The organism is Streptomyces sp. NPDC047085 (assembly GCF_040643735.1).
Taxonomy (GTDB): Bacteria; Actinomycetota; Actinomycetes; order Streptomycetales; family Streptomycetaceae; genus Streptomyces.
Map to the genome: position 1 here is coordinate 1 of NZ_JBEYUW010000018.1, position 56283 is coordinate 56283.

At 70.9% G+C, this 56283-nt stretch carries 53 protein-coding genes and 1 riboswitch; of the genes, 16 read left to right on the forward strand and 37 right to left on the reverse strand.

Annotated features, from left to right (window positions below; genetic code table 11):
* Positions 1 to 99 precede the first annotated feature (99 nt).
* Positions 100 to 1161, forward strand: a complete 1062-nt coding sequence (locus tag ABZ865_RS38260; protein WP_361240893.1) for a 2-oxoacid:ferredoxin oxidoreductase subunit beta — start codon at positions 100 to 102, stop codon at positions 1159 to 1161.
* A gap of 37 nt (positions 1162 to 1198) precedes the next feature.
* Here the strand turns inward: ABZ865_RS38260 and ABZ865_RS38265 are convergent, their stop codons facing one another.
* Positions 1199 to 1609: a helix-turn-helix domain-containing protein gene (locus tag ABZ865_RS38265; RefSeq protein ID WP_361240896.1), complete on the reverse strand. Its 411-nt coding sequence runs from the start codon at positions 1607 to 1609 to the stop codon at positions 1199 to 1201.
* A gap of 93 nt (positions 1610 to 1702) precedes the next feature.
* Between ABZ865_RS38265 and ABZ865_RS38270 the strand changes: the two genes are divergently transcribed.
* The 3 genes from ABZ865_RS38270 (at position 1703) to ABZ865_RS38280 (ending at position 4224) form a co-directional block, all read left to right on the forward strand.
* Positions 1703 to 2557, forward strand: a complete 855-nt coding sequence (locus ABZ865_RS38270; protein ID WP_361240899.1) for an SDR family oxidoreductase — start codon at positions 1703 to 1705, stop codon at positions 2555 to 2557.
* A 144-nt stretch (positions 2558 to 2701) separates the two neighbouring features.
* Complete coding sequence (gene rarD, locus ABZ865_RS38275) at positions 2702 to 3709, forward strand: EamA family transporter RarD (RefSeq protein ID WP_361240902.1); 1008 nt, start codon at positions 2702 to 2704, stop codon at positions 3707 to 3709.
* Between the two features lie 47 nt (positions 3710 to 3756).
* On the forward strand, positions 3757 to 4224 hold the full coding sequence (locus ABZ865_RS38280) for a VOC family protein (protein ID WP_361240905.1): 468 nt from the start codon (positions 3757 to 3759) through the stop codon (positions 4222 to 4224).
* Positions 4225 to 4270: 46 nt separating this feature from the next.
* Here ABZ865_RS38280 and ABZ865_RS38285 read toward each other — a convergent pair whose 3' ends face one another.
* Positions 4271 to 5377, reverse strand: coding sequence for a hypothetical protein (locus ABZ865_RS38285; RefSeq protein WP_361240908.1), 1107 nt, complete (start codon positions 5375 to 5377; stop codon positions 4271 to 4273).
* A gap of 197 nt (positions 5378 to 5574) precedes the next feature.
* Between ABZ865_RS38285 and ABZ865_RS38290 the strand changes: the two genes are divergently transcribed.
* Positions 5575 to 6162 (forward strand): NAD(P)H-dependent oxidoreductase, encoded by a 588-nt coding sequence (locus ABZ865_RS38290; RefSeq protein ID WP_361240911.1) that lies wholly within the window; start codon positions 5575 to 5577, stop codon positions 6160 to 6162.
* A gap of 6 nt (positions 6163 to 6168) precedes the next feature.
* Here ABZ865_RS38290 and ABZ865_RS38295 read toward each other — a convergent pair whose 3' ends face one another.
* The 4 genes from ABZ865_RS38295 to ABZ865_RS38310 all read right to left on the reverse strand — a co-directional run bounded on the left by ABZ865_RS38295 (position 6169) and on the right by ABZ865_RS38310 (position 10663).
* Positions 6169 to 7062 (reverse strand): ABC transporter permease, encoded by an 894-nt coding sequence (locus ABZ865_RS38295; protein ID WP_361240914.1) that lies wholly within the window; start codon positions 7060 to 7062, stop codon positions 6169 to 6171.
* Positions 7049 to 8026: an ABC transporter ATP-binding protein gene (locus ABZ865_RS38300; RefSeq protein WP_361240917.1), complete on the reverse strand. Its 978-nt coding sequence runs from the start codon at positions 8024 to 8026 to the stop codon at positions 7049 to 7051. The genes ABZ865_RS38295 and ABZ865_RS38300 overlap by 14 nt, the downstream gene beginning before the upstream one ends.
* 125 nt (positions 8027 to 8151) lie before the next feature.
* Entirely contained in the window at positions 8152 to 9351 is a 1200-nt protein-coding gene (locus tag ABZ865_RS38305) for a DUF2092 domain-containing protein (RefSeq protein WP_361240920.1), read from the reverse strand.
* Positions 9352 to 9652: 301 nt separating this feature from the next.
* The gene (locus tag ABZ865_RS38310) at positions 9653 to 10663 is read right to left on the reverse strand and encodes a polyprenyl synthetase family protein (RefSeq protein ID WP_361240923.1); all 1011 of its coding nucleotides are present in this window, start codon (positions 10661 to 10663) and stop codon (positions 9653 to 9655) included.
* 642 nt (positions 10664 to 11305) lie between these two features.
* Positions 11306 to 11536: riboswitch (cyclic di-AMP (ydaO/yuaA leader) on the forward strand.
* 2 nt (positions 11537 to 11538) lie between these two features.
* Here ABZ865_RS38310 and ABZ865_RS38315 point away from each other — a divergent pair.
* Positions 11539 to 12024: a transglycosylase SLT domain-containing protein gene (locus ABZ865_RS38315; RefSeq protein WP_361240926.1), complete on the forward strand. Its 486-nt coding sequence runs from the start codon at positions 11539 to 11541 to the stop codon at positions 12022 to 12024.
* Positions 12025 to 12065: 41 nt separating this feature from the next.
* On the opposite strand, the gene ABZ865_RS38320 is transcribed toward ABZ865_RS38315, so the two are convergent.
* On the reverse strand, positions 12066 to 12878 hold the full coding sequence (locus ABZ865_RS38320) for an HAD family hydrolase (RefSeq protein WP_361240928.1): 813 nt from the start codon (positions 12876 to 12878) through the stop codon (positions 12066 to 12068).
* 325 nt (positions 12879 to 13203) lie between these two features.
* On the opposite strand from ABZ865_RS38320, the gene fahA reads away from it, so the two are divergent.
* The gene (fahA, locus tag ABZ865_RS38325) at positions 13204 to 14421 is read left to right on the forward strand and encodes a fumarylacetoacetase (RefSeq protein WP_361240931.1); all 1218 of its coding nucleotides are present in this window, start codon (positions 13204 to 13206) and stop codon (positions 14419 to 14421) included.
* A gap of 278 nt (positions 14422 to 14699) precedes the next feature.
* A complete protein-coding gene (locus tag ABZ865_RS38330; RefSeq protein WP_361240934.1) occupies positions 14700 to 15638 on the forward strand; it encodes a M56 family metallopeptidase in 939 nt (312 codons plus the stop codon).
* Positions 15639 to 15658: 20 nt separating this feature from the next.
* On the opposite strand, the gene recQ is transcribed toward ABZ865_RS38330, so the two are convergent.
* From recQ to ABZ865_RS38405, 15 genes are all read right to left on the reverse strand, one after another.
* Positions 15659 to 17644, reverse strand: a complete 1986-nt coding sequence (recQ, locus tag ABZ865_RS38335) for a DNA helicase RecQ (RefSeq protein WP_361241287.1) — start codon at positions 17642 to 17644, stop codon at positions 15659 to 15661.
* A gap of 180 nt (positions 17645 to 17824) precedes the next feature.
* On the reverse strand, positions 17825 to 19474 hold the full coding sequence (gene nuoN, locus ABZ865_RS38340) for an NADH-quinone oxidoreductase subunit NuoN (RefSeq protein ID WP_361240937.1): 1650 nt from the start codon (positions 19472 to 19474) through the stop codon (positions 17825 to 17827).
* On the reverse strand, positions 19471 to 21042 hold the full coding sequence (locus tag ABZ865_RS38345; protein WP_361240940.1) for an NADH-quinone oxidoreductase subunit M: 1572 nt from the start codon (positions 21040 to 21042) through the stop codon (positions 19471 to 19473). The genes nuoN and ABZ865_RS38345 overlap by 4 nt, the downstream gene beginning before the upstream one ends.
* Positions 21043 to 21047: 5 nt before the next feature.
* Complete coding sequence (gene nuoL, locus ABZ865_RS38350) at positions 21048 to 22943, reverse strand: NADH-quinone oxidoreductase subunit L (RefSeq protein WP_361240943.1); 1896 nt, start codon at positions 22941 to 22943, stop codon at positions 21048 to 21050.
* Between the two features lie 15 nt (positions 22944 to 22958).
* Positions 22959 to 23258: an NADH-quinone oxidoreductase subunit NuoK gene (nuoK, locus tag ABZ865_RS38355; protein WP_073901863.1), complete on the reverse strand. Its 300-nt coding sequence runs from the start codon at positions 23256 to 23258 to the stop codon at positions 22959 to 22961.
* Positions 23255 to 24097, reverse strand: a complete 843-nt coding sequence (locus tag ABZ865_RS38360) for an NADH-quinone oxidoreductase subunit J (RefSeq protein WP_361240946.1) — start codon at positions 24095 to 24097, stop codon at positions 23255 to 23257. The genes nuoK and ABZ865_RS38360 overlap by 4 nt, the downstream gene beginning before the upstream one ends.
* Positions 24094 to 24696: an NADH-quinone oxidoreductase subunit NuoI gene (nuoI, locus tag ABZ865_RS38365; protein WP_361240948.1), complete on the reverse strand. Its 603-nt coding sequence runs from the start codon at positions 24694 to 24696 to the stop codon at positions 24094 to 24096. Before nuoI ends, ABZ865_RS38360 begins: the two co-directional genes overlap by 4 nt.
* A complete protein-coding gene (nuoH, locus tag ABZ865_RS38370; RefSeq protein ID WP_361240951.1) occupies positions 24689 to 26053 on the reverse strand; it encodes an NADH-quinone oxidoreductase subunit NuoH in 1365 nt (454 codons plus the stop codon). The genes nuoI and nuoH overlap by 8 nt, the downstream gene beginning before the upstream one ends.
* Complete coding sequence (locus ABZ865_RS38375) at positions 26050 to 28578, reverse strand: NADH-quinone oxidoreductase subunit G (protein WP_361240954.1); 2529 nt, start codon at positions 28576 to 28578, stop codon at positions 26050 to 26052. The genes nuoH and ABZ865_RS38375 overlap by 4 nt, the downstream gene beginning before the upstream one ends.
* Positions 28575 to 29924: an NADH-quinone oxidoreductase subunit NuoF gene (gene nuoF, locus ABZ865_RS38380; protein ID WP_361240956.1), complete on the reverse strand. Its 1350-nt coding sequence runs from the start codon at positions 29922 to 29924 to the stop codon at positions 28575 to 28577. The genes ABZ865_RS38375 and nuoF overlap by 4 nt, the downstream gene beginning before the upstream one ends.
* Positions 29921 to 30703, reverse strand: a complete 783-nt coding sequence (nuoE, locus tag ABZ865_RS38385; protein ID WP_361240959.1) for an NADH-quinone oxidoreductase subunit NuoE — start codon at positions 30701 to 30703, stop codon at positions 29921 to 29923. The genes nuoF and nuoE overlap by 4 nt, the downstream gene beginning before the upstream one ends.
* Positions 30700 to 32022, reverse strand: a complete 1323-nt coding sequence (locus ABZ865_RS38390) for an NADH-quinone oxidoreductase subunit D (protein WP_361240962.1) — start codon at positions 32020 to 32022, stop codon at positions 30700 to 30702. The genes nuoE and ABZ865_RS38390 overlap by 4 nt, the downstream gene beginning before the upstream one ends.
* Complete coding sequence (locus tag ABZ865_RS38395; RefSeq protein WP_361240965.1) at positions 32019 to 32783, reverse strand: NADH-quinone oxidoreductase subunit C; 765 nt, start codon at positions 32781 to 32783, stop codon at positions 32019 to 32021. Before ABZ865_RS38395 ends, ABZ865_RS38390 begins: the two co-directional genes overlap by 4 nt.
* Positions 32780 to 33334 (reverse strand): NADH-quinone oxidoreductase subunit B, encoded by a 555-nt coding sequence (locus ABZ865_RS38400; RefSeq protein WP_030742960.1) that lies wholly within the window; start codon positions 33332 to 33334, stop codon positions 32780 to 32782. The genes ABZ865_RS38395 and ABZ865_RS38400 overlap by 4 nt, the downstream gene beginning before the upstream one ends.
* 15 nt (positions 33335 to 33349) lie before the next feature.
* Positions 33350 to 33709 carry an NADH-quinone oxidoreductase subunit A gene (locus ABZ865_RS38405; protein ID WP_003992243.1) on the reverse strand — a complete coding sequence of 120 codons (360 nt, stop codon included), beginning with the start codon at positions 33707 to 33709 and terminating at the stop codon, positions 33350 to 33352.
* A 744-nt stretch (positions 33710 to 34453) separates the two neighbouring features.
* Between ABZ865_RS38405 and ABZ865_RS38410 the strand changes: the two genes are divergently transcribed.
* Positions 34454 to 35263 carry a C40 family peptidase gene (locus ABZ865_RS38410; RefSeq protein ID WP_361240969.1) on the forward strand — a complete coding sequence of 270 codons (810 nt, stop codon included), beginning with the start codon at positions 34454 to 34456 and terminating at the stop codon, positions 35261 to 35263.
* 201 nt (positions 35264 to 35464) lie between these two features.
* A complete protein-coding gene (def, locus tag ABZ865_RS38415; protein ID WP_361240973.1) occupies positions 35465 to 36088 on the forward strand; it encodes a peptide deformylase in 624 nt (207 codons plus the stop codon).
* On the opposite strand, the gene ABZ865_RS38420 is transcribed toward def, so the two are convergent.
* Positions 36089 to 37423 carry a geranylgeranyl reductase family protein gene (locus ABZ865_RS38420; protein ID WP_361240976.1) on the reverse strand — a complete coding sequence of 445 codons (1335 nt, stop codon included), beginning with the start codon at positions 37421 to 37423 and terminating at the stop codon, positions 36089 to 36091.
* 20 nt (positions 37424 to 37443) lie between these two features.
* Here ABZ865_RS38420 and ABZ865_RS38425 point away from each other — a divergent pair, with 20 nt between their 5' ends.
* On the forward strand, positions 37444 to 37977 hold the full coding sequence (locus ABZ865_RS38425; RefSeq protein ID WP_361240978.1) for a GNAT family N-acetyltransferase: 534 nt from the start codon (positions 37444 to 37446) through the stop codon (positions 37975 to 37977).
* 119 nt (positions 37978 to 38096) lie between these two features.
* The gene (locus ABZ865_RS38430; RefSeq protein WP_361240981.1) at positions 38097 to 38414 is read left to right on the forward strand and encodes a PASTA domain-containing protein; all 318 of its coding nucleotides are present in this window, start codon (positions 38097 to 38099) and stop codon (positions 38412 to 38414) included.
* Here ABZ865_RS38430 and ABZ865_RS38435 read toward each other — a convergent pair.
* The 6 genes from ABZ865_RS38435 to ABZ865_RS38460 all read right to left on the reverse strand — a co-directional run bounded on the left by ABZ865_RS38435 (position 38401) and on the right by ABZ865_RS38460 (position 44883).
* Entirely contained in the window at positions 38401 to 39096 is a 696-nt protein-coding gene (locus ABZ865_RS38435; protein WP_361240984.1) for a demethylmenaquinone methyltransferase, read from the reverse strand. The two genes, ABZ865_RS38430 and ABZ865_RS38435, sit on opposite strands and share 14 nt — an antisense overlap.
* 35 nt (positions 39097 to 39131) lie before the next feature.
* The gene (locus ABZ865_RS38440; protein WP_361240987.1) at positions 39132 to 39731 is read right to left on the reverse strand and encodes a hypothetical protein; all 600 of its coding nucleotides are present in this window, start codon (positions 39729 to 39731) and stop codon (positions 39132 to 39134) included.
* A gap of 11 nt (positions 39732 to 39742) precedes the next feature.
* The gene (mqnC, locus tag ABZ865_RS38445) at positions 39743 to 40942 is read right to left on the reverse strand and encodes a cyclic dehypoxanthinyl futalosine synthase (RefSeq protein WP_361240990.1); all 1200 of its coding nucleotides are present in this window, start codon (positions 40940 to 40942) and stop codon (positions 39743 to 39745) included.
* Between the two features lie 72 nt (positions 40943 to 41014).
* Positions 41015 to 41776 (reverse strand): A24 family peptidase, encoded by a 762-nt coding sequence (locus tag ABZ865_RS38450; RefSeq protein WP_361240992.1) that lies wholly within the window; start codon positions 41774 to 41776, stop codon positions 41015 to 41017.
* Complete coding sequence (locus ABZ865_RS38455; RefSeq protein ID WP_361240995.1) at positions 41773 to 43584, reverse strand: serine/threonine-protein kinase; 1812 nt, start codon at positions 43582 to 43584, stop codon at positions 41773 to 41775. The genes ABZ865_RS38450 and ABZ865_RS38455 overlap by 4 nt, the downstream gene beginning before the upstream one ends.
* Before the next feature lie 450 nt (positions 43585 to 44034).
* Complete coding sequence (locus ABZ865_RS38460; RefSeq protein ID WP_361240998.1) at positions 44035 to 44883, reverse strand: menaquinone biosynthesis protein; 849 nt, start codon at positions 44881 to 44883, stop codon at positions 44035 to 44037.
* Between the two features lie 286 nt (positions 44884 to 45169).
* Here ABZ865_RS38460 and ABZ865_RS38465 point away from each other — a divergent pair, with 286 nt between their 5' ends.
* On the forward strand, positions 45170 to 45373 hold the full coding sequence (locus tag ABZ865_RS38465) for a cold-shock protein (RefSeq protein ID WP_003992177.1): 204 nt from the start codon (positions 45170 to 45172) through the stop codon (positions 45371 to 45373).
* A 334-nt stretch (positions 45374 to 45707) separates the two neighbouring features.
* Complete coding sequence (locus tag ABZ865_RS38470) at positions 45708 to 45911, forward strand: hypothetical protein (protein WP_361241001.1); 204 nt, start codon at positions 45708 to 45710, stop codon at positions 45909 to 45911.
* A gap of 149 nt (positions 45912 to 46060) precedes the next feature.
* On the opposite strand, the gene ABZ865_RS38475 is transcribed toward ABZ865_RS38470, so the two are convergent.
* The 5 genes from ABZ865_RS38475 to ABZ865_RS38495 form a co-directional block, all read right to left on the reverse strand.
* Positions 46061 to 49078 (reverse strand): BTAD domain-containing putative transcriptional regulator, encoded by a 3018-nt coding sequence (locus ABZ865_RS38475; protein WP_361241004.1) that lies wholly within the window; start codon positions 49076 to 49078, stop codon positions 46061 to 46063.
* Positions 49079 to 49246: 168 nt separating this feature from the next.
* Positions 49247 to 50041: an AfsR/SARP family transcriptional regulator gene (locus tag ABZ865_RS38480; RefSeq protein ID WP_361241007.1), complete on the reverse strand. Its 795-nt coding sequence runs from the start codon at positions 50039 to 50041 to the stop codon at positions 49247 to 49249.
* Between the two features lie 102 nt (positions 50042 to 50143).
* A complete protein-coding gene (locus tag ABZ865_RS38485) occupies positions 50144 to 50968 on the reverse strand; it encodes a hypothetical protein (RefSeq protein WP_361241010.1) in 825 nt (274 codons plus the stop codon).
* Between the two features lie 45 nt (positions 50969 to 51013).
* On the reverse strand, positions 51014 to 51232 hold the full coding sequence (locus ABZ865_RS38490) for a DUF397 domain-containing protein (RefSeq protein ID WP_361241013.1): 219 nt from the start codon (positions 51230 to 51232) through the stop codon (positions 51014 to 51016).
* Complete coding sequence (locus ABZ865_RS38495) at positions 51229 to 52092, reverse strand: helix-turn-helix transcriptional regulator (protein WP_361241016.1); 864 nt, start codon at positions 52090 to 52092, stop codon at positions 51229 to 51231. Before ABZ865_RS38495 ends, ABZ865_RS38490 begins: the two co-directional genes overlap by 4 nt.
* A 107-nt stretch (positions 52093 to 52199) precedes the next feature.
* On the opposite strand from ABZ865_RS38495, the gene ABZ865_RS38500 reads away from it, so the two are divergent.
* A complete protein-coding gene (locus tag ABZ865_RS38500) occupies positions 52200 to 52676 on the forward strand; it encodes an ATP-binding protein (RefSeq protein WP_361241019.1) in 477 nt (158 codons plus the stop codon).
* Here the strand turns inward: ABZ865_RS38500 and ABZ865_RS38505 are convergent.
* Complete coding sequence (locus ABZ865_RS38505) at positions 52612 to 53508, reverse strand: LysR family transcriptional regulator (RefSeq protein WP_361241022.1); 897 nt, start codon at positions 53506 to 53508, stop codon at positions 52612 to 52614. The genes ABZ865_RS38500 and ABZ865_RS38505 overlap by 65 nt on opposite strands.
* 242 nt (positions 53509 to 53750) lie before the next feature.
* On the opposite strand from ABZ865_RS38505, the gene ABZ865_RS38510 reads away from it, so the two are divergent.
* Positions 53751 to 54446 (forward strand): Crp/Fnr family transcriptional regulator, encoded by a 696-nt coding sequence (locus ABZ865_RS38510; RefSeq protein WP_361241025.1) that lies wholly within the window; start codon positions 53751 to 53753, stop codon positions 54444 to 54446.
* A 15-nt stretch (positions 54447 to 54461) separates the two neighbouring features.
* Here ABZ865_RS38510 and ABZ865_RS38515 read toward each other — a convergent pair whose 3' ends face one another.
* Positions 54462 to 55175, reverse strand: coding sequence for a hypothetical protein (locus ABZ865_RS38515; protein WP_361241029.1), 714 nt, complete (start codon positions 55173 to 55175; stop codon positions 54462 to 54464).
* Complete coding sequence (locus ABZ865_RS38520) at positions 55172 to 56251, reverse strand: ATP-binding protein (protein WP_361241032.1); 1080 nt, start codon at positions 56249 to 56251, stop codon at positions 55172 to 55174. The genes ABZ865_RS38515 and ABZ865_RS38520 overlap by 4 nt, the downstream gene beginning before the upstream one ends.
* Positions 56252 to 56283: the final 32 nt, after the last annotated feature.

Genomic DNA, 56283 nt, shown 5'->3' on the forward strand with positions numbered 1-56283 from the left:
TCCGGGCGAGGTACCTGGTCGACGCCCACTCGCACAACCAGGTCAACGGCATGCCGTTCAAGGCGGAACAGCTCGCCGCCGCGCTCAAGGAGGCCATCGATGACTGACGCCACCAACGGGCTGCTGCAGCTGGTCCCCAAGGCCGAGGCCAAGCAGTCGATGAAGGACTTCAAGTCCGACCAGGAGGTGCGCTGGTGCCCGGGCTGCGGTGACTACGCGATCCTGGCCGCCGTCCAGGGCTTCATGCCGGAGCTGGGCCTGGCGAAGGAGAACATCGTCTTCGTCTCCGGCATCGGCTGCTCCTCCCGCTTCCCGTACTACATGAACACCTACGGGATGCACTCCATCCACGGCCGCGCCCCCGCCATCGCGACCGGCCTGGCGTCCTCGCGCCGTGACCTGAGCGTGTGGGTCGTCACCGGTGACGGCGACGCCCTGTCCATCGGCGGCAACCACCTCATCCACGCCCTGCGCCGCAACGTCAACCTCAAGATCCTGCTCTTCAACAACCGGATCTACGGCCTGACGAAGGGGCAGTACTCGCCGACGTCCGAGATGGGCAAGATCACCAAGTCGACCCCGATGGGGTCGCTGGACGCCCCGTTCAACCCGGTGTCCCTGGCGCTCGGCGCGGAGGCCTCCTTCGTCGCCCGCACCATCGACTCCGACCGCAAACACCTCACCGAGGTGCTGCGGGCGGCCGCCGACCACCCCGGCACCGCCCTGATCGAGATCTACCAGAACTGCAACATCTTCAACGACGGCGCCTTCGACGCCCTCAAGGACAAGCAGCGGTCCGAGGAGGCGCTGATCCGCCTGGAGCACGGGCAGCCGATCCGCTTCGGCACCGACGGCGAGCGTGGTGTCGTACGCGACCGGCAGACCGGTGACCTGAAGGTGGTGACCGTGACGCCGGAGAACGAGGCGGACGTCCTCGTCCACGACGCGCGGTCGTCCTCCCCCACGACCGCCTTCGCGCTGTCGCGGCTGGCCGACCCCGACACCCTGCACCACACCCCGATCGGCGTCTTCCGCAACGTCGAACGGCCCGTCTACGACACGGCGATGGCCGACCAGCTCGACACCGCCATCGAACAACACGGCAAGGGCGACCTGGCCACGCTGCTGGCGGGCGGGGACACGTGGACGGTCATCGGCTGAGGCTGTACTGACCGCCTGACTACTGAGGCTGTTCTGACTACGAGGCCCGGGACTGGATTTCCCGGGCCTCGTCGTATGCCCGGCGGGCCTTCTCCACCTCGCCCATGCGCTCGTGCGTCCACCGGGCCAGCTCCCGTACCTGCTCCGCCGCCTCGCGGCCGAGGCCGGTCAGGGAGTAGTCGACGCGGGGCGGGATGACCGGCTTGGCGTCGCGGTGGACGAGGCCGTCGCGCTCCAGGGTCTGGAGGGTCTGGGCGAGCATCTTCTCGCTGATCCGCCCCACCTTGTCGATCGCCCGCCGCAGCTCGCTGAAGCGCCGCGAGCCGTCGAGCAGCTCGATCAGCACGAGCACGCCCCAGCGGCTGGTGACGTGTTCGAGGACGAGCCGGTAGGGACACATGGCCTCGGCTTCGGCTCCGGTGCGCGCACGCGTGCTGCTTACTGCCATACCAGTACCTTACTTCAAAGTGGGTACTTTCGCTTGGTTAGCGCTCCTCCTAGGGTCGATGACATCGGAACCCCCACAAGGAGAACGCCCATCATGAGCATCGTCGTCACCGGAGCCACCGGACACCTCGGCCGCCACGTCGTGGAGCAGCTGCTGGAGAAGGTTCCGGCGGAGCAGATCACCGCCGTCGTGCGGGACAAGGCGAAGGCCGCCGACTTCGCCGCGCGCGGGGTGAAGCTCGCGGTCGCCGACTACAACGCGCCCGAGACCTTCGACGGCCTGTTCGCCGCCGGTGACAAGGTCCTGCTGATCTCCGGCAACGAGTTCGACAAGGGCCGGGTGCGGCAGCACCAGGTCGTCATCGACGCCGCCAGGGCGGCGGGCGTGGCGCTGCTGGCGTACACCAGCGCCCCGGGCAGCCTCACGGCCGCGCTCGCCGACGACCACCGGGCCACCGAGGAGGTGCTGCTCGCCTCCGGCCTGCCGTACAGCCTGCTGCGCAACGGCTGGTACCACGAGAACTACACCGAGAACCTCGCCCCCGTGCTGGAGCACAACGCGGTCGTCGCCGCCGCGGGCGAGGGCCGGATCTCCTCGGCCGCCCGCGCCGACTACGCCGCGGCGGCGGTCGCCGTGCTGACCGGCGAGGGCCACGAGAACACGACGTACGAGCTGGGCGGCGACGAGGCGTGGAGCCTCGCCGAGTACGCGGCCGAGCTGAGCCGGCAGACCGGCAAGGAGATCGCCTACAACGCCGTCACCGTCGAGGTCATGGAGGGCATCCTCACCGGTGCCGGGCTGCCCGCGCCGGTCGCCACGATCCTCGCCGGTGTGGACGCGTCGGTCGTGAAGGGCGAGCTGGTCGTCTCCACCGGCGACCTCTCCCGCCTGACCGGCCGCCCGACCACCCCGCTGGCGGAGGCCGTGACCGCCGCGCTCAAGGGCTGAAGCGGCGCAAGCTCAGGGACTGAATCCGCTGTTCAGCGTCCTCACCCCGGACTGTCATGACCGTATAGCGGTACGGGCATGACAGACCGGGGTGCTCGGCGCTACCTTCTTTCTCGCGTGCCTGAAAGCGAGAAGGAGGGACCCGTGGCCGGGACACCCAAGGGCGAACACCGGATAGGCCTGCTGAACGGCTTCGCCGCTTACGGCATGTGGGGGCTGGTCCCCCTGTTCTGGCCGCTGCTGAAGCCCGCCGGCGCGGCCGAGATCCTGGCCCATCGCATGGTGTGGTCCCTCGTCTTCGTCGCCGCCGCGCTGCTCGTCGTACGGCGCTGGGCCTGGGCGGGAGAGCTGCTGCGGCAGCCACGCCGCCTCGCGCTCGTCGCGCTGGCCGCCGGCGTCATCACCGTGAACTGGGGCGTCTACATCTGGGCCGTGAACGCCGGCCACGTGGTCGAGGCCTCCCTCGGGTACTTCATCAACCCGCTGGTGACCATCGCGATGGGCGTGCTGATCCTCAAGGAACGGCTGAGGCCCCTCCAGTGGGTCGCCGTCGGGGTCGGCGCCGCCGCCGTCGTCGTCCTGACCGTCGGCTACGGCCGCCCGCCGTGGATCTCCCTGTGCCTCGCGCTCTCCTTCGCCACGTACGGCCTGGTGAAGAAGAAGGTCGCCCTCGGCGGCATCGAGTCACTGGCCGCCGAGACCGCGATCCAGTTCCTGCCCGCCCTCGGCTATCTCCTCTGGCTCGGCGGGCACGGCGGGGCCAGCTTCGCGAGCGACGGACCGGGCCACGCGGCCCTGCTCGCCTCGACCGGCATCGTCACCGCGCTGCCGCTGGTCTGCTTCGGCGCGGCGGCGATCCGGGTCCCGCTGTCCACGCTGGGCCTGCTGCAGTACCTGGCCCCGGTCTTCCAGTTCCTCCTCGGCATCCTCTACTTCCACGAGGCCATGCCCCCCGAGCGCTGGGCCGGCTTCGCCCTGGTGTGGCTGGCGCTGGTCATGCTGACGTGGAGCGCGCTGCGCTCCGCGAGGAAGACGCGGGCGGCGCTGGAGACCGTACCCGCACCCCGTGTCGAGGCGCGGGACTCGGCGGCGTCGGCAGCGTCGGACTCGGCGGCGGCGGCGGTGGCGGACTCGGCGGCCGTGGAGGCCTGACGGGCCGGCTCCCCTGCCGCGGCAAATTGCCGCTATAAGTGGTGGGCATGTCGACACAGACGCCCACCCCGCTGCACTGGAAGCTCGTCATCGACGCGGCCGATCCGCATGCGCAGGCCGACTTCTGGGCCGCCGCGCTGCACTACGTGGCCGAGGACAACGCCGCCCTCATCGAGCGACTGCTGGCGGCCGGCGCGCTGCCCGGCGGGGCGACCGTCGAGTACCACGGCCGCCCCGCCTTCCGTGACCTCATCGCCGTACGGCACCCCGACGACCCGTACGACCCCGACACCGGTACCGGCCTCGGGCGGCGGCTGCTGTTCCAGCGCGTCCCGGAGGCGAAGACCGTCAAGAACCGGCTCCACCTCGACCTGCACGCCGGCGCGGGGCGGCGCGTGGCGGAGGTGGCACGGCTGGAGGCGCTGGGCGCGAAGGTGCTCCAGGAGGTGAAGCAGCCCGCCGGTGAGTGGGTGGTCATGGCGGACCCGGAGGGCAACGAGTTCTGCGTGCAGTAGCGGTACGGCGACCGCACCGGGTTTCCTTGCGCCCGGCCGGCCAGGGTCACACCTGGGCGGCCCGGGCCGCGCGCTCGGTGAGGCGGATCATGCGGGCGCGGGCGGACTCCAGCGGCTGAAGGTCGTCTGCCGCGGGCCCCGGCTCCGCCGTCAGGTCGGTCCACAGGTCGATCAGGTCCCGCCCCATCCGCAGCCCCTCCTCCGGATCGCGCACGGCACGCCAGGCGGTGGCCGCGCTGCGCACATTGCCGTACGCCGCCTCCGCGTCCCGCGCCTCCCGCCGCTGACGGGCCAGGTCGAGGGAGAGGTGGAACGAACGCATCGGGTCGCCCGCCAAGTAGGCGATGTACGCGGTCAGTTCCCGCAGGTGCAGTACCTCACGGTGACGCGGCCCCAGCACACCGGACGCCTCGACGACGGTACGGTCCGCGAGTTCCGCCGCCACCTCGATACGGCCGTCCCGAACAGCCTCGTTGATCCGCGCCATCGGCCCGGCGAGCAACTCGGCGCCCTCCGCGGTCTCGGTCACGGGCTCGTCCCCCAACACCTCTTCGGCGACGGCGTCGAAGCCGCGGGCGGGGGTGGGCGTGGACGTGGTGGGAGGGGTGGCTTCGAAGTCAGGGGTGGGGTCGGGAGTGGGGGTGGGTGCGGGCTTCGTGACGCGTGCGGGCTCGGGGGCGGGAGCGTGTACGGGCTCGGGGGCGCGTGCGGGCCCGGGAGCGTGTACGGGCTCGGGGGTCGCAGCGTGAGATGAGGACGCTTCCATGACGGGGGCCGGTCCGAACACCCCTGTCGGGGCCTGCACCGTACCCGGGACCACCGCCGGAGCCGCCTGCGCGGCACCCGGCGTCGCCGGACGGCGCACCCGTACCGGATCCCCGGCCACCCGGCTGGCGCCGTCCGCCGAGACCTCCAGGGGGACCACGCAGCCGGCGCCGTCGTCGTGGATCTGGGCGCGTATCGGAGCGCCGAGGCAGATGGCGAGGCGCTGAAGGTGGTTCAGGACGGCCTGCTGGATGGTCTCGTCCGCTTCCGCCACGATCGAGGTCCCGCCCACCGACGCGCTGCCCGTACCGGACACCCGGACGTGCACCGCCGCCGGATGTGCCACGGGCTGCTGCACACGCTTCTTCTCGAAGCTGAGTCCGGACATCGGTTTCCCTCACTCCCCCAACCGTCGCGATCCGCTCGTACGCGTCCTGCCAACCAGTGTGTCCGCCCATGTCGCCTCGCGCGTCACTGCGACGTCACAGCCTCGCACCAGCCGCGCCCTTGAAACGGAGTGCTTGCATGTGCATAAAATGCATGCGCCTTTAACCGTGGTACGACATCGCTGACTCTGGGGGACCCATGAGCCGCCGCTTCCTCTTCGTTCTGGGCAGTGCCCGCACCGAGGGAAACACCGAGATCCTGGCTCGACAGGCTGCCGAACAGCTGCCCGGTGACGTGGAGCAGCAGTGGATCCGGCTCGCCGACCTCGCGTTGCCCGACTTCACGGACCTGCGGCATGAGAGCGACCATGTACGGCCGGCCTCGGACACGCCGGCCGGTGTGCTGCTGGACGCCACCCTCGCGGCCACGGACGTCGTGATCGCCTCGCCGCTGTACTGGTACTCGGTCTCCGGCCTCACCAAGCGCTACCTGGACTACTGGTCGGGCTGGCTGCGCACTCCGGGCGTGGACTTCAAGGCGACCATGGCGGGGCGCACCCTGTGGGGCGTGTCGGCCCGGGCGGACCGGGACGCGTCGGTCGCGGACCCGCTCGTCGGCACCCTCAACAACTCCGCCGCCTACCTGCGGATGCGCTTCGGCGGGGTGCTGCTCGGCAACGGCAGCGCGCCGGGGGACGTCCTCAAGGACACCGACGCGCTGACGCGGGCGAAGACGTTCTTCGCACAGGAGGCACCGCTCGCGCGCTTCCCGCACGAAGCGATCTGACATCCCCTACGCGCTGATGTCCTTCGTCGTGAACCTGGCCCACGCCGCCGAGCCGAACACCGCCGCGTACAGCGCCTGGAGGCCGAGGTTCTTCATCAGGTCGTCCCAGTAGACCGGGTCGCGCATCAGGTCGGCGAAGGACAGCCAGTAGTGGGAGAAGAAGTACGGCTGGAGCGCGTGCAGTTGGGGTATCTGGTCGAGGATCTGGACGGTGATGAGCAGACCGACCGTGGTCGCCATCGCCGCGATGCCGCTGTTGGTCAGGGTCGACACGAACAGGCCGAGGGCGGCGACGCCGACCAGTGAGGCGGCCACGGCCAGGGCTATCAGCAGGGCCCGGCCCAGACCCTCGGCGAAGCTGATCCGGGTGCCCGAGATGGTGGTGAGGTCGCCGAGCGGGAACAGCAGCGCGCCGACGAGCAGTGCGGAGACGGCCACGACGAGAGTGGCGAGCACACAGAACGCCATCACCGTCGTGTACTTGGTGAGCAGCAGCCGGGTGCGCCCGGCCGGGGCGACCAGCAGATAGCGCAGGGTGCCGGAGCCCGCCTCGCCCGCGATCGCGTCACCGGCGACGACGCCGACCGCCATCGGCAGGAAGAACGGCAGGGTGGCGGCGAGCGCCGTGAACACCAGGAACAGCCCGTTGTTGGTGATCTGGGCGATGAAGGCCGGGCCTTCGCCGCCGCCCCCGCCGGCCGTCGAGCCGTTCCGTGTCTCGATCTTCACCGCGATCCCGACCAGCACCGGCACCGCCGCCAGCACTCCGAGCAGCGCGAGTGTGCGCCAGCGGCGGACGGTGGTGACCAGTTCGCTGCGCAGCAGCCCGAGGGTCCACAGCGGATGCGGGCGGCCGGACCTGGGTGCGGCCGGTGCCCGAAGTGCCTCAGCCCGCGACATCGAAGCCCTCCCCTGTCAGTGCCACGAACGCGTCCTCCAGGGAGGCTCGTTCGAGCGCGAAGCCCCTCACCCGGACACCCGCCGCGACCAGGGCCGCGTTCACCTCGGCGAGGTCCTGGGCCGGCGGCTCGGCGGTCACCCGGTCGCCGTCCACGGTGACGTCCGTGACGCCCTGTTCCTTCAACACCCGGGCCGCCTCGCCGGGATCCGGTGTGTTCACGACCAGTCGGCCGCGCGCCCCGGCGGCCAGGTCGGCCACCGCGCCCTGGGTGACGAGCCGGCCCTGTGCCATCACCGCCGCATGGCTGCACACCTGCTCGATCTCGTCGAGGAGGTGCGAGGACAGGAAGACGGTGGTGCCGTCGGAGGCCAACTCGCGGATGAGAGTGCGGATTTCGCGCATGCCCTGCGGGTCGAGCCCGTTGGTGGGCTCGTCCAGGACGAGCAGTCTGCGCGGCTGGAGCAGCGCGGCGGCCAGGCCCAGGCGCTGCTTCATGCCGAGCGAGTACGCCTTGGCCTTCTTGCCCGCGGCGGCCGCGAGACCCACCCGGTCCAGGGCGGCGGCGACCCGGGCGCGCCGGGTGCGTGGGTCGGCGGTCGGGTCCGCGGAGTCGTAGCGCAGCAGGTTGTCCCGGCCGGAGAGGAAGCCGTACAGGGCCGGGCCCTCGATGAGCGCGCCGACCTCGGGGAGGACCTGCCGGGCGGCCCGGGGCATGGGGCGGCCCAGGACCCGGGCCGTGCCCGAGGTCGGCTCGATCAGGCCCATCAGCATGCGGATGGTGGTGGTCTTGCCGGAGCCGTTCGGGCCGAGGAAGCCGAAGACGCTGGCCGCCGGGACGGTCAGGTCGAGACCGTCCACGGCGAGTTGCCCGCCGCGGTAGCGCTTGGTGAGGCCGCGGGTGGCGATGACGCTCGCCGCCGCGTCCTCCGGGTCCGGCTGCGTGGCGGACGGTGCGTCGTCCATCGGCTCCCCTTCGATTCGTCGTGCCCGGAGGGCCTCCGATGGCCCCAGGGCCCGTGAAAGCCCCGGAGCCTGATAGCTCCGGGGCCGTGAAGGCCCTGAAGGCCCCTGGAAAGGCCCCGGGAGGGTTACTTCCCTTCGTTCGCCGCCTTCACCAGCGCGTCCTTGGTCACCGCGCCGGCGTACACCTTGCCGTCGTCGGTGATCAGGGCGTTGACCAGGCGGGTGGAGAAGACCGTGCCCTTGCCGAACGTGCCGGAGACCTGGTCGCCGAGCGAGCCGAGGAAGCCGCCGAAGGCACCGCCCTCGGAGCCGGAGGGCATGCCGCCCTCGGCGCCGGTGTCGAAGGTGGCTATGGCGTTCCAGCCCTTGCCGATGACCTTGGCCCCGTCCATCCCCTGGGCGAAGTCCTCGCCGAGCTTCGGAGCGTGCTCCTTCGCCTTCGGCTCGTCCTTCTGCTCGGTGACCTTCGCGCCCTTGGGCGGGGTGAAGTCGAAGGTGGAGGCGGCCGGGCGGGCGAAGGCGACCTGGGTGAAGCCCGCGTCGAACACGGCGGCGCCGCCGCTCTTCGGGGTCAGCGTGAACTTCAGCGGCATGCCGGTCTTCGCGTCCACCGCGATGCTGATCGCGCCGACCGTGGTGCCGGACTGCTTGGGCCTGATCAGCAGCTTGTAGGCGTCGCGTCCGGCGACCTGGGCGGTGCCGTCGACGGTCACGGACGTGGTGTCGTCGACCGACTTCAGGGCCTCGTCGGCGAAGTCCTTGGGCGTGGCCGGCGGCTCGGCCCGGCGGTGGTCCTTGCCGGAGTCGTCGGCGGTGCCGTGGAAGACCTCGTTGCTCTTGCTGTCGTAGCCCCACACGTCCTTGCCGTCGTGGATGAGGCTGTACTCGGATCCGCGCTCGAGCAGGGAGAGCTTCTGCCGGTCGGGGCCGTCGGTGGCCACGCGCAGGGTGTGCGTGCCGGAGACCAGCTCGGTGAGCTTGGACGACGGGTCCGCGGAGGAGCCGTCGCCGCCCTGGGCCGCACCCGAGGCCAGGCTGTTCTCCAGGCCGCCGAGGTCCGGCAGGCCGAGGTCGGTGCTGACCTTCACGGTGCCGGACAGCTGCTGCACGTCCGACTTGGCCATCTTCTCGATGAGCTGCTGTGCGGTGATCTTCGGCAGGTCGGGGTCACCGGAGTCGGCGAGCGCCGGGACCAGCCCGATCGTGGCCGCCGCCACCCCCACCACCGCGACCGGGACGACGTACCGGGCCGCCTTGCGGCGTCCGGAGCGCAGGTCCTCGTCCGCTGCGGCGCCGGTCGCGTCGTCGGATTCGTACGGTGCCATGTGTGCCTTACCTCCGTCGTCGGCGGCGGCTGTCCTCACGCTGGTCCACTTGAGCCGCCATTCTCACCCGAATCGGTGAGGAGTGCTGATTTCCGTGGTTTCCATCAGACCAAATCCGCCGTGCCGGGGCGTCAGACCACGGAGCCAACTCCGTGTACGCCTGCGGTATGACGCACGAGGGCGGTGTCTCCCCCGACCCGTAGGGGTCGCGGGGGGAGACACCGCCCTCGTCGTGTGCTGCGGGCCGGTGGCCGGGCCCGTGGAAGGTCCCGGCAGGGCCTGGCAGGACCTGGCAGGCGTCCTAGCCGGCGCGGTGCACCACGGCGTCGCAGAGCTCGGTCAGCGCCGTCTTGGCGTCGCACTCCCGGAGCGGGGACAGCGCGGCCCGGGCCTCCTCCGCGTACCGGATGGTGTCCCGGCGGGCCTGCTCCAGCGCGGGGTGGGCGCGCAGGCCGGCCAGCGCCCGGGCGTGCCGGGTGTCGTCGCTGAGGTCGGAGTCCAGCAGCTCGCACAGCTCGATGTCCTCGGGCAGACCCAGCCGGGCGGCCCGCTCGCGCAGCCGGAGCACGGGCAGGGTGGGGATGCCCTCGCGCAGGTCGGTGCCCGGGGTCTTGCCGGACTCGTGCGAGTCGGAGGCGATGTCCAGGACGTCGTCCGCGAGCTGGAAGGCAACCCCGAGCCGCTCGCCGTACTGGGTGAGCACGTCGATGACCGTCTCGTCGGCGCCGGACATCATCGCGCCGAACCGGCAGGACACGGCCACCAGGGAGCCCGTCTTGCCGCCCAGCACGTCCAGGTAGTGCTCGACGGGGTCACGGCCGTCCTGGGGACCGGCGGTCTCCAGGATCTGCCCGGTGACCAGCCGCTCGAACGCGAGGGCCTGCACCCGGACGGCCTCGGGGCCGAGGTCGGCGAGTATCTGGGAGGCGCGGGCGAAGAGGAAATCGCCGGTGAGGACCGCGACGGAGTTGCCCCAGCGGGTGTTGGCGCTGTCCACACCGCGCCGCACGGCCGCCTCGTCCATGACGTCGTCGTGATACAGCGTGGCCAGGTGGGTCAGCTCCACGACCACGGCCGACGGCACGACGCGCGGCGCGTAGGGGTCGCCGAACTGGGCCGCGAGCATCACGAGCAGCGGCCGGAACCGCTTCCCGCCGGCTCGAACCAGGTGCTGCGCGGCCTCCGTGATGAACGGGACCTCGCTCTTGGTGGCCGCGAGCAAGCCTTCCTCGACAGCCGCCAATCCGGCCTGGACATCGGCTTCCAGAGCCTGGTCCCGCACGCTCAGCCCGAACGGCCCGACGACGGTCACGAGGGTCTCCTGTCTGCTGGTGCCTGCTGGCGATTACACGGTTTGTCGATAGGTCGTTGCCATCACTCGACTCAGCGTATCCGGTCCCCTTTCGATCACCGATAGCACCCACCGGTCCAGCCCGGGCGGTATCGGCATCACGGACGTGATGTTCTCCACCATCCGATAAGAACGGACATTTCCTTACTTAACGGGAAGGCGCGCCCCCTGTCGCCGGAATACACGCCGACCGGATGCGCGTTCGACAACCCGCAGGCAGTCCCGAACGTGAGGTCGAGCGCACCCCCAGAGGCGGCCCCGGAGGCAACCCCGGAGCCACCTCACCCCTCTTCAACGAAGGGCGCCGCCTCAGAGGTTCCGGGCCCGAGGGGACTTAAACCCACCAATGGCCCCATTAAGAGCGAATCCAACTAATCCCCCATGTCTGATTTTGCGTAATTTGCCGTTACGTGAATTGGGTCACTCACCCTCCCTGGCGGCCACACCGGCCCGGCCACCCTTCTCGCCTTGCCTGTCGGGCAGTTGAGGATTGGCAACCGCAAAGGATCAAGTACCCAAATCGGCATAGATCAAGGTCAACTAGGCCTTCTTGTGAATCCGGTACTTGTTCCGGACATGTGCTGTCGCATACGTTCCGGGCCGTCAGACGAACGCCGAATCCTGCCGCGTCTGACACCACCCATCGACGAACTCATTTCGTACGGCAGGAGCGGGGGACCCAGGTAAGCCGCCAGACCGGTCGACACGTGTCGCACCGGAACGGCTCGGGGTGAAGTCGCGCCTCCTCCAGAGCCCAACGGGCCTGGTGGCGCGGCCGGGCACCTCCCCGCCCGAACCCGACAGCTCACCTCGCAGGCGACGGAGAGGAAAAAGCCATGCCTGCTGCCGCTCAGCCCCGCCGCGCCCGCTCGTCCCGCCTCTTCCGCACGCTCACCGTCGTCGGCACCGGCGCCGCCGTGCTCGCCCTGCCGCTCATCGGGGCCACCAGCGCCTCCGCCGCCGGTTCCACCACCACGACCGGCACCACCCTGGCCGGGTACCCGAACAACCTCGACGGCTGGATCCGCGAGTCGCTCGCGATCATGGCCGAGAAGAAGATCCCGGGCACCTACAACGGCATCCACCGCAACATCATCCGCGAGTCGTCGGGCAACCCGCGGGCCATCAACCTCTGGGACTCCAACGCCGCCAAGGGCATCCCGTCCAAGGGCCTGCTCCAGGTCATCGACCCCACGTTCAACACGTACCACGTGGCCGGCACGTCCTTCGACATCTACGACCCGGTCGCGAACATCACGGCCGCCTGCAACTACGCGGCCGCCCGCTACGGGTCGATCGACAACGTCTTCGGCGCCTACTGATCCACCGGTCCACACGCGCGGCAGGCCCTGCTGAGATCCGGTCAGCCGGCCGGGAACAGTCTTTCGAGGACGACGGCGATGCCGTCGTCCTCGTTCGACTTCGTGACCTCGTCGGCGACGGCCTTGAGTTCGGGGTGCGCGTTGGCCATGGCGACACCGCGTCCCGCCCAGTCGAACATGGGGATGTCGTTGGGCATGTCGCCGAAGGCGAGGGCCCGCTCGGCCTCGATCCCCAGGTACTCGGCGGCCAGCGCCAGCCCCGTCGCCTTGGTGACACCGCACGGCTGGAGCTCCACGGTTCCCGGCCCCGACATCGTGACCGTCGCGAGCGAACCCACCACCGCGCGCGCGGTCGCCGCCAACTCGTCGTCGGACAGTGAGTGGTGGCGCAGCAGCACCTTGCTGATGGGCTCGCACCACAGGTCGTCGCGGCGGCCGACCCGCACGGCGGGCAGGGTCGGGTGCGGCATCAGATACCCGGGCTCGATCAGCGTGAGCCCGTCCACCCCGTCCTGGTCGACGGCCGCGTAGACCTGCCCCACCTCGGCCTCGATCTTGCCGAGCGCGACCTCGGCCAGCTCCCGGTCCAGCCGGACCGACCACAGCAGCCGGTCGGCCCCGGCGTCGTAGACCTGCGCGCCCTGCCCGCACACCGCGAGCCCCGTGCGGCCGAGGGCGTCCAGCAGCGGCCGTACCCGCGGGGCCGGGCGCCCCGTCACCACCAGGTGCCGCGCACCGGCGCGCGTCGCCCGCGCGAGGGCGGCGAGCGACCGGTCGGAGACGGTGTCGTCGCCGCGCAGCAGCGTCCCGTCCAGGTCGGTGGCGATCAGTGCGTACGCGGGGGGTGCGGCCATGATCAGAGAATACGGACATCGCGTCCCCTCGACTCACCGTGCGCTTCCCGGACTTGTGCACCGCCCGGCCCCAAGTGCCCCCTCCGCTGTCAGTGGTGGGCGTTACGTTGTTCTGGAGGCACTGTGGCCTGGGGGGGGGCGGTGCGGACGCGGACGCCGAGGGTGAGCGGGACGCGCAACGCGAGAGCTGCTGCGAACTCTTTAGACACCACGCGGGCAACCCCTGGGGCACTGCCCAAGACGTGCACCTCAGCCGTAACGTGTGGCGCGACCACATGGAACACAGCGCCATGCATGGCCCGGATGAGAGTGAGGCAGTAACCGCATGCCCCCCTTCGACGTCCCCGAGGGCGACCCCTTCGGTCCGCACAACCTTCCCTATGGCGTGTTCTCGCCCGCCGGCAGCACGGAGCGGAGGGTCGGCGTCCGGCTCGGTGACCACGTCCTCGACGCGGGCACCGCGGCCGCCGCGCTCGGCTCCCCGTACGTCTCCCTGCTCGCGCAGCCCTCGCTCGACCCGCTGCTGGCGGCCGGGCGCACCGCCTGGTCGGACGTGCGGCGCGCGCTGACGGCGTGGGTGACGGTGCCCTCCCACCGGTCGGCGATCGAGCCGCTGTTCCACCCCTTGTCGTCGGTGACCCTCCACCTGCCCTTCCAGGTGGCCGACTACGTCGACTTCTACGCCTCCGAGAACCACGCCCGCAACGTCGGCCAGATCTTCCGCCCGGACGCCGAGGACTCGCTGACCCCCAACTGGAAGCACCTGCCGATCGGTTACCACGGCCGCTCCGGCACGGTCGTGGTCTCGGGCACGGACGTCGTACGGCCGTCCGGGCAGCGCAAGGGCCCCGGCGACCCCGCCCCCGTCTTCGGCCCCTCCGTCCGGCTGGACATCGAGGCGGAGGTCGGCTTCGTGGTGGGCGTGCCCTCCGAGCTGGGCCGGCCGGTCGCGCTCGGCGACTTCCGGGAGCACGTCTTCGGGCTCTGCCTGCTGAACGACTGGTCGGCGCGGGACATCCAGGCCTGGGAGTACGTCCCCCTCGGCCCGTTCCTCGGCAAGTCCTTCGCGACCTCGGTGTCGGCGTGGATCACCCCGCTGGAGGCGCTGGAGCCCGCGCGCGTGGCGCCTCCGGAGCGCACGCACCCGCTGCTGCCCTACCTGGACGACTCGGCTCCCGGGATCGAGCCCGGCGGCTACGACCTGCGGATCTCCGTCGCCATCAACGGCCATGTGGTGTCCGAGCCGCCGTTCTCCACCATGTACTGGACCGCCGCCCAGCAGCTCGCCCACATGACGGTCAACGGGGCCTCGCTGCGCACCGGCGACCTGTACGGCTCGGGCACGGTCAGCGGTCCGGCCGAGAACCAGCGCGGCTCCCTGCTGGAGCTGACCTGGAACGGCCGTGACCCGCTCGAACTCCCCGACGGCAAGCGCACGTTCCTGGAGGACGGGGACGTGGTGACCCTGACGGCGTGGGCACCCGGGGAGGACGGGGGCCGGATCGGACTCGGGGAGGTCAGCGGGCGCGTCGTCTCGGGGTGAGGTGAGGGGCGAGGGGTCGCGGTCGGTTGGCTCGCGATCGGCCGGTTCGTGGTGGGGTGGTGCGCGACCGGCTGGTTCGCGGTCGGGTCGTGCGCGATCGGCGTGGTCCGGGGACGCGAACGTCGTGGTCCGGGGACGAGTTCGGCGCAGGACACCTGACGTGCGGCCCTGTCCCCGTCATACTGACGGGGACACGCACCACGCGACGCGCCCTCGGCGCGTCGGCCCGCACCACCCGACACCCGCACGCCTCTCCGACCAGGAACCGGAGCCCCGGCATGACCGTCTGCCTGCTCCTGCTGAGCGTCCTCGCCCTGACGGCCGCCGTACCGGCGCCGCGCGCGCTGACCCGGGCCGCGTGGCCCGAGCGGGAACCCGTGGTCGCCCTGTGGGTGTGGCAGTGCCTGGTCGCCACGGTCCTGTTGTGCTGTCTGACCGCGCTGGTGCTGGGCGCGGCGGCCGTCTTCCACACCGTCCGCGACCAGGTCTTCGCCCCCGCGCCGCCCGCCGTCACCGCCGCGTACGACCTGTCCACCGCGCCGGTGTGGGCCGTCGCCCTCACCGTGCTGCTGGCCGGCGGGGCCGCCTGGACGACCGCGATGCTCGCCCGGGAGCTCACCGAGGCCCGCCGGCGCCGCGGCCAGGCCCGGGCCCAGCTGCGCGAACGCGCCCCCGACCTGCCCGCGGGGCTGCCCGCGACGCGCGGGCCGATGCTGGTGCTGGAGGACGAGTACCCGGACGCCTGGTGGATGCCCGGGCACCCGCCCCAGCTGGTCGTGACCACCGGGGCGCTGCAGCGCCTGACCGACCACCAGCTGGACGCGGTCCTCACCCACGAGCGCGGCCACGCCCGCGCCCACCACGACTGGCTGCTGCATCTGTCCACCGCCCTCGCCACGGGCTTCCCGCGGATCCCGCTCTTCGCCCACTTCTGCGACCAGACGCACCGGCTGGTCGAACTGGCCGCCGACGACACGGCCTCCCGCCGCTGCGGTCACCTCACCACGGCCCTCGCCCTGATCGAGCTGAACCAGCACCGCGGTGTGCTGTCCTGCGCCTCCAGCCGCCGCCTCCTCGGCGAGCGCGTGGACCGCCTTCTGGAGCCCCCGCCGCGGCTGCTGCGCCGGCACCGGGCGCTGACGACGACGGTGGCGGCGCTGGTGCCGTTGCTGCCGCTGCTCATCACGTTCGCCCCGGGGCTGACGGCGCTGTCCTGAGGGTCGACTCCCCCCGTCGGCTATATCCAGTCGTCCGGCTCCGGCTCGTCCCCCGGGCCGGGCCAGTCGTCCTCCGGGGACTCACCGGGCGCGGGCGGCTCGGCGGCGGCCGCGCCGGAGCCGTCCAGGGAGGACAGCACGGCGAGCACTCCCTCCCCGTACGTCGCCAGCTTCTTCTCGCCGACCCCGCTGACCGTGGCCAGTTCCCGCACCGAACCCGGCATGCGGGAGACGATCCCGCGCAGGGTGGCGTCGTTGAAGATGAAGTACGGCGGGACGCCCTGTTCCCGGGCCCGCTCGGTGCGCCAGGCGCGCAGGGCCTCGTAGGCGGGGAGCAGCTCCTCGGGCAGCTCGGCGGCGACGGTCTTGGCCTTGCCGCCGCCCCGGCCGGAGCCGGCGCCGGAACCCGACCGGGAGGCGGCCGGCTTCTTCGGCTCCTTGCGCAGCGGCACCTCCCGCTCGCTCCGCAGTACCGATCCGCTCGCCTCGGTGAGCACCAGCGTGCCGTACTCCCCCTCGACCGCGAGCAGCCCCTGGGCCAGCAGCTGCCGGATGACGCCGCGCCACTCGGCCTCGGCGAGGTCCTGCCCGATGCCGAACACGGACAGCTGGTCGTGGTCGAACTGGATCACCTTGCCGGTGCGCTTGCCGAGCAGGATGTCGACGATCTGCAGGGCGCCGAACTTCTGCCCGCGCTCCCGCTGCAGCCGCACCACCGTCGACAGCACCTTCTGCGCGGCGATCGTGCCGTCCCAGGTCTCGGGCGGGGTGAGGCAGGTGTCGCAGTTGCCGCAGCCCGAGGTGTCCGGGTCCTGGCCGAAGTAGGCGAGCAGCTGACCGCGCCGGCACCGGGCGGTCTCGCACAGGGCGAGCATCGCGTCGAGGTGGGCGCCGGCCCGGCGGCGGAAGGCCTCGTCGCCCTCGCCGGACTGGATCAGCTTGCGCTGCTGCACGACGTCATTGAGGCCGTAGGCCATCCAGGCGGTGGAGGCGAGGCCGTCACGGCCCGCGCGGCCGGTCTCCTGGTAGTAGCCCTCGATCGACTTGGGCAGGTCCAGGTGGGCGACGAAACGCACGTCCGGCTTGTCGATGCCCATGCCGAACGCGATGGTCGCGACCACGACCAGGCCGTCCTCGCGCAGGAACCGGGCCTGGTGGGAGGCGCGCGTGCCCGCGTCCAGGCCCGCGTGGTAGGGCACCGCCTCGACGCCGTTGGCGCTCAGGAACTCGGCGGTGCGCTCCACGGAGTTCCGGGAGAGGCAGTACACGATGCCGGCGTCGCCCGGGTGCTCCTCCCGCAGGAAGGCGAGCAGCTGCTTTCTGGGGTCGGCCTTGGGCACGATCCGGTACTGGATGTTGGGCCGGTCGAAGCTGGCGACGAAGTGGCGGGCCGCCGGCATGTGCAGGCGCTGGGTGATCTCCTGGTGGGTGGCGCGGGTGGCCGTGGCCGTCAGGGCGATCCGCGGGACGTCCGGCCAGCGCTCGCCGAGCAGGGAGAGGGTCAGGTAGTCGGGGCGGAAGTCGTGGCCCCACTGGGACACGCAGTGCGCCTCGTCGATCGCGAAGACGGAGATCTTGCCGCGGGAGAGCAGGTCCAGCGTGGCCTCCACGCGCAGCCGCTCCGGGGCCAGGTACAGCAGGTCCAGCTCACCGGCGAGGAACTCGGCCTCGACCACGCGCCGCTCGTCGAAGTCCTGTGTGGAGTTGATGAAGCCGGCCCGCACACCGAGGGCGCGCAGGGCGTCCACCTGGTCCTGCATGAGCGCGATCAGCGGGGAGATCACCACGCCCGTACCGGGCCTGACCAGGGCCGGGATCTGGTAGCAGAGCGACTTGCCGCCACCGGTGGGCATGAGGACGACGGCGTCGCCGCCTCCGACCACATGCTCGATGACCGCTTCCTGCTCGCCGCGGAAGGCCTCGTACCCGAAGACCCGGTGCAGCGTGGCCAACGCCTCGCTCTCGGCCGTCTCTGGCATCTCCTTGATCACGCCCGTCCCGCGCATCGTCGTGTCCCCCGTACGTCGTCCCTCGACCACTCCCTCAACGATAGGGGCCTCCACCGACACCCCCCGGAGTTATCCACAGGCCCGCCCCGAAAGGGATCGGCACGGCCCGCGGGCGACAGCACGGCGGCCCGGCACCCACCGGGGGTGCCGGGCCGCCGTGGATGGGCCTGCGCGGCCTCAGCGCACGAACACGCTCGCCTGGCTCGCCAGGTCCAGGAAGTACTGCGGTGCCACACCGAGGACCAGGGTGGCCGCCACGCCGATGCCGATCGTCGCCATCGTCAGGGGCGAGGGGACGGCCACGGTCGGGCCCTCGGGCTTCGGCTCGCTGAAGAACATCAGCACGATCACGCGGATGTAGAAGAACGCGGCGATCGCCGAGGAGATCACACCGACCACGACCAGCGGGACGGCGCCGCCGTCCGCGGCCGCCTTGAACACGGCGAACTTTCCGGCGAAGCCGGAGGTCAGCGGGATACCGGCGAAGGCCAGCAGGAACACCGCGAACACGGCCGCCACCAGCGGGGACCGGCGGCCGAGCCCGGCCCACTTGGACAGGTGGGTCGCCTCGCCGCCCGCGTCGCGCACCAGCGTGACCACGGCGAAGGCGCCGATCGTCACGAAGGAGTAGCCGGCCAGGTAGAACAGGACCGACGAGACGCCGTCCTTCGACGTGGCGATGACACCCGCGAGGATGAACCCGGCGTGCGCGATGGACGAGTACGCCAGCAGCCGCTTGATGTCGGTCTGCGTGATCGCGAGGATCGCGCCGCCCAGCATCGTGACGATCGCGACGGCCCACATGACCGGCCGCCAGTCCCAGCGCATGCCGGGCAGGACGACGTACAGCAGGCGCAGCAGCGCGCCGAACGCCGCGACCTTCGTCGCCGCCGCCATGAAGCCGGTCACCGGGGTCGGCGCGCCCTGGTAGACGTCGGGCGTCCACATGTGGAACGGCACCGCGGCCACCTTGAACAGCAGGCCCATCGCGATCAGGGCGGAGCCGATGAGCAGCAGGGCGTCGTTGCCCATGGTGGCGGCGAGCGCCGGGTCGACATTGGTGACCGTGCCGTCGACGACCTGCGCGATGCGCCCGTACGACACCGAGCCCGCGTAGCCGTACAGCAGGGCGATGCCGAACAGCGTGAACGCCGAGGCGAACGCGCCGAGCAGGAAGTACTTGACCGAGGCCTCCTGCGACATCAGCCGCTTGCGGCGGGCCAGCGCGCACAGCAGGTACAGCGGGAGGGAGAAGACCTCCAGGGCCACGAAGAGGGTCAGCAGGTCGTTGGCCGACGGGAAGACCAGCATGCCCGCGACCGCGAAGAGGAGGAGCGGGAAGGCCTCGGTGGTGGTGAAGCCCGCCTTCACCGCCGCCTTCTCGCTGTCGCTGCCCGGCACGGAGGCGGCCTGCGCGGCGAACGAGTCGACCCGGTTGCCGTGCGCCGCCGGGTCCAGGCGCCGCTCGGCGAAGGTGAACAGGCCGACCAGACCGGCCAGCAGGATCGTGCCCTGCAGGAACAGGGACGGCCCGTCGACCGCGATCGCGCCCATCGCCGCGATGTGCGCCTTCGTGGTGCCGTACCCGTCGGCCGCGAGCGCGACGACCGCGGCGAACGCGGCGCACAGGGCCACGACGGACACGAACACCTGTGCGTAGTAACGGGACCTGCGCGGGACGAACGCCTCGATGAGGATCCCGACCAGCGCCGCGCCGACGACGATCAGCGTCGGCGACAATTGTCCGTATTCGATCTTCGGCGCCGGGATCTTCGAGATCGGCTCGGCCGCGGTTGTCCACAGGCTGTGGACGGCTGCTGTGCTCACTTGGCCGCCTCCACCGAGGGCTTGGGGTCCGTCTTGTGTACGTCGGACATGGTCTGCTTGACCGCCGGGTTGACGATCTCCGTGACGGGCTTCGGGTAGACGCCCAGGAAGATCAGCAGCACGATCAGCGGGGCGACGACCACCAGCTCGCGCACCCGGAGGTCGGGCATCGCGGAGACCTCCGGCTTCACCGGGCCCGTCATCGTCCGCTGGTACAGGACGAGGGTGTAGAGCGCGGCGAGGACGATGCCGAAGGTGGCGATGATGCCGATCGCCGGGTAACGCGTGAACGTGCCGACCAGGACCAGGAACTCGCTCACGAACGGCGCGAGTCCGGGCAGCGAGAGGGTGGCGAGGCCGCCGATCAGGAACGTGCCGGCGAGCACCGGGGCGACCTTCTGCACACCGCCGTAGTCGGCGATGAGCCGCGAGCCGCGCCGGGAGATCAGGAAGCCGGCGACGAGCATCAGCGCGGCCGTGGAGATGCCGTGGTTGACCATGTAGAGCGTGGCGCCGGACTGGCCCTGGCTGGTCATCGCGAAGATGCCCAGGATGATGAAGCCGAAGTGCGAGATCGACGCGTAGGCCACCAGGCGCTTGATGTCCCGCTGCCCGACGGCGAGCAGCGCGCCGTAGACGATGCTGATGAGCGCCAGCACGAGGACGACGGGCGTCGCCCACTTGCTGGCCTCCGGGAACAGCTGGAGGCAGTAGCGGAGCATCGCGAAGGTGCCGACCTTGTCGACGACCGCGGTGATGAGGACGGCGACCGGGGCGGTGGACTCCTGCATGGCGTTGGGCAGCCAGGTGTGCAGCGGCCACAGCGGCGCCTTCACCGCGAAGGCGAACATGAAGCCGAGGAACAGCCAGCGTTCGGTGTCCGTCGCCATGTGCAGCGAGCCGCTCGCGCGGGCCTGCGCGATCTCCTGGAGGCTGAAGTTCCCGGCGACCACGTAGAGGCCGATCACCGCGGCCAGCATGATCAGACCGCCGACCAGGTTGTAGAGCAGGAACTTCACGGCCGCGTACGACCGTTGGGTGGACGCCGCCTCCTCGCCGTGCTCGTGGGCATGGTCCCCGAAGCCGCCGATGAGGAAGTACATCGGGATGAGCATGGCTTCGAAGAAGATGTAGAAGAGGAAGACGTCGGTGGCCTCGAAGGAGATGATCACCATCGCCTCGACGGCCAGGATCAGGGCGAAGAAGCCCTGGGTCGGCCGCCACCTCTTGTTGCCCGTCTCCAGCGGGTCGGCGTCGTGCCAGCCCGCGAGGACGATGAACGGGATCAGCAGGGCGGTCAGCGCGATCAGCGCCACCGCGATGCCGTCGACACCCAGTTCGTAGCGGACACCGAAGTCCTTGATCCAGGCATGGGACTCGGTGAGCTGGTAGCGGGCGCCGTCCGGGTCGAAGCGGACCAGGACGGTGACCGCCAGGGCGAGTGTGGCGAGCGAGACCAGCAGCGCCAGCCACTTGGCGGCGGTGCGCTGCCGGGCCGGTACGGCGGCCGTGGCGAGGGCCCCGACGGCCGGGAGCGCCGCCGCCGCTGTCAGCAGAGGAAAGGACATCGGTATCAGACCGCCCTCATCAGCAGGGTCGCGGCGACCAGGAGTGCCGCACCGCCGAACATCGAGACCGCGTAGGAGCGGGCGAAGCCGTTCTGCACCCGGCGCAGCCGGCCGGACAGGCCGCCGAAGCCGGCCGCGGTGCCGTTGACGACGCCGTCGACCAGGGTGTGGTCGACGTAGACCAGGGAGCGCGTGAGGTGCTCGCCGCCACGCACCAGGACCACGTGGTTGAAGTCGTCCTGGAGCAGGTCGCGCCGGGCGGCGCGGGTGAGCAGGGAGCCGCGCGGGGCGACAACCGGGACCGGCCGCGCGCCGTACATGGCGTAGGCGAGACCGACGCCGAGGACCAGGCAGACGAGCGTCGCGCCGGTGACCGTCATGGCGCTGACCGGCGAGTTCCCCTCGCTGTGCCCGGTGATGGGCTCCAGCCAGTGCACGAAGCGGTCGCCGAGGTGGAAGTAGAAGCCGCCGCCGACGGATCCGACGGCCAGCAGGATCATCGGGATCGTCATGACCTTCGGGGACTCGTGCGGGTGCGGCTCGTGTCCCTCTGCGTCCGGCTGCCAGCGCTTCTCGCCGAAGAAGGTCATGAGCATCACGCGCGTCATGTAGAACGCGGTGATGGCCGCGCCCAGCAGGGCCACGCCGCCGAGGATCCAGCCCTGGGTGCCGCCCTTCGCGAAGGCCGCCTCGATGATGGCGTCCTTGGAGTAGAAGCCGGACAGGAACGGGAAGCCGATGATGGCGAGGTAGCCGAGGCCGAACGTGACGAACGTGACCGGCATGTACTTCCTGAGGCCGCCGTACCTGCGCATGTCGACCTCGTCGTTCATGCCGTGCATGACCGAGCCGGCGCCGAGGAAGAGGCCGGCCTTGAAGAAGCCGTGCGTCACCAGGTGCATGATCGCGAAGACGTAGCCGATCGGGCCGAGGCCCGCGGCCAGCACCATGTAGCCGATCTGCGACATGGTCGAGCCGGCCAGCGCCTTCTTGATGTCGTCCTTCGCGCAACCGACGATCGCACCGAAGAGGAGCGTGACGGCGCCGACGACGGTGACGGCGAGCTGGGCGTCGGGGGCCGCGTTGAAGATGGCGGCGGAGCGGACGATCAGGTAGACGCCCGCCGTCACCATGGTCGCGGCGTGGATCAGGGCCGAGACCGGGGTCGGGCCCTCCATGGCGTCCCCGAGCCAGGACTGCAGCGGCACCTGGGCCGACTTGCCGCACGCGGCGAGCAGCAGCATCAGGCCGATGGCGGTGAGCTTGCCCTCGGAGGTGTCGCCGGTGTGGCTGAGCACCGGGCCGAAGGCGAAGCTGCCGAAGGTGGTGAACATCAGCATGATCGCGATCGACAGGCCCATGTCGCCGACGCGGTTGACCAGGAAGGCCTTCTTCGCGGCCGTCGCGGCGCTGGGCTTGTGCTGCCAGAAGCCGATCAGCAGGTACGAGGCGAGACCGACGCCCTCCCAGCCGACGTACAGCAGCAGGTAGTTGTCGGCGAGGACGAGCAGGAGCATCGCCGCGAGGAACAGGTTCAGGTACCCGAAGAAGCGGCGGCGGCGCTCGTCGTGCGCCATGTACCCGACCGAGTACAGGTGGATCAGCGAGCCGACGCCGGTGATCAGCAGGACGAACGTCATCGACAGCTGGTCCAGGCGGAAGGTGACGTCCGCCTGGAAGCTGCCGACCGAGAGCCAGGTCCACAGGTGCTGGGTGAGGGTGCGGTGCTCGGCGTCCTTGCCGAGCAGATCGGCGAAGAGGATCAGGCCGAACACGAAGGAGGTGGCCGACAACAGCACGCCGATCCAGTGACCGACGGCGTCCAGCCGCCGGCCGCCGGTCAGCAGGACGGCCGCTCCGAGCAGGGGCGCCGCGATGAGCAGCGCGATCAGGTTCTCCACGATTCTTCCGACCCCTTACAGCTTCATCAGGCTGGCGTCGTCGACCGAGGCCGAGTGGCGGGTACGGAACAGCGACACGATGATCGCGAGGCCCACCACGACCTCCGCGGCGGCGACGACCATCGTGAAGAAGGCGATGATCTGGCCGTCGAGATTGCCGTGCATCCGGGAGAAGACGACGAACGCGAGGTTGCAGGCGTTGAGCATCAGCTCGATGCACATGAACACGACGATCGCGTTGCGCCGGATCAGCACCCCGGTCGCGCCGATGGTGAACAAGAGGGCGGCGAGATAGAGGTAGTTGACGGGGTTCACTTCGACGCCTCCTCGGGCCGCTTGAACGTCGTCGGCTCGATCGCGGTCCGCTCCAGGCGCTCCTCGGAGCGCTGTTCCAGAGCCCGCAGGTCGTTCAGCGCGTCCGCCGACACGTCGCGGATCTGGCCGCGCTCGCGCAGCGTCTTGCTGACGGTCAGCTCGGACGGGGTGCCGTCGGGCAGCAGGCCAGCGATGTCCACGGCGTTGTGCCGGGCGTAGACACCGGGGGCGGGCAGCGGCGGCACGTGCTTGCCTTCGCGGACGCGCTGCTCGGCCAGCTCGCGCTGGGTCCTGGCGCGCTCCGTGCGCTCGCGGTGGGTGAGCACCATGGCGCCGACGGCGGCCGTGATCAGCAGGGCGCCGGTGATTTCGAAGGCGAAGACGTACTTGGTGAAGATGAGGGCCGCGAGGCCCTCCACATTGCCGCCCGCGTTCGCCCGGCCGATGCCGTTGAACTCCTTCAGGGAGGCGTTCCCGATGCCCGCGAAGAGCAGGACACCGAAGCCGGCACCACACAGAAGGGCCAGCCAGCGCTGACCCTTGATGGTCTCCTTCAGCGAGTCCGCGGCCGTGACGCCGACGAGCATCACCACGAACAGGAACAGCATCATGATCGCGCCGGTGTAGACGACGATCTGCACGACGCCCAGGAAGTAGGCACCGTTGGCGAGGTAGAACACCGCCAGGACGATCATGGTCCCGGCGAGGCAGAGCGCGCTGTGCACGGCCTTCTTCATGAAGACGGTGCACAGGGCGCCGATCACCGCGACGCTGCCGAGGACCCAGAACTGGAAGGCCTCACCGGTGGAGGTGGTGTAGGCCGCGAGCTGCGCGCTCATGCGTCCACCTCCTTCTCTTCGGGCTTCTCGCCCTTGGAGACGGCCACCTGCCGTACGGTCCCGGGCGCGGCCTCCGTCACCCGGCCCCGGTAGTAGTCCTGCTCGTCGGTCCCCGGGAAGATCGCGTGGGGCGTGTCGACCATGCCCTCCTCAAGACCGGCGAGCAGCTGCTCCTTGGTGTAGATGAGGTTGGCGCGGCTGGAGTCGGCCAGTTCGAACTCGTTGGTCATCGTCAGCGCGCGCGTGGGGCACGCCTCGATGCACAGGCCGCACAGGATGCAGCGGGCGTAGTTGATCTGGTAGACGCGGCCGTACCGCTCGCCCGGGGAGTAGCGCTCCTCGTCGGTGTTGTCGGCGCCCTCCACGTAGATGGCGTCGGCGGGGCAGGCCCAGGCGCACAGCTCGCAGCCGACGCACTTCTCCAGGCCGTCCGGATGGCGGTTGAGCTGGTGCCGTCCGTGGAACCGCGGAGCCGTGGTCTTCTTCTGCTCCGGGTACTGCTCGGTCAGCCGCTTCTTGAACATGGCCTTGAAGGTCACGCCGAAGCCGGCCACGGGGTTCTGGAAACCGGGCTTGGTCTCCTTGGGCTCCTCAGCCATCGGACGCCTCCTTTCCATCCGAAGATCCGTCACTGACAGTGTCCGACCCACCACTGACAATCAGCTCCCGCTCGAGGCGCGAGCGGCGCCTGGGCACCGGCGGCAGCTCCTGTCCGGGCAGCGGCGGCACGGGGAATCCGCCCGCCATCGGGTCGAATCCGGCCTGCGGGCCGACGGCCTCCTCGGCGGCCTTCCCCTTGTCGCGGAACAGGTCGGCGATGAAGGAGATCAGCAGCAGGGCGAGGACACCGCCGCCGACGTAGAGCGCGATGTCGGCGAAGTCGTAGTTCTCGTTGCGCAGGGCCCGGACGGTCGCGACGAGCATCAGCCAGGTCACGGAGACCGGGATGAGGACCTTCCAGCCGAGCTTCATCAGCTGGTCGTAGCGGACGCGGGGCAGCGTGCCGCGGAGCCAGATGAAGAAGAACAGCAGCAGCTGCACCTTGATGACGAACCAGAGCAGTGGCCACCAGCCGTGGTTCGCGCCCTCCCAGAAGCCGCTGACCGGCCAGGGGGCGCGCCAGCCGCCGAGGAAGAGGGTGGTCGCCACGGCCGAGACCGTCACCATGTTCACGTACTCGGCGAGCATGAACATCGCGAACTTGATGGACGAGTACTCGGTGTTGAAGCCGCCGACCAGGTCGCCCTCGGACTCCGGCATGTCGAACGGGGCGCGGTTGGTCTCGCCGACCATCGTGGCGATGTAGAGCAGGAAGGAGACCGGCAGCAGCAGGATGTACCAGCGGTCGTGCTGCTGCTCGACGATCCTCGACGTCGACATCGACCCCGAGTAGAGGAACACGGAGGCGAACGCGGCGCCCATCGCGATCTCGTAGGAGATCATCTGCGCGCAGGAGCGCAGACCGCCGAGGAGCGGGTACGTCGATCCGGAACTCCAGCCCGCGAGCACGATGCCGTAGATGCCGACGGAGGCGACCGCGAGGATGTAGAGCATCGCGATCGGCAGGTCGGTGAGCTGCATCGTGGTGCGCGTACCGAAGATCGAGATCTCGTTGTCGGCCGGGCCGAAGGGGATCACCGCGATCGCCATGAAGGCCGGGATGGCCGCGACGATCGGCGCGAGGATGTAGACCACCTTGTCCGCGCGCTTGACGATGACGTCTTCCTTGAGCATCAGCTTCACGCCGTCGGCGAGCGACTGGAGCATGCCCCAGGGGCCGTGCCGGTTGGGGCCGATGCGCAGCTGCATCCAGGCGACGACCTTGCGCTCCCACACGATGGAGAACAGCACGGTCACCATCAGGAAGGCGAAGCAGAACACCGCCTTGACGACGACCAGCCACCAGGGGTCGCGGCCGAACATCGAGAGGTCTTCAGCGGCGAGGTACGGGCTCATGCCTCCACCTCCTTGGGGGCCTCTTCGGCGAGGGTCGCCGGGCCGATGCGGACGAGGGAGCCGGGCTGCGCGCCGGTGTCGGAGGCGACGCCCCCGCCGGCGGAGTTCAGCGGGAGCCAGACCACCCGGTCGGGCATCTCGGTGACCTGGAGCGGAAGTTCTGTGGTGCCGGACGGGCCGGTGACGGCGAGGAGGTCGCCGTCCTTGACGCCGGCCTCCGCGGCCGTCGCGGCCGACACGCGCGCGTGTGCGGCGTGCCGGGTGCCGGCGAGCGCTTCGTCGCCCTCCTGGAGGACGCCCTGGTCCAGCAGCAGCCGGTGCCCGGCCAGCACCGCCTCACCGGCCGCGGGGCGGGGCAGCGCGGCGGCGGTCTCGACGGGCTCGGTGGCGCTCGCGCCGTCCCAGGAGCCGAGCCGGTCGATCTCCGCGCGCGTGGTGCGCACGTCCGGCAGGCCCAGGTGACAGCGTCCATCAGCGCCTTCGGCGCGGGCCATGGCGTCGGCCAGCATGTGCAGCACACGCGCGTCGGTGGGGGCGAGGCGGCGGGTCATCTGGTCGGGCTTGAGGGCGGCCTCGAAGAGGCGCACCCTGCCCTCCCAGTTGAGGAAGGTGCCGGCCTTCTCGGCGACCGCGGCGACCGGCAGGACGACGTCGGCGTGCTCGGTGACCTCGCTGGGCCGCAGCTCCAGCGAGACCAGGAAGCCGACGCTGTCGAGCGCCTCACGCGCGCGTGCCGGGTCGGGCAGGTCGGCGACCTCCACTCCGGCGACCACGAGGGCGGACAGTTCGCCGGTGGCGGCCGCCTCGACGATCTGGTGGGTGTCGCGGCCGTAGCGCACGGGGAGTTCGGCGAGCCCCCAGGCCGCGGCGACCTCCTCCCGCGCGCGCGGGTCGGTCGCGGGGCGGCCGCCCGGCAGCAGCGAGGGCAGCGCGCCCGCCTCGACGGCACCGCGCTCGCCCGCCCGGCGCGGGATCCAGGCCAGCTGGGCGCCGGTCGCGGCGGCGGCGCGTACGGCGGCGGTGAGGCCGCCGGCGACTCCGGCGAGCCGCTCGCCCACGACGATCACCGCGCCCTCGGTGCGCAGGGCCTCGGCGGCCTTCGTGCCGGGCTCGTCCAGGCCGACGCCGCCGGCGAGGGCGTCCAGCCACTCGGTCTCGGTGCCGGGCGCGGCCGGCAGCAGCGTGCCGCCCGCCTTCTCCAGGCCCCGGGTCGCGTGCGTGGCCAGTGCGAACACCCGCTGCTTGCGCGCCCGCCAGGCCTTGCGCAGCCGCAGGAAGACGCCGGGCGCCTCCTCCTCCGACTCGAACCCGACGAGCAGGACGGCCGGTGCCTTCTCCAGGGAGGCGTACGTGACGCCCGTACCGTCGAGGTCGCGGCCGCGCCCCGCTACCCGGGACGCCAGGAAGTCGGCCTCCTCGCCGCTGTGCACGCGCGCGCGGAAGTCGATGTCGTTGGTGTCGAGGGCCACGCGCGCGAACTTGCTGTACGCGTAGGCGTCCTCGACGGTGAGCCGGCCGCCGGTGAGGACACCGGCGCGGGAGCGGGCGGCGGTCAGCCCGCGCGCCGCCGCTTCCAGGGCTTCCGGCCAGGAGGCGGGCTCCAGGACGCCCTCGGCGTTGCGGACGAGCGGGGTGTCGAGGCGGTCCTTGAGCTGCGCGTAGCGGAACGCGAAGCGTCCCTTGTCGCAGATCCACTCCTCGTTGACCTCGGGGTCGTTCTCCGCGAGCCGTCGCATGACCTTGCCGCGCCGGTGGTCGGTGCGGGTGGCGCAGCCGCCCGCGCAGTGCTCGCACACCGACGGCGAGGAGATCAGGTCGAAGGGGCGGGAGCGGAAACGATAGGCCGCCGAGGTCAGCGCGCCGACCGGGCAGATCTGGATGGTGTTGCCGGAGAAGTACGACTCGAACGGGTCGCCCTCGCCGGTGCCGACCTGCTGGAGCGCGCCCCGCTCCAGCAGCTCGATCATCGGGTCGCCCGCGATCTGGTTGGAGAAGCGGGTGCAGCGGGCGCACAGCACGCAGCGCTCGCGGTCCAGCAGCACCTGGGTGGAGATCGGGACGGGCTTCTCGTACGTCCGCTTGCGGCCCTCGAAGCGGGACTCGGCGTTGCCGTGCGACATGGCCTGGTTCTGCAGCGGGCACTCGCCGCCCTTGTCGCAGACCGGGCAGTCCAGCGGGTGGTTGATGAGCAGCAGCTCCATCACACCCTTCTGGGCCTTCTCGGCGACCGGCGAGGTCAGGTGCGTCTTGACGACCATGCCGTCGGTGCAGGTGATGGTGCAGGAGGCCATCGGCTTGCGCTGGCCCTCGACCTCGACGATGCACTGGCGGCAGGCGCCGGCCGGGGAGAGCAGGGGGTGGTCGCAGAAGCGCGGGATCTCGATGCCGAGCTGCTCGGCGGCCCGGATGACCAGGGTGCCCTTGGGCACGCTGATCGCGATGCCGTCGATCGTCAGCGTGACGAGGTCTTCCGGCGGGACCGCCGCCTCTCCGCCACCCGCGGGAGCGTTGGTGGTCACGGTCATGCGTTCACCTCCGGGCGGTCCGCCCAGGCCGTCGACTTGGCCGGGTCGAAGGGGCAGCCCCGGCCGGTGATGTGCTGCTCGTACTCCTCGCGGAAGTACTTCAGCGAGGAGAAGATCGGGGACGCGGCGCCGTCGCCGAGGGCGCAGAAGGACTTGCCGTTGATGTTGTCGGCGATGTCGTTCAGCTTGTCGAGGTCGGACATGACTCCCTTGCCGGCCTCGATGTCCCGCAGCAACTGCACGAGCCAGTACGTGCCTTCACGGCAGGGCGTGCACTTGCCGCAGGACTCGTGGGCGTAGAACTCGGTCCAGCGGGTCACCGCCCGCACCACGCAGGTCGTCTCGTCGAAGCACTGCAGGGCCTTGGTGCCGAGCATGGAACCGGCGGCGCCCACTCCCTCGTAGTCGAGCGGGACGTCGAGGTGCTCGTCGGTGAACATCGGTGTGGAGGAGCCGCCCGGCGTCCAGAACTTCAACCGGTGGCCGGGGCGCATCCCGCCGCTCATGTCGAGCAGCTGGCGGAGCGTGATGCCGAGCGGGGCCTCGTACTGGCCGGGGCTCGCGACGTGGCCGCTGAGCGAGTAGAGCGTGAAGCCCGGGGACTTCTCGCTGCCCATCGACCTGAACCAGTCTTTCCCGTTTTTCAGGATCGCGGGAACCGACGCGATCGACTCGACGTTGTTCACGACAGTGGGACAGGCGTAGAGGCCTTCCACCGCAGGGAAGGGGGGACGGAGCCGCGGTTGACCACGGCGGCCTTCGAGCGAGTCGAGCAGTGCGGTCTCCTCACCGCAGATGTACGCGCCGGCGCCGGCGTGCACGGTGAGTTCGAGGTCGAGTCCGCTGCCCAGGATGTTCTCGCCGAGGTAGCCCGCCGCGTAGGCCTCGCGCACGGCCTCGTGCAACCGCCGCAGAACGGGGACGACTTCACCCCGCAGATAGATGAAGGCATGCGACGACCTGATGGCGTAGCACGCGATCACGATGCCCTCGATGAGGCTGTGCGGGTTCGCGAAGAGGAGCGGGATGTCCTTGCAGGTCCCGGGTTCCGATTCGTCGGCGTTGACAACTAGATAGTGCGGTTTTCCATCACCCTGGGGAATGAACTGCCACTTCATTCCGGTCGGGAATCCCGCGCCGCCCCGCCCCCGCAGACCTGAGTCCTTGACGTAGGCGATCAGGTCGTCCGGCGACATGGCGAGTGCCTTGCGGAGCCCCTCGTACCCCTCGTGCCTCCGGTAGACGTCCAGAGTCCAGGACCGGTCCTCGTCCCAGAAGGCCGACAGCACGGGTGCGAGCAGCTTCTCGGGGCTGGTGTCCTTGAGTTCGGGTACCACCGTCATCACTCCCCCTCCTCTTCTGCCGGGGCCGCGGGCGGCATGTCCTGGGGTTCCTGGGTGCGCGGATGCACCACGCGCGCGGGTGCGGCCTCTCCCCTTGCCAGGCGAAGGCCCACCAGCGAGGCGGGTCCGGCGCTGCCGCTCTCCTCGACGGCCCCTGGCCGCTCGTCGGGGAAGCCGGCCAGGATCCGCGCGGTCTCCTTGAAGGTGCACAGGCGCGCCCCTCGCGTGGGCTCGACGGGGCGTCCCGCACGGAGGTCGTCGACGAGGCGCTTGGCGCTCGCGGGGGTCTGGTTGTCGAAGAACTCCCAGTTGACCATCACGACCGGCGCGTAGTCGCAGGCCGCGTTGCACTCGATGTGCTCCAGGGTGACCTTGCCGTCGTCGGTGGTCTCTCCGTTGCCGACGCCGAGGTGCTCCTGGAGGCTCTCGAAGATCGCGTCGCCGCCCATCACCGCGCACAGCGTGTTGGTGCACACGCCCACCTGGTAGTCACCGGACGGCCGGCGCCGGTACATGGTGTAGAAGGTGGCGACGGCGGTGACCTCGGCGGTGGTCAGGTCCAGCATGTCCGCGCAGAACCGCATTCCGGTGCGCGTGACATGGCCCTCCTCGGACTGCACGAGGTGGAGCAGCGGCAGCAGGGCGGACCGGGAGTCGGGGTAGCGCGCGATGATCTCGCGCGCGTCCGCCTCCAGCCGGGCCCGGACGTCGTCCGGGTACGCGGGCGCGGGCAGTTCGGGCATGCCCAGGCTGACGCCCCGCTCCGAAGAAGAGGTGGTCACCGGTCGACGCCTCCCATCACGGGGTCGATGGACGCGACGGCGACGATCACGTCGGCGACCTGGCCGCCCTCGCACATCGCCGCCATGGCCTGCAGGTTGGTGAAGGACGGGTCGCGGAAGTGGACCCGGTAGGGGCGGGTGCCGCCGTCGGAGACGGCGTGCACCCCGAGTTCGCCCTTGGGCGACTCGACGGCCGCGTACACCTGTCCCGGCGGGACGCGGAAGCCCTCGGTGACCAGCTTGAAGTGGTGGATCAGGGCCTCCATGGAGGTGCCCATGATCTTCTTGATGTGGTCGAGGGAGTTGCCCAGTCCGTCCGGTCCCAGGGCGAGCTGGGCGGGCCAGGCGATCTTCTTGTCGGCGACCATGACCGGGCCGGGCTGGAGCCGGTCCAGGCACTGCTCGACGATCCGGAGGGACTGGCGCATCTCCTCCAGGCGGATCAGGAAGCGGCCGTAGGCGTCGCAGGTGTCGGCGGTCGGGACGTCGAAGTCGTACGTCTCGTAGTCGCAGTACGGCTGCGTCTTGCGCAGGTCGTGCGGGAGGCCGGTGGCGCGCAGGATCGGGCCGGTGCAACCGAGGGCCATGGCGCCCGACAGGTCGAGGTAGCCGATGTCCTGCATGCGGGCCTTGAAGATGGGGTTCCCGGTGGCGAGCTTGTCGTACTCCGGGAGGTTCTTCTTCATCTTCTTCACGAACTCGCGGATCTGGTCCACCGCGCCGGGCGGCAGGTCCTGGGCGAGTCCGCCGGGCCGGATGTACGCGTGGTTCATCCGCAGGCCCGTGACCAGCTCGTAGATGTCGAGAATCATTTCACGATCACGGAAGCCGTAGATCATGATCGTGGTGGCGCCGAGTTCCATGCCGCCGGTGGCGATGCACACCAGGTGGGAGGAGAGCCGGTTCAGCTCCATCAGGAGCACCCGGATGATCTTGGCGCGCTCGGTGATCTGGTCCTCGATGCCGAGGAGCTTCTCGACGGCGAGACAGTAGGCGGTCTCGTTGAAGAAGGACGTCAGGTAGTCCATGCGCGTCACGAACGTGGTGCCCTGCGTCCACGTGCGGTACTCGAGGTTCTTCTCGATGCCGGTGTGGAGGTAGCCGATGCCGCAGCGGGCCTCGGTGACCGTCTCGCCCTCGATCTCCAGGATCAGGCGGAGCACCCCGTGGGTGGAGGGGTGCTGGGGGCCCATGTTGACGACGATGCGCTCGTCGTCGGCGCGGGCCGCGGACTGGACGACCTCGTCCCAGTCGCCACCGGTGACCGTGTAGACGGTGCCCTCGGTGGTCTCGCGAGGGGAAGCGTGTGACGTGCTCACGAGTACGACCTCCGCTGGTCCGGAGCCGGGATCTGGGCGCCCTTGTACTCGACGGGGATGCCGCCGAGGGGGTAGTCCTTGCGCTGCGGGTGGCCCTGCCAGTCGTCCGGCATCATGATCCGGGTCAGGGCCGGGTGACCGTCGAAGACGATTCCGTAGAAGTCGTAGGTCTCGCGCTCGTGCCAGTCGTTGGTCGGATAGACGGAGACCAGGGACGGGATGCGGCGGTCGCTGTCGGACGTGCTGACTTCGAGGCGGATCAGCCGGTTGTGGGTGATCGAGCGCAGGTGGTAGACGGCGTGCAGCTCGCGGCCCTTGTCGTTCGGGTAGTGGACGCCGCTGACGCCGGTGCACAGTTCGAAGCGGAGGGCGGGGTCGTCGCGCAGGGTGCGGGCGACGCGGAGCAGGTGCTCGCGTTCGATGTGGAAGGTGAGCTCGCCGCGGTCGACGACCGTCTTCTCGATGGCGTTGTCGGGCACGAGGCCCTGTTCCTCCAGGGCGCCCTCCAGCTCGTCGGCGACCTCGTCGAACCAGCCGCCGTAGGGCCTGCTCGCCGGTCCCGGGAGTCGGACCGAGCGGACCAGGCCGCCGTAGCCGGAGGTGTCGCCGCCGTTGTTGGCGCCGAACATGCCGCGCTGGACGCGGATCTCCTCGCCGCCCTGGCCGCGCTGGCCGGGGAGGTTGGAGGCGGAGAGGTCCTTCTCGGGGTTCACCCCGTTCGCGGACCCGTTCGCACCGTGGGTGCCGTTCGCGTCGCTCACCGCAGCAGCCCCTTCATCTCGATCGTGGGCAGGGCCTTGAGCGCCGCCTCCTCCGCCTCGCGGGCCGCTTCCTCGGCGTTGACGCCGAGCTTGGAGGACTGGATCTTCTGGTGGAGCTTGAGGATCGCGTCCATCAGCATCTCGGGCCGGGGCGGGCAGCCGGGGAGATAGATGTCGACCGGGACGATGTGGTCGACGCCCTGGACGATCGCGTAGTTGTTGAACATGCCGCCCGAGGAGGCGCAGACGCCCATGGAGATCACCCACTTCGGGCTGGGCATCTGGTCGTAGACCTGGCGCAGCACCGGTGCCATCTTCTGGCTGACCCGGCCGGCGACGATCATGAGGTCGGCCTGGCGCGGCGAGCCGCGGAAGACCTCCATGCCGAAGCGGGCGAGGTCGTAGCGGCCGGCGCCGGTGGTCATCATCTCGATGGCGCAGCAGGCCAGGCCGAAGGTGGCCGGGAAGACGGACGCCTTGCGCACCCAGCCCGCGGCCTGCTCGACGGTGGTCAGCAGGAATCCGCTCGGCAGCTTTTCTTCGAGTCCCATGTCGTTAAAGGCCCCTCAGTCCCATTCCAGGCCGCCGCGCCGCCATACGTACGCGTACGCGACGAAGACGGTGAGCACGAAGAGCAGCATCTCCACGAGCCCGAAAATCCCCAGGGCGTCGAAGGTGACGGCCCAGGGGTAGAGGAAGACGATCTCGATGTCGAAGACGATGAAGAGCATCGCCGTCAGGTAGTACTTGATGGGGAAGCGCCCGCCGCCGGCCGGCGTGGGGGTCGGCTCGATGCCGCACTCGTAGGCTTCGAGCTTGGCGCGGTTGTACCGCTTCGGACCGATCAGCGTGGCCATGACCACGGAGAAGATCGCAAAGCCTGCCCCGAGGGCTCCCAGTACGAGGATGGGCGCATACGCGTTCACCGCTCCTCGCTCCTCTCAGTCGGCACTGACTGCTGGCGGTTGCGGCCGGGCTCACTTCCGCCTCACCAGTCCCCCGAGCCCCGCTCGTCCCGGCGAAGATCGAGAACATGTGAAGCAGGTCACAAGCCCAGTCGCCACGCATCTTATGCCTGTCGGTCTGTGATCTGCGACACGGGGTATTGCACAAGCTTTGTGATCTCCACCACCTGACGAAGGATCATGAAGTCGGATGATGAGTGATCTTCATACGCGAAGCGTTCACCCGATCACGAGAAGTGACAATTTCGCGCATCATCGCAGGCCGGAGGGGGCGTCTCCATATCAAGAGGGTTCCGCTGCATGCAAATTGGCGCTGGGCACGGAGGCCTGCTAGAGGTCCGCGTTCACACATCAGAGGGAGCTGTGGGGCGGGAAGTGGACGGGGGTCCGGCGCGTGCACGCGTTCACGAGCGCCGCGCGCACGGGACGCACCCCTTCCGGTAACCGTTCCGTGACCTCCACCACACTCATGAGAGCTGCATGAGAACGGGGCTTGGCCATTGACCGCAACCGATGGTAGGTGCGGGGCAATTCGGGCGTAATGATCAAAGGCCGTGATCACAGGCTTGATCACGGACGTCCGCAATGTCCGTTACGGCGTCAATAAAGAGCGACACGCCCGGGATTCAGGGGCCCCATTGAGCAACTGTGGCGCAGGACACGTTTCTTGAAGATATGAAGGAGCCCCTGATACCGGTTATTCCCATGTCCCACACCGCTCACATACGCAGCCACCGGAAACCCCGCCGCAGCGCGTCCACCATCGCGATGCGGGCCGGAGTTGCCGGTGGCGTCCTCAGCACCCTGGCAGTCGCCGGGGCGTCCGGGTCGGCGAACGCCGCCGAGCCGGTGACGCAGACCCTCGAACTGCCCACCCTGACGGCCGACGTGGCCACCCAGGTCGCCCAGTCCGCGGACGCCACGCAGCTGGCCGCCGCGAACTACGAGCTGCAGGCCGAGCGTGACGCGGCCGCCGCGAATGCCGCGAAGCAGGCCAAGGCGGACCTCGCGGAGGCGAAGAAGAAGGCGGCGGAGGCCAAGCGGAAGGCCGAGGAGGCCGCCCGCAAGGAGGCCGCCGCGCGCGCCTCCCGCAACGCCGAGCGGACGACGCTCTCCACCACGGCGAGCACCTCCACCTCCACGAGCACGTCCACGGCCACCGGTTCGGCCGCCGCGGTGATCGCCTTCGCCAAGGCGCAGATCGGCAAGAGCTACGTCCTCGGTGCCTCCGGCCCCAACGCGTGGGACTGCTCCGGCCTGGTGCAGGCCGCCTTCAAGCAGGTCGGCATCGACCTGCCGCGGGTCTCCCAGAGCCAGTCGACCGCCGGCACCCAGGTGTCGCTGAGCAACCTCCAGCCGGGCGACATCCTGTACTGGGGCAGCGCGGGCAGCGCGTACCACGTGGCGATCTACGTCGGCGACGGCATGTTCGTCGGTGCCCAGAACCCCTCCACCGGCATCGTGGAGAAGCCGCTGTCGTACGACCCGCCGACCGGCGCCGTGCGGGTGCTCTGAGCACACCAGCAAAAGGAAAGGGCCGTAGCCGCTCGGGGGCCGCGGCCCTTCCGGCTGTCCACGGCCTGCCCACGGCCTAGTCCAGGACCTGTTCCCGCCGCCTCCGCGGGTGTTGTGTGCTGTTGTCATGATTCCGGGAGGGTGGACCGAGGGTCCGCCCGCTCACCCGGAGCATCCTCACCGACACAGGGAGACACAGCGATGCCGAGCGTGTTCGTGCAAGGCAGGCCCGTCGATTCGTATCCGCGGCTCGCCCCCGAGGCCCGACGCGGGCAGGTGCGGCGCATCACCGAGGTCGGCGAGGAGGTGCTGCACAAGCCGTGCCGGGACGTCACCGAGTTCGGGCCCGATCTCGCCGCGCTCATCGACGACATGTTCCTCACCATGTACGTCGCCGAGGGAGCGGGACTGGCGGCGAACCAAGTCGGGGTCGATCTGCGCCTGTTCGTGTACGACTGCCCCGACGACGACGGTGTCCGACATGTCGGACACATCGTCAATCCGGTGCTGGAGGCGCCGACGGCCGGGCGCCGGCTGAACGACGAGGGCGAGGGGTGCCTGTCGGTGCCGGGTGCCGTGATGGCCGTAGCGCGGCCGGACCGGGCCGTGGTGCGCGGGCAGGACAGGGACGGCAGCCCGGTCGTCGTCGAGGGCACGGGGTACTTCGCGCGCTGTCTCGCCCACGAGACCGACCACACCAATGGGTACATCTACCTGGATCGGCTCTCCAAGCGGGAGAAAAAGGACGCGCTGCGGCAGATGGCGGACCGGCGGGACGAGGTGTTCGCCCGCCGGGCCGCCAACATCGCGGCTCTCAGCGCCTGATCACGCCTTCGGCGCCACCTTGCTCAGGGCGTTGACGATGCGGTCGATGGCGTCGCCGCCCGTGGGGTCGGTGAGGTTCGCGAGGAGCTTCTGGACGAACTTCATCAGCACCGGGTGCGACATGCCCCGCTGGGTCGCGATCTGCATGATCTTCGGGTTGCCGATCAGCTTCACGAAGGCGCGGCCGAGCGTGTAGTAGCCGCCGTAGGTGTCCTTGAGGACGCGCGGGTAGCGCTGCAGGGCGATCTCGCGCTGGGCCGGCGTGGACCGCGCGTGGGCCTGGACGATGACGTCGGCGGCGATCTGGCCGGACTCCATGGCGTAGGCGATGCCCTCGCCGTTGAAGGGGTTCACCAGGCCGCCGGCGTCGCCGACGAGGAGCAGCCCGCGCGTGTAGTGCGGCTGGCGGTTGAAGGCCATCGGGAGGGCGGCGCCGCGGATCGGACCGGTCATGTTCTCGGGGGTGTAGCCCCAGTCCTCCGGCATGGACGCGCACCAGGCCTTGAGGATCTCGCGCCAGTCCAGCTCCTTGAAGGCGGCGGAGGTGTTGAGCACGCCGAGGCCCACGTTGGAGGTGCCGTCGCCCATGCCGAAGATCCAGCCGTAGCCGGGCAGCAGACGGTCCTGGGGGCCGCGCCGGTCCCACAGCTCCAGCCAGGCCTCCAGGTAGTCGTCGTCGTGGCGGGGCGAGGTGAAGTACGTGCGCACCGCGACGCCCATCGGGCGGTCCTCGCGGCGGTGCAGGCCCATCGCGAGGGACAGGCGGGTGGAGTTGCCGTCGGCGGCGACGACGAGCGGCGCGTGGAAGGTGACCTCGCGCTTCTCCTCGCCGAGCTTGGCGGTGACGCCGGTGATGCGGCCGGTGCGGTCGTCGACGACCGGGCCGGAGACATTGCACAGCTCGAAGAGCCGCGCTCCCGCCTTCTGGGCCTGGCGGGCGAGCTGCTCGTCGAAGTCGTCGCGCTTGCGCACGAGTCCGTAGTTGGGGAAGGAGGCGAGTTCCGGCCAGTCCATCTGGAGCCGGTGGCCGCCGCCGATGATGCGCAGACCCTTGTTGCGCAGCCAGCCGGCCTCCTCGGAGATGTCGACGCCCATGGCCACGAGCTGCTTGACCGCACGCGGGGTGAGGCCGTCGCCGCAGACCTTCTCCCGGGGGAACTCGGTCTTCTCCAGCAGGAGGACGTCGAGTCCGGCCTTGGCGAGGTGGTACGCGGTGGTGGAGCCGGCTGGCCCCGCGCCCACGACGATCACATCGGCGGTGTTGTCGGAGAGGGGCTCGGTCACGGCGGGATCTCCCCAAGGTTCGAAATCTGCGTGCCGACGGGCACTGGACATGGGCAGTCTATTCAGCAGAATTGATCACCCGGCTGAAGGGCTGCCCCGTGAACCGAACTCACCCCGCAGTACGGCTTCGTGTGCCCACCGACGAGGACGCGTTCGTCTGGCACCGGGTCTTCGCCGACCCCGAGGTCATGGAGTTCCACGGGGGCAGGGCCGCCGAGGTCTCGGTCTACGAGGAGCTGACCGCGCGCCAGCGCCGGCACGACGCGGAGCGGGGGTTCTGTCTGTGGTCGGTGCTGGACGAGTCCGGCGACGTCGTCGGCTTCACCGGGGCCCAGCCGTGGCCGCACGCGTGGGGTCCGGCGGGCGAGATCGAGATCGGCTGGCGGCTCGGCCGGGCGCACTGGGGCCGGGGGTACGCGACGGCGGCCGCCGAGGAGACCCTGGAGCGGCTGCGGGCGGCGGGGGTGCCGCACGTGGTGGCGATGGTGGACGCGCGCAACGAACGCTCCATCGCGGTCACCCGGCGCCTGGGCATGCGGCTCGCGGAGACCTTCACGACCCCGTCCTCACAACGCCAGGGGCACTGCTACCGACTTGACCTGTGACTGAGAGTAACCAAGTGTTACAGAAAGCCACCTGAAGCTTCCGGGCGGCCCGGGTGCGCGTTACGCTTCCAGTACCGCTGGGGGTGACATCTGTGCAAATAACACCCAAAACACCCGAAGTGCGCGTCCCCCGTCTGATCGGCCTGATGGCCATGGACGCGCGCGAAACGGCCCGGGCGCGGGGCCTGTTCCTCAACGCGCCGGACCGCCCGGACTTCCAGCACACGGTCGTCGACTACGTCGTACGCCAGTACCCGCAGCCCGGCGCCGAGGTGCCGCCGGACTCGATGGTGTACGTGTGGTTCGACTTCCGTGACGGCGAGGGCGGCGGAGGCGTACGTGAGCCACGCATTCCGCGGCCTCCCACGGGCGGGATGCAGCGCGAACTGAACGAGCCGCCCGACCCGCACCCCGTAGCGGGACTCAGCTCTCCTTGAAGCCCCGGTGCAGCGCCACCACACCCCCGGTGAGGTTGCGCCACGCCACGCGCGACCAGCCGGCCTTGCGCAGCCGCTCGGCGAGGGCCGGCTGGTCGGGCCAGGCGCGGATGGACTCGGCGAGGTAGACGTACGCGTCCGGGTTCGAGGACACCGCACGCGCGACCGGCGGCAGGGCGCGCATCAGGTACTCGGTGTAGACGGTCCGGAACGGCGCCCACGTCGGGTGCGAGAACTCGCAGATCACCACGCGCCCGCCGGGCCGGGTCACCCGGTACATCTCGCGCAGGCCCGCGTCGAAGTCCTGCACGTTGCGCAGCCCGAAGGAGATCGTGACGGCGTCGAAGGTGTCGTCCTTGAACGGCAGCCTCGTCGCGTCGCCGGCCGTGAACGGCAGCCAGGTGTGCTTCTTCTTGCCGACCTGGAGCATCCCCAGCGAGAAGTCGCAGGGGACCACGTACGCGCCCGTCCGCGCGAACGGCAGCGAGGAGGTCGCCGTGCCCGCCGCGAGGTCGAGGATCTTCTGCGCGGGGCGCGCGTCGACCGCCTTCGCCACCTCCTTGCGCCAGCGTCGGTCCTGGCCGAGCGACAGCACGTCGTTCGTCAGGTCGTACCGTTCCGCCACGTCGTCGAACATCGAGGCGACTTCGTGCGGCTGCTTGTTCAGGGAAGCGCGGGTCACCCGCCCATTGTGGCAGCAGGGGATACGGAACGGGCTCAGCGGCCCCGGTACACCAGCCGCCCGCCGATCACGGTCGCCACGCAGGTGCCGGCGCCGCGGCGGACCAGTTCGGCGCGGTCCGCGACGTCGAACACGGCGAAGCGGGCGGGCCCGCCCGGGACCAGCCGCGGCAGCAGGACCAGCGGGGTCGGGGACAGCGCCGCCGGGCCCGGAAGGCGGTCGGGCCGCTGCCCCACCGCGAGCCCGGCCCGGCGCACCGCGTCGGCCACGGCCCGCGACCGGAACTCCCCGGCCACCGCCACCGTGCCGTGCGCCAGCATCCGCTGCACCCCGCGGCGCGCGCTCGCGCCGAGGCGCGCGGGATCGCCGCGGAAGATCTCCCTCGCCCGCGCCCCGCCGATGGGCTCGGTGCCGAGGACGTCGGCCTCGCGCGGGTCGGGGTGGTAGGTGGCCTCCAGCAGCTCCGGACCGTACGGGTTCAGCAGCCCCGGCGTGAGGATGCCGGGCCAGCGCCGCACCTTCGCGCGGGGCTCGGCGGCGGCCAGTTCCTCGTACGGGCCGACGGCGGCCACGGTCGCGCCGTCGACCAGAACGGCCGCCTCGGGAGAGTGCTCGGCGACGTGAAGTGTCAGCACAGTGCGCGCGCCTAGTTGGAGGCGAGCAGCTTCAGTTCGGGGTGCGCCGTGCCGCCCTCGATGGCCGTGGAGGAGATGTGGGAGACCACGCGGTCGTCGACGGGGTCGTTCGCCGGGTCGTCGTGCACGACGAGGTGCTCGTACGTCGTCGCGCGCTGCGCCGGGACGCGGCCCGCCTTGCGGATCAGGTCGATGATCTCCAGGCGGTTGGAGCGGTGCTTGGCGCCGGCCGAGGAGACGACGTTCTCCTCCAGCATGATCGAGCCGAGGTCGTCCGCGCCGTAGTGCAGGGAGAGCTGGCCGACCTCCTTGCCGGTGGTGAGCCAGGAGCCCTGGATGTGCTGGACGTTGTCGAGGAACAGGCGGGCGATGGCGATCATCCGCAGGTACTCGAAGAGGGTCGCCTGCGTGCGGCCCTTCAGGTGGTTGTTCTCGGGCTGGTAGGTGTACGGGATGAAGGCGCGGAAGCCGCCCGTACGGTCCTGTACGTCCCGGATCATGCGCAGGTGCTCGATGCGCTCGGCGTTGGTCTCGCCGGTGCCCATGAGCATGGTGGAGGTGGACTCCACGCCCAGCTTGTGCGCGGCCTCCATGATCTCCAGCCAGCGCTCGCCGCTCTCCTTGAGCGGGGCGATGGCCTTGCGCGGCCGCTCCGGCAGCAGTTCCGCACCGGCGCCCGCGAAGGAGTCGAGACCGGCCTCGTGGATCCGGGTGATGGCCTCCTCGACCGACACACCGGAGATCCGGGCCATGTGCTCCACCTCGGAGGCGCCCAGCGAGTGGATCACCAGCTGCGGGAAGGCGTCCTTGATGGCCTTGAAGTGCTTCTCGTAGTACTCGACGCCGTAGTCCGGGTGGTGGCCGCCCTGGAACATGATCTGGGTGCCGCCCAGCTCGACGGTCTCCGCGCACCTGCGCAGGATGTCGTCGAGGTCGCGGGTCCAGCCCTTGTCCTTGTCCTTGGGGGCCGCGTAGAAGGCGCAGAACTTGCACGCCGTGACGCACACGTTCGTGTAGTTGATGTTGCGCTCGATGATGTACGTCGCGATGTGCTCGATGCCCGCGTACTTGCGTCGGCGTACGGCGTCGGCGGCGGCGCCCAGCGCGTGCAGCGGGGCGTCGCGGTAGAGGACGAGCGCCTCTTCCGGGGTGATCCGCCCACCGGCGGCGGCACGGTCGAGGACAGACTGGAGGTCGGCCTTCTCGGTCACCAGGGCGTCCCTTTCGTCAAGGGTTGTGGACGGACCGGGCCAGCCTACGCCAGGGGGTTCGGCCGCCCGCGCTCAGGCCGTGTACGCGCCGATCAGCAGCCCCGCGAAGGCACCCGCGAGGAGGAACGGCCCGAACGGGATGGCCGACTTGCGGTCCGCGCGCCGGACGAGGACGAGGACGCCGCCGTAGAGCGCGCCGGACAGGAACCCGGCGAAGGTGCCGAGCAGCACGGTCGGCCAGCCGTACCAGCCGAGGACGGCGCCCGCGCCGAGCGCCAGCTTCACATCGCCGAAGCCCATGCCGGCGGGGTTGATGAGCCACAGCACGTAGTAGCCGACGCCGAGCGCGAGCGCGCCGTACAGCGCGGTGGGCCAGTCACCGGCGTGCTCGGGCAGCAGGGCGACCAGCCCGAGCAGGGCGAGCGCGGCCCCCGCGAGCGGCAGCGTCAGCGGGTCCGGCAGCCGCCGCACGCGGAAGTCCACGGCCGCGAGCAGCACCCCGACCGGCGCGAGCAGCAACCAGACGGCCAGCTCGGGGCGGGTGCCGGTGGCACCGGCGAGGGCGGCACACACGAGAGCCGTGGCGAGGGCGAGGAGGGGGGCGGAGGGGATGGAGGGGGTGTACGACGACTCGACGGCCGGGGGCCGGACGCACACCCCGCACGGCGTCCGCCCCAGCCACCCCCGCAGGAGGTGTCCCTCGGGGCAGTGGGAGCGCCACGGTTGCTCGTCCGGGACGGTGAAGCGGTAGGCGGCGCGGGGCAGCAGGGCGCCCGTCGCCGCGCCCCACAGTACGGCGACGGCTGTCAGCGCCAGGTCCACCGGATCGCTCACCCGACCTTGGACATCCGCGCCACCGGGTTCCCCTCGGCCGAACTGTCCCCCGTGTACGTCAGATCGTCGCCGGTCGGCGTCAACTCCACCGGGTGCGGGGCGGGATCGCAGCCTGAGTGGTTGGTCTTCGCGCCCGTGGACGTGGCGACGATCCGTGTCGTGGTCACCTGCTTCAGGGTGAGGATGTCGGTGCAGACGGCGCCGATCTGGTCGGTCTGCGTGAGCCGCCCCAACTCCTCGCCCACGGCCGCCTGGTGGACGGTGAGCCGGAAGGTGCCCATGGGCAGGGTGCCGCCGAGGCCGGTGGCCTGCCCCTCCCAGGTGCCGAGGTAGCGGGCCGGGATCGCGCCGGTTCCCGGGGAGGCTGTGCCCGACGGGGAGGGCGTGCTCGAGGAGGAACCCGTGCCGGCCGTGGGGTCCGGTGTCTGCGACGCGGCGTCGGCGGGAGCGGACGAGGACGCTGCCGTGCCCGGGCGTGATGAGGAGACCGCGCCTCCTCCTGCCGTGTCGTCCGCGCCGCCACCGAACCACGGCCGCAGCAGCATTCCGGCCCCCACCGTCACCCCGGCCAGCACGCACGCCACGGCGAGCGCCACGGTGCAACTCACGCGCCGCCCCCGCCCGTTCTCCCCGGGCACCGAGGTGGCCGCCACACTGACGCTGACCTTGCCGGGACCCGGCACCGCGTCCCTGGGCCCGGGAACGGACGTCGGCGCCCCCGCCGGCACCGCACCCGCCGTACCCGCCGTACCCTCCGTCGTCATCACCGGAGCGGGCCCGAACTCGCCGACCCCGGCACCGGAAGCCACCGCACCCCCGGCTGCCCCCGCACCGGAGGCAGCCCCGGAAGCAGTCTCCGAAGCCTTGCTGAACCCCACCGGCCCGGACGGCGCTCCCCCCGACGTCCCGTCCCCCGCCTCCAGGTTCAGGATCTGTACGGCGCTCCGGCTCACCCGCTCCACCAGCGCCCCTGGCAGCCAGCCACCCGCGATCAGGTGTGCGGCGCCCTCGGGAGCCAGTCGGCGGGCCAGTTCGCGGGGGGCGGGCCGGGTGGCCGGGTCCTTCGCCAGGCACCCCGCCGCGACCTCCCGCAACTCCCCGCTCAGCCCGTCGAGTTCCGGCTCCTCGTGGACGACCTTGTAGAGCAGCGCGGCCGAGGAGTCGCCCGGGAACGGGGGCGCGCCGGTCGCCGCGTAGGCCAGGACCGCGCCGAGGGAGAAGACGTCGGCCGCGCCGGTGACGCCTTTGCCGAGGATCTGCTCGGGGGACATGTAGCCGGGCGAGCCGACGGAGACGCCGGTCGAGGTGAGGGACGCCGTGCCGTCCGTGGCGCGGGCGATGCCGAAGTCGATGAGGAGCGGCCCGTCCAGGGTCAGCAGGACGTTGGAGGGCTTGACGTCCCGGTGGACCAGGCCCAGTTCGTGCACCGCGGCCAGCGCCTCGGCGAGGCCCGCGGCCAGGGCCCGCACGGTGTGCGCGGGCAGCGGGCCGCCGTCGGTGACGGCCGCGGTGAGGGAGGGGCCGGCCGCGTAGCCGGTGGCGACCCAGGGGACCGCGGCCTCCGGGTCCGCGTCCAGAACGGGCGCGGTCCAGGCGCCACCGACCCGGCGCGCGGCCTCCACCTCGCGCCGGAACCGGGCCCGGAACTCCTCGTCCAGCGCGAAGTGCGGGTGCACGATCTTCACGGCGACGGTCCGGCCGCCCGCGCTGCGGCCCAGGTAGACCCGGCCCATGCCGCCGGAGCCGAGCCGCCCGAGCAGCCGGTACGGCCCGACGGCGGCCGGTTCGTCGGCTCCGAGCGGCTGCATGGCGTCCACCTCTCCCCCAGCTCCCCGGGCTCCCCCGGTTCCCCCGGCTCCCCGGGTTCTCCCCGGCTCTCCCGGCTCTCGGTTCCCCCGGCTCCCCGGGCTCTCCCGGTTCCCCCGGTTCCCCCGGCTCCCCGGGTTCTCCCCGGCTCTCCCGGCTCCCCGGGTTCTCCCCGGCTCTCCCGGCTCTCGGGTTCCCCCGGTTCCCCGGGCTCTCCCGGCTCCCCCGGTTCCCCCGGCTCCCCGGGTTCTCCCCGGCTCCCCCGGCTCCCCGGGTTCTCCCCGGCTCTCCCGGCTCTCGGGTTCCCCCGGTTCCCCGGGTTCTCCCGGTTCCCCGGGCTCTCCCGGCTCCCGGCTTCCCCCGGCTCCCGGCTCCCCCGGCTCCCCGGGTTCTCCCGGTTCCCCGGGTTCTCCCGGCTCCCCCAGTACGCCTCACCACCCGCAGCGTAGTGACTACGGCTGAAGCAGATCCACCGTTACGTCCGCAGGGAACCCGGTCGTCGGGCCCACCCGGCGCGCGAACTCGGCGACCGCCGCCAGTTGCGGGGCGCCGAAGCTGAAGTCGAGGGTGGTGAAGTACTGCTCCAGGGTCGTCTCGTCGAACGCCTCCCAGCGCGAGGCCTGTTCGGCGACCTTGGTGACCTCCTCCAGGGAGAGGTTGCGGGAGGCGAGGAAGGCCTCGTGGACCTGGCGGGTGAGGTCCGGCTCGCGCTCCAGGTAGTCGCGCCGGGCCGCCCAGACCGCGAAGACGAACGGCAGGCCGGTCCACTCCTTCCACATGGCCCCGAGGTCGTACACGTCGAGGCCGAGCTTGGGACCGTAGTGCAGGTTGGCGCGCAGGGCGGCGTCGCCGATGAGGACGGCGGCCTCCGCCTCCTGCATCATCAGGCCGAGGTCGGGCGGGCAGGTGTAGTAGTCGGGCCGTACGCCGTACCGCTCGGCCAGCAGGAGCTGGGCGAGGCGGACCGAGGTGCGCGAGGTCGAGCCGAGGGCGACGCGGGCGCCGTCCAGCCGGTCGAGCGGGACCTGCGAGACGATCACGCAGGACATCACGGGGCCGTCGCAGCCGACGGCGATGTCCGGGAAGGCGACGAGGTCATCGGCGTTGCGCAGGAACTCCACGAGGGTGATCGGACCGATGTCGAGGTCGCCCCGCACGAGCTGCTCGCTGAGCTTCTCCGGGGTGTCCTTGGTCAGCTCGAAGTCCAGGAGCGTGCCGGTTCTCGCGAGCCCCCAGTAGAGGGGCAGGCAGTTCAGGAACTGGATGTGGCCGACGCGCGGCCGGGTGCGAGAATTGTCCACATCGCGAGACTAGACCCCGTGCTGTACCGTGCTGAGACCGGCCCCGCCGTCAACACACCCGTCCGGCGGTTCAAACATTCGGGTGACGTGATCTTGAGCTCTATTGCTTTCGGCTGCCCGCGTGCTAGGCTCGCCGCAAGTTGCAGTTTGGTTTCCCTTGCAGTACAGAGCCTGCGGAGCATGTGACCGCGGGCTCTCGTCGTTTTCAGACATATGCGTTGTGCAGCACAGCTTCGCACTTGCAGGTTCTGGAGCAGGGCAACCCTTTTGAGCCCAAGGAGGGCTTATGGCTACCGGAACCGTGAAGTGGTTCAACGCCGAAAAGGGCTTTGGCTTCATCGCCCAGGAGGGCGGCGGCCCCGACGTCTTCGTTCACTACTCCGCGATCAACGCCTCCGGCTTCCGCTCCCTCGAGGAGAACCAGCAGGTGAGCTTTGACGTGACGCAGGGCCCGAAGGGTCCGCAGGCGGAGAACGTCACCCCCGTCTGATCTCTGCCTGATCGCAGAACCTGAGTGCAGTACCCAAGGAGCCCCGCGCCGCAAGGCGACGGGGCTCCTGCCTTTTTTCGTTCATTTCTCGTTCACATAAATATGCGGCCCGGAATCCCGTACGGTCCCGGGTTCCCGCCAGATGCCCTGGGAGGCGGTTGAAAGCGGGAGTACCGGGAGGCTCCCCTGTCCCGGGAACCAGCGGGGAAGGCATGGGGATCGCCGGCGTCGAGCATCGGACGCGGCGCCGGGGAGAGCCCGGCGACCGGAGCACGATCCCGCTCCTCGATCCCGATCTCCGATCCCGCTCTTCGAATCTTCCCGGGGGTACTCCATGCGCACCATCGCACTGCGTACGAAGACGGCTCTGGCCGCGTTCACCGGCGCCGGCGTCCTGGCGCTCGGTGTCGCCGCGGCCGTCCCGTCGACCGGCACGCAGAACGCCCTGATGCGCTTCGCATCGGATCTGTCCGGCCACCAGGCGCACTCTGGCCCGGCTCTCGCGGACGAGCGCCCGCCGGGCCTCGTCCACTACTGACGGCGTCGACAATCCGCCCACCACGGCATATGGCACCGGCCGGGCTCACGCCCCGTCGGTGCCGTTCTTCATGCGAGCCGCGAGCCGCGAGCCACCCCGGTGAGTTCCGCCGTCCACAGGGACGCTGCCCACAGACGCCACAGGCGCCGCTACAGCCGCCGTCCCGCCTCCGTCACGCGCATCGCGTCGTACAGCTCCTCCGCCGCGATCCGATGCCGGCGTGCCGTCGGTTCGTCGCCCAGCGCCTGTGCGGCCTCCGCCATGCCGTGCAGGGCGCGGGCGGTCTCGAACCGGTAGCCCAGGCGGGAGGCCAGATCGTGGGCGTGACGGTGCAGCTCCATCGCCTGCTCGGGTGTGCCGCCGCGCAGGTGGACCAGGCCCACCACGTTCGCCACGGTCGCCTGGCGCAGCGCCGTGCCCTCGGCGGAGACCAGCTCCAGGGCGCGCTCGGCGTGCTCGGCGGCCGAGCGCGTGTCGCCGAGGCGCTGGCAGACCCGCGCCCACTGGGCGAGGACGACGGCCACGTTCGCGGGTTTCCGGGACTCGTCGCACAGTTCGAGGGCCTGGGCGAGGCAGGCCCGCGCCCGCTCGTCCTCGCCGGTGCCCAGGTGGGCCAGCGCCAGCCAGGTCAGTGAGGAGATCTCGTTGCTGCGCTCGCCCAGGCGCCGGTTCAGCTCGGTGGCCTGGGCCGCGTACCGGGCCGACTCGGCGTAGCGGCCCGCCCAGGTCTCCACGGTGCTGAGGTTGACCAGCGCCACCGCCTCGGCCCGGGGCGAGCCCAGCTCCCGGTGCAGGGTGATGCCTTTGTCCAGGTAGGTGCGCGCCTCGTCGAAGTTGCCGATCGCGCCGTGCAGCATGCCGAGCACGTCGATGCACATCGCCTCGCCCCGGCGATCGTCGGCGACGGCCAGCTCCAGGGCCTCCTGGGCGGTGGTGATCCCGTCCTGGAAGTCGCCGAACCACCAGTGGGCCACGGCCAGGTTGCCCAGGCAGACGCCGAGCAGCGCCGGGTCGCCGAGCTGTCGGCAGGCGTCGACGCCGATGCGGCTGACCACCCGGAACTCCTCGTAGTGGCCCCGCAGGTCCAGGTAGAAGAGCAGGTCGCGGGCGAGCAGCGTGGCCGAGTGCTGCAGGGACCGGGCGCCCGCCTGCGCGACGACCGCGAGCAGCGCCTCGTGTTCCCGGTCGAACCAGGCCAGCGCCTCCTCGTCGCCGTCCAGCCGGGGCAGCTCGGGCGCGCTCCGCTCGGACGGGTTGCCGAAGCGGTCACGGCCGGGGAAGAGCACCTTGCAGGCCTGCTCGGTCGCCAGCGTGTAGTACGACACCAGCCGCTCGACCGCACCCTCCTCGTCGTCCTCCGCCTCCCGAACGCTCAGCGCGTACGTGCGCACCAGGTCGTGGAAGCCGTACAGGCCCGCCTCGTGCTGTTCCAGCAGATGCGTGTCCAGCAGGTGTTCCAGCAGGTCCTCGGCCTCGTGGGCGTCGGTGCCGAGCAGCGCGGCGGCCGAGTGGACGTCGATGGCGCTGCCAGGGTGCAGGCCGAGCAGCCGGAACGCGGCGCGCCGGCCCTCCTCCATCGCCTGGTACGACAGCCGGAGCGTGGCCTCGACGCTGCGTTCCCCGGCGCTCAGCTCGCGCAGCCGGCGGGTCTCGTCGGCGAGCCGGTCGACCAGGTACTGCACGGTCCAGCGGGGGCGGTTGCGCAGCCGGGCGGTGGTGATGCGCAGGGCGAGGGGCAGACCGCCGCACAGCCGGGTGAGGTGGGCGACGGCGTGGGGTTCGGCGGCGGTGCGGTCGGTGCCGAGCATCCGGGTCAGCAGCGTGGTGCTGTCGCTCGTGGAGAGCAGGCCGAGCGAGAGCCACTCGGCGCCGTCGAGGTCGAGCATGCGGACCCGGCCGGTGAGGATGACCAGGCAGTCCTCGGAGGCCGGCAGCAGCGGGCGTACCTGGGCGGCGTCGGCGGCGTTGTCGAGCAGGAGCAGCAGTTTGCGCTGGGCGGAAACGGTCCGCCACAGGGTGGTGCGGCGCTCCAGGTCGTCGGGGATCCGCTCGTCCGGGACGCCCACGGTCCGCAGCAGGGAGTGCAGCACGGCGCCCGGTTCCTGCGCCTTCTCGCCGGGACTGAACCCGCGCAGGTCCACGAAGAGCTGCCCGTCCGGGTAGTCGGGCACGAGCAGATGGGCGGCGTGCACGGCCAGGGCGGTCTTGCCGCTGCCGCCCATGCCGTCGACGCCGACGATCCGCGTGCAGCCGCCGCCCGGCGCCCGGCCCACCTCCAGCAGCCGCGCCAGCTCCTCCTCGCGCCCGGTGAAGTCGGGCAGGTCGTAGGGCAGGGTGCAGGGCGCGGGCCCGGGGCCGGCGGGTAACTCCAGCGGGGCCGGTACGAGGAGGGCCGCGCGGTCGGCGACGGACAGCGGCACCCGGGGCGCCACCTCCGGGCTGTCGCGCAGGATCGCCTCGTAGAGCCGGGTCAGCTCGACGCCCGGGTCGATGCCCAGCTCCTCCACGAGCAGTTCGCGCACCCGGCCGAACTCCTCCAGCGCCTCCGCCTGCCGGCCCGCCCGGTACAGCGCGAGCATCAGCCTGCCGCGCAGGGTCTCCCGCAGCGGATGCGCGGTCACCAGCTCACGTAAGGGCCCGATCAGTTCGCCGGACTGGCCGAGTTCCAGCTGCAGCTCGAAGTACTGCTCGGCGACCGCCATGTGCCGCTCTTCCAGGGCCGCGGAGGCCGCGGAGATGATCTCGCCGCCCGCGCCGGCCATGACCGGTCCGCGCCACAGGTCCAGACAGGACTTCAGATGGCCGACCGCCTCGCCGGGCCGTCCGCCGGCCACCGCCTCCCGGGCCAGCTGCTGGTGCCGGCCGAACTCGTGCAGGTCCAGCTCCTCCTCGGCCAGCACGGCTCGGTACCCGGCGCCGTCAGTGAGGATCAGCCCGGAGCCGCCCGGGATCCGGGTGCGCAGCGCGGCGATGGCCTTGCGGATCTGGTGTCCGGCCGTCTGCGGCGGCTCCTCGTCCCAGGCCGCGGCCACCAGCCGGGGCATCGGCACCATGCGGCCCGGCTCCAGCAGCAGGGTCACGAGCACCCGCTCCTGGGTCGGACTGCCGAGTCTCAGCCGACGCTCCCCGGACCAGCCTTCCAACGAGCCGAGGATGTTGAACCGCACGACAGGACGACCCGATGCCGCCGATTCCACGAACCGATCCCCCCGCCCCGTCCCGTTGCCCAGCCCGAGATGTTCGGGACAATCCTAGGTTGTACCCGAACGAGCAACAGGGAGAAGCGACTTAGCGCTACCTGTCACATCCCGGCCCGAGCCGAAAGCTAACCATCTTCAAGCGGTCTGGAGGAGGGGGGAACGCGCGTCGCCGACGAGGGCGGGGTCGTGCCGCAGGATCGCGCTCTCCACCCGGCGCAGCGCCGGCGACGGCTGGATGCCCAGCTCGTCGTCCAGGTGGCGGCGCATCCGGCGGAACACGCCGAGGGCGTCCGCCTGTCGCCCCGCGCCGTACATGGCGATCATCAACTGTTCGCAGAACCGTTCGCGCAGCGGATGATTGGTATGTGCCTCCGTCAGTTCCGCGAGCACCGCCGCGTGCCGACCCAGTCTCAGCTCGGCGTCGAAGCGCAGTTCCATCGCCCGCATCCGGTACTCCTCGTAGCGGGCGCCCGCCAGTTGGCACAGCGTCCCGCCCGTGAATCCGCCGAACACGGGACCTCGCCACATCGCCAGCGCGTCCCCGAGCAGCCGCGCGGTCCGCGCCGCGTCCTCCGCCCCGGCCGATTCCGCGAACCGCACGGTCCGTACGAACTCGGCGGCGTCCAGCTCACCGTCCACCACGGTCAGCCGGTAGCCGGACGGATGGATGGTCACCCGCGATTCGGAGCGGCCCGGCTCCAGGCCGCGCAGTTTGCGGCGTAACCGGCTGACGTGCGCCTGCAGGGCGTTGGCCTGGTTGTCGGGCACGGACTCGCCCCACATCTCCTCGACGAGGCTCTCGCCCGACACCGGCTGCCCCTCGCTGACCAGCAGGGTCTGTACGAGAACTCGCTGCAGGTCGCCGGAGATCTCCGCAGGTCCGGACACGGTACGGACCTGCAGAGCCCCGAGGACCGAGAACTTCAGCATCCTGACTCCGCCTCCTGTTGACGCCGGCGCCGTCGGCCTTCTTCCGGCGACGTATCAACGGTGCGAAACCGGGCTACCGGTTCGTTCCCGATCGGTTCCCCCTCAGCTGGTCCCGCCCACGACCAGGGCGCTCAGCGAGGCCACCCGCTGGGCCGCCACCTCGGGCGAGTCGGCGTGGATCACCAGGTGCCCCGGGCGCAGCGCCTCCGGTGGCATGACGTACCGGACGTGCGGCAGCACCCCCACCTCGGCGGTGTCCAGCCGCCAGGGCGAACCCAGCATCACGGCGGCGGCGAACCGGTTCGGCCGTACGGAGTCCACGAGCCGTCCCGACAGCACCTCCAGCGCCCCGGCCGCCAGGTCGAACCCGCCGGCCGCCTTCACCAGCTCCGGCACCGGATCGTCCGCCAGTCCCGCGCGGCACGCCGTGATCACCGGCCCCCGCGTGGTCAGGGCCACGCTCGTGTGGGCCGGCCCGTACTGGTACCCCGCGAGGTCCAGCAGCGCCGTCACCACCGCCCGTACATCGGCCGCCGTGTCGTTCGTCAGCGGCGCCGGGTGCAGCAGGCCGTACGGCATGTGGGCCGTGATCCCGACGGCCTGGTGCATCCCGTGCACGCTCAGCGTCTCCACGGTCAGCCGCAGATCCCCGGCCGCGACCTCGGTGCCGCCCGGCGACAGCCGGTTGTCGCGCACCAGCCGCTGTACGGCCACGGGGTCCGCCAGCACTCTCAGGGCCCGGGCCGGGTTGACGAACAGCCCGGCCGCCTCGGCCTGCGCGAGCGGAGCGCGCAGCGCGGCCTCGTCGTGGACGTCGGCCACGGCCGAACGCACTTGAACACCGGCGCGCGCGGCCTGTCTGACGAGGCGCGGGTCCGGGTTCAGCAGGAAGATCCGGCGTACGTCGTTGGGTTCGTCTTCTTTCATGCCTCTGCTCGGGGGACTCAAGTCAGCGAGGGTGGAAAGACCAGGCTACGAGCCGGGGTTACCGATCCGTTCCCCACCGGTTCCCGAAGCGAGGAACGCGGACCAGGTGGAGGGAGAAAGGGTGAGGTGGGGCGCTGAAGAGGGTTGCTTGGAGTCGCGGATGTGGATGGCGGCGGGGTGGACGGCGACGGCAACCTCCAGGCATTCGCCGCCTTCCCCGCCGCTGTAGCTGGACTTGAACCAGGCGAGTTCCTCGGTGTTCATCGCTCTCCCAGCAATTTCTCGATCAGGGCCAGGGATTCGGTGGGGCTGAGTGCCATCGCGCGCATGATCCCATAGCGGTCTACGATCTTGCGGACCTCCTCCGGGTCAGTGATCAGTCGCGGGTAGCCCTGAACCTCCACGTACGCAACCTGCGCTCGCTTCTTGGGCGTCAGCAGGTTGAACGGCCCGTCCATGTTGGGGTGTTCGGTCTGCGCGAACGGCATCACCTGGATCTCGACGTTACGCCTGCGACCGATCCGTAGCAGCTGTCGGAGCTGGCCTTTGTGCACCTCGGGTCCGCCGATTGGCCGGTGCAGCACTGCCTCCTCCAGGACGTAGCTGCACATCGGCGGCGGCCATCGCTCCAGAACCTGCTGACGCGCCAGTCGGTCGGCCACGCGCTTCTCGATCGTCTCCTCGTCGAGCAAGGGACGACGGCGGGAAAACACCGCCTGCGCGTAGTCCTCCGTCTGCAAGAGACCAGGCACCCCTTGGTTGGCGTAGAAGTGCAGCTCTACGGACTCCGCCTCCAGCTCGGCGTAGTTCCGATACCACTCCGGATGCCGCGTCCGCGCCCTCCGCATCGCCTCCTCGACCTGCGGAATCACCGTCCTGAACAGCCCCTCCGCGCCCAGGAGTTCGTCAGCCTTCTCCAAGAACTCCGGCCTCGGCGTCCGTACCCCTCTCTCGATCGCCGAGATCAGATCGGGCCCGTACCCCATCAGGCCCCCGAACTCCGTCTGGCTGAGGCCCGCCCGCTCCCGCAGCAACTTCAGCAGCCGCCCCACCACGGCGAAGACACCCACCGCCCCGTTCTCCTCAGCGGGCGTCTCCGGCCTCCGCTCCGTCTCCTCCGTCACGCCACCCTCCGACGACTCGTACCGCAAACGAACCGCACCCGTACGGCTACGCACAGTCGCGATGTCTCCCCTGGTCAGCGTAGGGAGAACTCACCACGCTCAGTGATGTGAATCTGGAAATCTCCACCCCCACCGAATTCGTCCAGCGGCTCAGCGCCACCCCACGCGGCGCCCGGCTGGCCCGCCGGCTGACCGTGCACCAGCTCGTCACCTGGGGCTATCCCCATGGCGACGACCTGAGCGACACCGCCCAGCACCTCGTGGCCGAGCTGGCGGCCAACGCGGTCACCCACGGTCGCGTACCCGGGCGGGACTTCGAGCTGCGGTTGCTGCTGCTGCGCCCCGCGGACACCTTGCGTATCGAGGTGAGCGACGCGCGGGGCGACCGTACGCTCCGCTTCCTCGCGGGCGCGCCGGAGGACGAGTGCGGGCGGGGACTGGTCCTCGTACAGGTGCTGGCGGCGCGGTGGGGCCTGATGGAGCGGGACGTCGGCAAGACGGTGTGGGCGGAGCTGGCGCTCAGTGGCGGGCGCGGGCGCGGCACTCGACGACCGTGTCCGCGAACGCTCGCGCGGGAGGGCTGAGCGCGTCCCAGCGGCGGACGGCCCAGCCGACGGGCAGGGGGCGCAGTCCGGGAAGCGGGACGAGGCGCAGCTCGCCCGTCCCCGGCACGGGAAGCCCCGGTACGGCGGGGACGACCGCGCGCCCCACGCCCAGTTCGGCGAGGAGCAGGGCCGTGTCCCAGTCGGCGACGCTGGTGTCGTAGGCGAACCGCACGCCCTGCTCGGCGCAGGCCGCGTCGAGGTGGGCGGCGGAGGTGGAGTTCGGCGGGAGGCGGATGAGCCGGACGTCCCGGAGTTCGGCGGGGTCGACCTTCGCCTGCTCGGCCAGGGGGTCGTCCGCGCGGACGGCGAGGACCCAGGGCAGCTCCACGACCGTGCGCTGCTCGATGCCGCGCACGGGAGGGCCGAGGGTGATCCAGGCGAGGTCGAGGGTGCCCTCGGCGAGCGCGTCGAAGGTGCCGCGGCCCGAACTGACCGTACGGAACTCCAGGTTGACCTCGGGGTGGCGGCGGCGGAAGGTGACGACCGCGTCGGACATGAAGTGCCGGACGGTGGTCGCGCCGGTGGCCACGCGGACGTACCCGCTGTGCCCGTCGAGGTGGTCGCGCAGCTGCCGTACGGCGAGGTCGAGCCCGGAGATGCCCTCGGCCGCCGCGGCTTCGAGGATCCGGCCGGCCTGGGTGGGCACGACCCCGCGCGGCTGCCGCTCCAGGAGGGTGACCCCGGTCTCGCGTTCGAGGCGCTTGACGTGCTGGCTGACGGCGGACTGGGTGCAGCCGAGGTCCCGGGCGACGGAGCTGAGGCTCCCCGCCCGGCACACGGCCACGAACACGCGCAGGTCTTCGAGCGTCACAACCCCCAAGCTAGCACTTGGATTTGGCGAGCATTTCCAAGGATTGACTGGATGCGGCGGCCGTACGACCATCTGTGGCGGGCCGCGAACGACCCAGGCGGCAACCCGCTCCCCGCCCCCGCCGAGTCCGGACGACGCGGGAATCGACAGGGAGCGGGTGCCGACCGACCACCACGGCCGCCGCTGCCGGGGGTCCCTCAGTCGGCCTTCCGACGCCGACCGCCTCGGCTACGCTCCGGCACATGGGGGACACAGGCTGGCCGCGGGCGAGTCTCATGGCGGAGCTGAGCGAGGAGGAGCGGCAGGCGCTCGTCCGGCTCGGGACCGGCAGGGTGTACGAGGCCGGGGACGTGCTGATCACCGAGGGGCAGCGCGATTCCCATGTGGCGCTGCTGCTGGACGGCTGTGTGAAGGTCGTCGGACTGCGGGACGACGGTGGCAGCGTGCTGCTGGCCGTGCGGGGGCGTGGGGATCTCGTCGGCGAGTTCGCGGCGATCGACGGCCGGCCGCGCTCGGCGAGCGTCATCGCCGCACGTACGACCACGGTACGCACCATCGGCGGTGCGGACTTCCACACGTTCCTGCGGGAGCATCCGTCGGCCGCGGAGGCCGTGCAGCGCTCCATCACGGCGAAGCTCCGCTCCGCCACCCGCTATCGGATCGACACGGGTGGCGGTTCGGTGACCGCGCGGGTCGCCCGGACCCTGGACACGCTGGTCCGCGCGCACGGGCGCGTCGAGAACGGCTCCGTTCGCATCGATCTACCGCTCAGTCAGGGCGACTTGGCGGCACTCGCCGGGGTGTCGCAGGCGGGGGTGCAGCGGGCACTGCGCCACCTGCGCGCGGCGGAGGTGGTGACGTCGGAGTACCGGGGCACGGTGGTGCGCGACCTCGCCGCTCTGCGTCGGGTCGCCGAGGAGGGCGGCACGGGCCGCTGACCCACGGGCCGTGGGTCAGCGGCCGGGGCCGTTCCGGAAGAGGTGCGGTGCCACCTCCTGCGGGGTGGGCAGCGGCGCCAGTGCGGGTAGCGGTGGCGTGGGCGGGGCGGTGCCCGCCGCGAGGCGTCCCAGGTCGAAGGACAGGTACACCCAGGTGTCCGCGCTGAACCCCTTCTCCGGCATGTCGACCCGGTAGCGCTGGAACCGATCGGGATCCAGGCCGCGGTATCCGTGCTCGAGGACGTCCTCGTACAGCTGCTCGGAGACGGCCAGAGCGAGCTCGCAGGCCGGGAGGCAGGACATCGCCTGGCGCAGCACCGGGGAGTCCAGCAGCCGGCAGGCCCGTACGACCGCACGGCTGACGAAGCCGTTGGCCGCCTCGTGCACGATGCCTTGGTGCAGCGCCGAACGGAGCCGGAGCCGGGCCTCGTCGCCGAGATCGCGATTGACCTCGCGCAGAGCGATGCTGAGCTCCCGGACCAGACCGGGTACCACCCGGCCCTCGTCGAGGCCGGGCGGGAGCAGCAGCAGTTCGCCGTCGCCCTGGGGCTGCCGCAAGCAGGCGTCACGGTCGACGCCGGCCTCGGCGCACACGCGTTGCATGAGCTCCACCAGCCGACGCTGGGTGTTCAGTTGGCGCAGATGATCGTGGCGGGAGGACCCGACGAGGTCCACCGCCACGATCAGACGCCGTATGCCGGGAGGCACGGGGCGGTCCGGGGCTGTCACGCCTCGGCCTCCCCGGCCGAGCCGGCCGGTGCGGGCGGTGCAGCCGTGTCCGGCGGCTCCGCGCCCTCGGCCGTCACCGCGTCCGGGCTCTCCGCACCCTCGGCCTCCACCACGGCCGGTGCCCGCAGTTCCGGGGGCACTTCCCGTGAGTCCAGTCGGCGTACGGTGTAGTCGGCGGGCATCCCCGGGTCGGGGGCTCGGCCCACCTCGGCGCGTGCCCGGCGGGCGTTCTTGATCTCCGCCACCAGATCCGCGGCTGTCACCACGCCGGACTCGCCGCCCCGCCGGGCCGCGGCGGCCGCGGCCCCCGTGATGACGTTGACCAGATCGCCGCCGGCGAGCCCGGCGGATTCCTGGGCGAGCGCACCCTGGTCGAGGCCGGTCTCGCGGGGCAGCGCCTCGGGCAGCAGCCGCTGCCACAGCCGGTGCAGCGTCTCGGGATCCGGCAGCTCGAACCTCACATGTGCGAGGATCCGGCGCACGAACGCCGCGTCGTAGTTGCGCGGGAAGTTCGTGGTGAACACGACCAGCCCGTCGAACCGGTCCAGCTGACGCAGCATCACCGCGCGTGAGACGTTGACCGCGTGGTCGGCACTCTGCGACACCCGGCTGAGCCTGCTGCCCAGGATCGAGTCCGCCTCGTCGAACACGAGCACAGCGCCGTGCTCACGGGCCACCTCGAAGCAGCGGACGATGTTCTTGGGTGTCTCGCCCACGTACTTGGACTCGATCTGGGCGTAGTCGACGTTGATGACCGGCCGGCCGAGCCGGTGGGCCAGCGCCTCCGCGCACAGGGACTTTCCGGTGCCGGAGGGCCCGTAGAGATTCAGCGCGGTGCCGCGGCGGTAGGGGTCGATGGAGCGCAGGTTCCAGATGTCGTAGAGCAGCGTGTGATGCTCCACGAGATCCAGGGCCAGTTCCACGCGCTGCCGCACGGCGTCCGGCAGGATCACCTCGTCGAGGGAGCGCCGCGGCTTCTCGGGCACGAACTGCGGTTCCCTTTCGTCGTTCACGCCCTCCTGCGCGCCGTCCCGGGAGCGGGACGCACCGGCGGGACCGCCTCCCTTCGTACGCACGTCATGGTGTCGCTCTGCGCTGCTGTCCGTAT

Bases quoted from the DNA above. Each gene is read 5' to 3' on its own strand.
- ABZ865_RS38455 (WP_361240995.1), bottom strand. From the start codon at position 43,584: ATGCAGCCGCTCGGAGCCGACGAACCGGCCGCCGTCGGGCCGTACCGG.
- def (WP_361240973.1), top strand. From the start codon at position 35,465: ATGCCGAGCGTGTTCGTGCAAGGCAGGCCCGTCGATTCGTATCCGCGG.
- nuoH (WP_361240951.1), bottom strand. From the start codon at position 26,053: ATGAGCCCGTACCTCGCCGCTGAAGACCTCTCGATGTTCGGCCGCGAC.
- ABZ865_RS38375 (WP_361240954.1), bottom strand. From the start codon at position 28,578: ATGACCGTGACCACCAACGCTCCCGCGGGTGGCGGAGAGGCGGCGGTC.
- recQ (WP_361241287.1), bottom strand. From the start codon at position 17,644: ATGCGCGGGACGGGCGTGATCAAGGAGATGCCAGAGACGGCCGAGAGC.
- ABZ865_RS38360 (WP_361240946.1), bottom strand. From the start codon at position 24,097: ATGAGCGCGCAGCTCGCGGCCTACACCACCTCCACCGGTGAGGCCTTC.
- ABZ865_RS38400 (WP_030742960.1), bottom strand. From the start codon at position 33,334: ATGGGACTCGAAGAAAAGCTGCCGAGCGGATTCCTGCTGACCACCGTC.
- ABZ865_RS38480 (WP_361241007.1), bottom strand. From the start codon at position 50,041: ATGCTGAAGTTCTCGGTCCTCGGGGCTCTGCAGGTCCGTACCGTGTCC.
- ABZ865_RS38510 (WP_361241025.1), top strand. From the start codon at position 53,751: ATGGGGGACACAGGCTGGCCGCGGGCGAGTCTCATGGCGGAGCTGAGC.
- ABZ865_RS38290 (WP_361240911.1), top strand. From the start codon at position 5,575: ATGAGCCGCCGCTTCCTCTTCGTTCTGGGCAGTGCCCGCACCGAGGGA.
- ABZ865_RS38305 (WP_361240920.1), bottom strand. From the start codon at position 9,351: ATGGCACCGTACGAATCCGACGACGCGACCGGCGCCGCAGCGGACGAG.
- ABZ865_RS38420 (WP_361240976.1), bottom strand. From the start codon at position 37,423: ATGTCCAGTGCCCGTCGGCACGCAGATTTCGAACCTTGGGGAGATCCC.
- ABZ865_RS38485 (WP_361241010.1), bottom strand. From the start codon at position 50,968: ATGAAAGAAGACGAACCCAACGACGTACGCCGGATCTTCCTGCTGAAC.
- ABZ865_RS38300 (WP_361240917.1), bottom strand. From the start codon at position 8,026: ATGGACGACGCACCGTCCGCCACGCAGCCGGACCCGGAGGACGCGGCG.
- ABZ865_RS38320 (WP_361240928.1), bottom strand. From the start codon at position 12,878: ATGGCCGCACCCCCCGCGTACGCACTGATCGCCACCGACCTGGACGGG.
- ABZ865_RS38345 (WP_361240940.1), bottom strand. From the start codon at position 21,042: ATGTCCTTTCCTCTGCTGACAGCGGCGGCGGCGCTCCCGGCCGTCGGG.
- ABZ865_RS38270 (WP_361240899.1), top strand. From the start codon at position 1,703: ATGAGCATCGTCGTCACCGGAGCCACCGGACACCTCGGCCGCCACGTC.
- ABZ865_RS38280 (WP_361240905.1), top strand. From the start codon at position 3,757: ATGTCGACACAGACGCCCACCCCGCTGCACTGGAAGCTCGTCATCGAC.
- ABZ865_RS38330 (WP_361240934.1), top strand. From the start codon at position 14,700: ATGACCGTCTGCCTGCTCCTGCTGAGCGTCCTCGCCCTGACGGCCGCC.
- ABZ865_RS38295 (WP_361240914.1), bottom strand. From the start codon at position 7,062: ATGTCGCGGGCTGAGGCACTTCGGGCACCGGCCGCACCCAGGTCCGGC.
- ABZ865_RS38465 (WP_003992177.1), top strand. From the start codon at position 45,170: ATGGCTACCGGAACCGTGAAGTGGTTCAACGCCGAAAAGGGCTTTGGC.
- nuoI (WP_361240948.1), bottom strand. From the start codon at position 24,696: ATGGCTGAGGAGCCCAAGGAGACCAAGCCCGGTTTCCAGAACCCCGTG.
- ABZ865_RS38410 (WP_361240969.1), top strand. From the start codon at position 34,454: ATGTCCCACACCGCTCACATACGCAGCCACCGGAAACCCCGCCGCAGC.
- fahA (WP_361240931.1), top strand. From the start codon at position 13,204: ATGCCCCCCTTCGACGTCCCCGAGGGCGACCCCTTCGGTCCGCACAAC.
- ABZ865_RS38315 (WP_361240926.1), top strand. From the start codon at position 11,539: ATGCCTGCTGCCGCTCAGCCCCGCCGCGCCCGCTCGTCCCGCCTCTTC.
- ABZ865_RS38260 (WP_361240893.1), top strand. From the start codon at position 100: ATGACTGACGCCACCAACGGGCTGCTGCAGCTGGTCCCCAAGGCCGAG.
- ABZ865_RS38470 (WP_361241001.1), top strand. From the start codon at position 45,708: ATGCGCACCATCGCACTGCGTACGAAGACGGCTCTGGCCGCGTTCACC.
- ABZ865_RS38490 (WP_361241013.1), bottom strand. From the start codon at position 51,232: ATGAACACCGAGGAACTCGCCTGGTTCAAGTCCAGCTACAGCGGCGGG.
- ABZ865_RS38265 (WP_361240896.1), bottom strand. From the start codon at position 1,609: ATGGCAGTAAGCAGCACGCGTGCGCGCACCGGAGCCGAAGCCGAGGCC.
- ABZ865_RS38285 (WP_361240908.1), bottom strand. From the start codon at position 5,377: ATGTCCGGACTCAGCTTCGAGAAGAAGCGTGTGCAGCAGCCCGTGGCA.